This is a genomic window from Nocardia sp. bgisy134 (assembly GCF_057708325.1).
This window is the reverse complement of record NZ_JBYIRW010000013.1, coordinates 172389-230059: the sequence shown is the minus strand read 5'-3', so window position 1 is coordinate 230059 and position 57671 is coordinate 172389. Positions and strand designations below refer to the sequence as shown.

Annotated in this window: 52 protein-coding genes and 2 pseudogenes (1 of these 54 only partly in view); 28 read left to right on the top strand and 26 right to left on the bottom strand. The window is 67.5% G+C overall.

The window, feature by feature from the left end; all coding sequences use genetic code 11:
• Nucleotides 1-971: the 5' portion of a hypothetical protein gene (locus AC3ERS_RS23455; RefSeq protein WP_431970202.1), read on the bottom strand. Its footprint begins 223 nt before the window's first position; the window shows 971 of its 1194 coding nt (coding positions 1-971); its start codon is at nt 969-971; its stop codon lies beyond the left edge, outside the window.
• Between the two features lie 798 nt (nt 972-1769).
• Here AC3ERS_RS23455 and AC3ERS_RS23450 point away from each other — a divergent pair.
• From AC3ERS_RS23450 to AC3ERS_RS23410, 9 genes are all read left to right on the top strand, one after another.
• The gene (locus tag AC3ERS_RS23450; protein WP_431970201.1) at nt 1770-2252 is read left to right on the top strand and encodes a hypothetical protein; all 483 of its coding nucleotides are present in this window, start codon (nt 1770-1772) and stop codon (nt 2250-2252) included.
• A 449-nt stretch (nt 2253-2701) separates the two neighbouring features.
• Entirely contained in the window at nt 2702-3169 is a 468-nt protein-coding gene (locus AC3ERS_RS23445) for a hypothetical protein (protein ID WP_431970200.1), read from the top strand.
• A gap of 467 nt (nt 3170-3636) precedes the next feature.
• Nucleotides 3637-3861, top strand: coding sequence for a hypothetical protein (locus AC3ERS_RS23440; protein WP_431970199.1), 225 nt, complete (start codon nt 3637-3639; stop codon nt 3859-3861).
• Between the two features lie 73 nt (nt 3862-3934).
• The gene (locus tag AC3ERS_RS23435) at nt 3935-5062 is read left to right on the top strand and encodes a sensor histidine kinase (protein ID WP_431970198.1); all 1128 of its coding nucleotides are present in this window, start codon (nt 3935-3937) and stop codon (nt 5060-5062) included.
• The gene (locus AC3ERS_RS23430; protein WP_431970232.1) at nt 5059-5721 is read left to right on the top strand and encodes a response regulator; all 663 of its coding nucleotides are present in this window, start codon (nt 5059-5061) and stop codon (nt 5719-5721) included. Before AC3ERS_RS23435 ends, AC3ERS_RS23430 begins: the two co-directional genes overlap by 4 nt.
• 157 nt (nt 5722-5878) lie before the next feature.
• A complete protein-coding gene (locus AC3ERS_RS23425; RefSeq protein WP_431970197.1) occupies nt 5879-7336 on the top strand; it encodes a nitrilase-related carbon-nitrogen hydrolase in 1458 nt (485 codons plus the stop codon).
• A 10-nt stretch (nt 7337-7346) separates the two neighbouring features.
• Nucleotides 7347-7958, top strand: coding sequence for a phosphoribosylanthranilate isomerase (locus AC3ERS_RS23420; protein ID WP_431970196.1), 612 nt, complete (start codon nt 7347-7349; stop codon nt 7956-7958).
• A 160-nt stretch (nt 7959-8118) separates the two neighbouring features.
• The gene (locus AC3ERS_RS23415) at nt 8119-9396 is read left to right on the top strand and encodes a type III polyketide synthase (RefSeq protein WP_431970231.1); all 1278 of its coding nucleotides are present in this window, start codon (nt 8119-8121) and stop codon (nt 9394-9396) included.
• 118 nt (nt 9397-9514) lie between these two features.
• Nucleotides 9515-10306 carry a hypothetical protein gene (locus tag AC3ERS_RS23410; RefSeq protein ID WP_488186855.1) on the top strand — a complete coding sequence of 264 codons (792 nt, stop codon included), beginning with the start codon at nt 9515-9517 and terminating at the stop codon, nt 10304-10306.
• 129 nt (nt 10307-10435) lie between these two features.
• Here AC3ERS_RS23410 and AC3ERS_RS23405 read toward each other — a convergent pair whose 3' ends face one another.
• Nucleotides 10436-11626, bottom strand: coding sequence for a lipase family protein (locus AC3ERS_RS23405; protein ID WP_431970230.1), 1191 nt, complete (start codon nt 11624-11626; stop codon nt 10436-10438).
• 438 nt (nt 11627-12064) lie between these two features.
• Nucleotides 12065-13798: a GMC oxidoreductase gene (locus AC3ERS_RS23400; RefSeq protein ID WP_431970194.1), complete on the bottom strand. Its 1734-nt coding sequence runs from the start codon at nt 13796-13798 to the stop codon at nt 12065-12067.
• Between the two features lie 100 nt (nt 13799-13898).
• Here AC3ERS_RS23400 and AC3ERS_RS23395 point away from each other — a divergent pair, with 100 nt between their 5' ends.
• The 3 genes from AC3ERS_RS23395 to AC3ERS_RS23385 all read left to right on the top strand — a co-directional run bounded on the left by AC3ERS_RS23395 (nt 13899) and on the right by AC3ERS_RS23385 (nt 16428).
• Nucleotides 13899-14582: a MerR family transcriptional regulator gene (locus tag AC3ERS_RS23395; protein WP_431970193.1), complete on the top strand. Its 684-nt coding sequence runs from the start codon at nt 13899-13901 to the stop codon at nt 14580-14582.
• 37 nt (nt 14583-14619) lie between these two features.
• The gene (locus tag AC3ERS_RS23390) at nt 14620-15315 is read left to right on the top strand and encodes a TetR/AcrR family transcriptional regulator (RefSeq protein ID WP_431970192.1); all 696 of its coding nucleotides are present in this window, start codon (nt 14620-14622) and stop codon (nt 15313-15315) included.
• Between the two features lie 123 nt (nt 15316-15438).
• The gene (locus AC3ERS_RS23385) at nt 15439-16428 is read left to right on the top strand and encodes an AurF N-oxygenase family protein (RefSeq protein WP_431970191.1); all 990 of its coding nucleotides are present in this window, start codon (nt 15439-15441) and stop codon (nt 16426-16428) included.
• Nucleotides 16429-16465: 37 nt separating this feature from the next.
• Here AC3ERS_RS23385 and AC3ERS_RS23380 read toward each other — a convergent pair whose 3' ends face one another.
• The gene (locus AC3ERS_RS23380; RefSeq protein WP_431970190.1) at nt 16466-17200 is read right to left on the bottom strand and encodes a TetR/AcrR family transcriptional regulator; all 735 of its coding nucleotides are present in this window, start codon (nt 17198-17200) and stop codon (nt 16466-16468) included.
• 399 nt (nt 17201-17599) lie between these two features.
• On the opposite strand from AC3ERS_RS23380, the gene ctaD reads away from it, so the two are divergent.
• Nucleotides 17600-19354, top strand: a complete 1755-nt coding sequence (gene ctaD / locus AC3ERS_RS23375; protein WP_431970189.1) for an aa3-type cytochrome oxidase subunit I — start codon at nt 17600-17602, stop codon at nt 19352-19354.
• 77 nt (nt 19355-19431) lie between these two features.
• Here the strand turns inward: ctaD and AC3ERS_RS23370 are convergent, their stop codons facing one another.
• Together AC3ERS_RS23370 and AC3ERS_RS23365 are read right to left on the bottom strand one after the other, a co-directional pair.
• A complete protein-coding gene (locus AC3ERS_RS23370; RefSeq protein WP_431970188.1) occupies nt 19432-19995 on the bottom strand; it encodes a TetR/AcrR family transcriptional regulator in 564 nt (187 codons plus the stop codon).
• A complete protein-coding gene (locus tag AC3ERS_RS23365) occupies nt 19992-21212 on the bottom strand; it encodes a cytochrome P450 (RefSeq protein WP_431970187.1) in 1221 nt (406 codons plus the stop codon). Before AC3ERS_RS23365 ends, AC3ERS_RS23370 begins: the two co-directional genes overlap by 4 nt.
• Before the next feature lie 203 nt (nt 21213-21415).
• Between AC3ERS_RS23365 and AC3ERS_RS23360 the strand changes: the two genes are divergently transcribed.
• Together AC3ERS_RS23360 and AC3ERS_RS23355 are read left to right on the top strand one after the other, a co-directional pair.
• Nucleotides 21416-23035 carry an amidohydrolase gene (locus AC3ERS_RS23360; RefSeq protein WP_431970186.1) on the top strand — a complete coding sequence of 540 codons (1620 nt, stop codon included), beginning with the start codon at nt 21416-21418 and terminating at the stop codon, nt 23033-23035.
• A 137-nt stretch (nt 23036-23172) separates the two neighbouring features.
• The gene (locus AC3ERS_RS23355; protein ID WP_431970185.1) at nt 23173-24504 is read left to right on the top strand and encodes a PucR family transcriptional regulator; all 1332 of its coding nucleotides are present in this window, start codon (nt 23173-23175) and stop codon (nt 24502-24504) included.
• Nucleotides 24505-24552: 48 nt separating this feature from the next.
• Here the strand turns inward: AC3ERS_RS23355 and AC3ERS_RS23350 are convergent, their stop codons facing one another.
• A complete protein-coding gene (locus AC3ERS_RS23350; protein ID WP_431970184.1) occupies nt 24553-25878 on the bottom strand; it encodes a glycoside hydrolase family 1 protein in 1326 nt (441 codons plus the stop codon).
• A 311-nt stretch (nt 25879-26189) separates the two neighbouring features.
• Nucleotides 26190-26624, bottom strand: a complete 435-nt coding sequence (locus tag AC3ERS_RS23345; protein WP_431970183.1) for a MarR family winged helix-turn-helix transcriptional regulator — start codon at nt 26622-26624, stop codon at nt 26190-26192.
• A gap of 114 nt (nt 26625-26738) precedes the next feature.
• On the opposite strand from AC3ERS_RS23345, the gene AC3ERS_RS23340 reads away from it, so the two are divergent.
• Entirely contained in the window at nt 26739-27866 is a 1128-nt protein-coding gene (locus AC3ERS_RS23340) for an NADH:flavin oxidoreductase (RefSeq protein WP_431970182.1), read from the top strand.
• A 348-nt stretch (nt 27867-28214) separates the two neighbouring features.
• Here AC3ERS_RS23340 and AC3ERS_RS23335 read toward each other — a convergent pair whose 3' ends face one another.
• Both AC3ERS_RS23335 and AC3ERS_RS23330 read right to left on the bottom strand, forming a co-directional pair.
• Nucleotides 28215-29015, bottom strand: a complete 801-nt coding sequence (locus tag AC3ERS_RS23335; RefSeq protein WP_431970181.1) for a class I SAM-dependent methyltransferase — start codon at nt 29013-29015, stop codon at nt 28215-28217.
• Nucleotides 29016-29124: 109 nt separating this feature from the next.
• Nucleotides 29125-31347, bottom strand: a complete 2223-nt coding sequence (locus AC3ERS_RS23330; RefSeq protein ID WP_431970180.1) for an MMPL family transporter — start codon at nt 31345-31347, stop codon at nt 29125-29127.
• 301 nt (nt 31348-31648) lie between these two features.
• Between AC3ERS_RS23330 and AC3ERS_RS23325 the strand changes: the two genes are divergently transcribed.
• Complete coding sequence (locus tag AC3ERS_RS23325) at nt 31649-32125, top strand: nitroreductase family deazaflavin-dependent oxidoreductase (protein WP_431970179.1); 477 nt, start codon at nt 31649-31651, stop codon at nt 32123-32125.
• Nucleotides 32126-32131: 6 nt separating this feature from the next.
• On the opposite strand, the gene AC3ERS_RS23320 is transcribed toward AC3ERS_RS23325, so the two are convergent.
• Nucleotides 32132-33004, bottom strand: coding sequence for a LysR family transcriptional regulator (locus tag AC3ERS_RS23320; protein WP_431970178.1), 873 nt, complete (start codon nt 33002-33004; stop codon nt 32132-32134).
• Nucleotides 33005-33074: 70 nt separating this feature from the next.
• Between AC3ERS_RS23320 and AC3ERS_RS23315 the strand changes: the two genes are divergently transcribed.
• The 4 genes from AC3ERS_RS23315 (at nt 33075) to AC3ERS_RS23300 (ending at nt 35972) form a co-directional block, all read left to right on the top strand.
• Entirely contained in the window at nt 33075-33971 is an 897-nt protein-coding gene (locus AC3ERS_RS23315; RefSeq protein ID WP_431970177.1) for a dihydrodipicolinate synthase family protein, read from the top strand.
• Nucleotides 33972-34037: 66 nt separating this feature from the next.
• Nucleotides 34038-34751, top strand: coding sequence for a TylF/MycF/NovP-related O-methyltransferase (locus tag AC3ERS_RS23310; RefSeq protein ID WP_431970176.1), 714 nt, complete (start codon nt 34038-34040; stop codon nt 34749-34751).
• Between the two features lie 197 nt (nt 34752-34948).
• Entirely contained in the window at nt 34949-35518 is a 570-nt protein-coding gene (locus AC3ERS_RS23305) for a TetR/AcrR family transcriptional regulator (protein ID WP_431970175.1), read from the top strand.
• A 1-nt stretch (nt 35519) separates the two neighbouring features.
• Nucleotides 35520-35972 (top strand): DUF6640 family protein, encoded by a 453-nt coding sequence (locus tag AC3ERS_RS23300; protein WP_431970174.1) that lies wholly within the window; start codon nt 35520-35522, stop codon nt 35970-35972.
• A gap of 196 nt (nt 35973-36168) precedes the next feature.
• Here the strand turns inward: AC3ERS_RS23300 and AC3ERS_RS23295 are convergent, their stop codons facing one another.
• Nucleotides 36169-36564, bottom strand: coding sequence for an HIT family protein (locus AC3ERS_RS23295; protein ID WP_431970173.1), 396 nt, complete (start codon nt 36562-36564; stop codon nt 36169-36171).
• A gap of 29 nt (nt 36565-36593) precedes the next feature.
• Here AC3ERS_RS23295 and AC3ERS_RS23290 point away from each other — a divergent pair, with 29 nt between their 5' ends.
• Nucleotides 36594-37103 carry a hypothetical protein gene (locus AC3ERS_RS23290; RefSeq protein ID WP_431970172.1) on the top strand — a complete coding sequence of 170 codons (510 nt, stop codon included), beginning with the start codon at nt 36594-36596 and terminating at the stop codon, nt 37101-37103.
• A 46-nt stretch (nt 37104-37149) separates the two neighbouring features.
• Nucleotides 37150-38769 carry an FAD-dependent monooxygenase gene (locus AC3ERS_RS23285; protein WP_431970171.1) on the top strand — a complete coding sequence of 540 codons (1620 nt, stop codon included), beginning with the start codon at nt 37150-37152 and terminating at the stop codon, nt 38767-38769.
• Between the two features lie 284 nt (nt 38770-39053).
• Here the strand turns inward: AC3ERS_RS23285 and AC3ERS_RS23280 are convergent.
• The 4 genes and pseudogenes from AC3ERS_RS23280 to AC3ERS_RS23265 form a co-directional block, all read right to left on the bottom strand.
• Nucleotides 39054-39137 (bottom strand): annotated as a pseudogene (locus AC3ERS_RS23280) (hypothetical protein); the annotation flags it as partial.
• Between the two features lie 451 nt (nt 39138-39588).
• Entirely contained in the window at nt 39589-40596 is a 1008-nt protein-coding gene (locus AC3ERS_RS23275; RefSeq protein WP_431970170.1) for an EamA family transporter, read from the bottom strand.
• 97 nt (nt 40597-40693) lie between these two features.
• Nucleotides 40694-41143, bottom strand: coding sequence for a hypothetical protein (locus AC3ERS_RS23270; protein WP_431970169.1), 450 nt, complete (start codon nt 41141-41143; stop codon nt 40694-40696).
• A 19-nt stretch (nt 41144-41162) separates the two neighbouring features.
• A complete protein-coding gene (locus AC3ERS_RS23265; RefSeq protein ID WP_431970168.1) occupies nt 41163-41564 on the bottom strand; it encodes a winged helix-turn-helix transcriptional regulator in 402 nt (133 codons plus the stop codon).
• An 81-nt stretch (nt 41565-41645) separates the two neighbouring features.
• Here AC3ERS_RS23265 and AC3ERS_RS23260 point away from each other — a divergent pair, with 81 nt between their 5' ends.
• Complete coding sequence (locus AC3ERS_RS23260) at nt 41646-42113, top strand: luciferase domain-containing protein (RefSeq protein WP_431970167.1); 468 nt, start codon at nt 41646-41648, stop codon at nt 42111-42113.
• 51 nt (nt 42114-42164) lie between these two features.
• Here AC3ERS_RS23260 and AC3ERS_RS23255 read toward each other — a convergent pair whose 3' ends face one another.
• From AC3ERS_RS23255 to AC3ERS_RS23235, 5 genes are all read right to left on the bottom strand, one after another.
• Nucleotides 42165-43631 carry an APC family permease gene (locus AC3ERS_RS23255; protein ID WP_431970229.1) on the bottom strand — a complete coding sequence of 489 codons (1467 nt, stop codon included), beginning with the start codon at nt 43629-43631 and terminating at the stop codon, nt 42165-42167.
• A gap of 213 nt (nt 43632-43844) precedes the next feature.
• On the bottom strand, nt 43845-45449 hold the full coding sequence (locus AC3ERS_RS23250) for a DHA2 family efflux MFS transporter permease subunit (protein ID WP_431970166.1): 1605 nt from the start codon (nt 45447-45449) through the stop codon (nt 43845-43847).
• The gene (locus AC3ERS_RS23245) at nt 45446-46615 is read right to left on the bottom strand and encodes an NAD(P)/FAD-dependent oxidoreductase (protein ID WP_431970165.1); all 1170 of its coding nucleotides are present in this window, start codon (nt 46613-46615) and stop codon (nt 45446-45448) included. Before AC3ERS_RS23245 ends, AC3ERS_RS23250 begins: the two co-directional genes overlap by 4 nt.
• Nucleotides 46616-46674: 59 nt before the next feature.
• On the bottom strand, nt 46675-47712 hold the full coding sequence (locus AC3ERS_RS23240) for a type III polyketide synthase (protein ID WP_431970164.1): 1038 nt from the start codon (nt 47710-47712) through the stop codon (nt 46675-46677).
• 370 nt (nt 47713-48082) lie between these two features.
• Complete coding sequence (locus tag AC3ERS_RS23235) at nt 48083-49282, bottom strand: site-specific integrase (protein ID WP_431970163.1); 1200 nt, start codon at nt 49280-49282, stop codon at nt 48083-48085.
• Nucleotides 49283-49596: 314 nt separating this feature from the next.
• Between AC3ERS_RS23235 and AC3ERS_RS23230 the strand changes: the two genes are divergently transcribed.
• Complete coding sequence (locus AC3ERS_RS23230) at nt 49597-50457, top strand: TIGR03619 family F420-dependent LLM class oxidoreductase (protein ID WP_431970162.1); 861 nt, start codon at nt 49597-49599, stop codon at nt 50455-50457.
• Nucleotides 50458-50544: 87 nt separating this feature from the next.
• Here the strand turns inward: AC3ERS_RS23230 and AC3ERS_RS23225 are convergent, their stop codons facing one another.
• Nucleotides 50545-51756, bottom strand: coding sequence for a pyridoxal phosphate-dependent aminotransferase (locus tag AC3ERS_RS23225; protein ID WP_431970161.1), 1212 nt, complete (start codon nt 51754-51756; stop codon nt 50545-50547).
• Nucleotides 51757-51845: 89 nt separating this feature from the next.
• Here AC3ERS_RS23225 and AC3ERS_RS23220 point away from each other — a divergent pair, with 89 nt between their 5' ends.
• Nucleotides 51846-52421 carry a winged helix-turn-helix transcriptional regulator gene (locus tag AC3ERS_RS23220; RefSeq protein ID WP_431970160.1) on the top strand — a complete coding sequence of 192 codons (576 nt, stop codon included), beginning with the start codon at nt 51846-51848 and terminating at the stop codon, nt 52419-52421.
• Here the strand turns inward: AC3ERS_RS23220 and AC3ERS_RS23215 are convergent.
• From AC3ERS_RS23215 to cynR, 4 genes and pseudogenes are all read right to left on the bottom strand, one after another.
• Nucleotides 52418-52549, bottom strand: a pseudogene (locus AC3ERS_RS23215) (nucleoside deaminase); the annotation flags it as partial. The gene AC3ERS_RS23220 and the pseudogene AC3ERS_RS23215 overlap by 4 nt on opposite strands.
• An 80-nt stretch (nt 52550-52629) precedes the next feature.
• Nucleotides 52630-53100 carry a cyanase gene (gene cynS / locus AC3ERS_RS23210; RefSeq protein ID WP_431970159.1) on the bottom strand — a complete coding sequence of 157 codons (471 nt, stop codon included), beginning with the start codon at nt 53098-53100 and terminating at the stop codon, nt 52630-52632.
• Between the two features lie 67 nt (nt 53101-53167).
• Nucleotides 53168-53746 (bottom strand): carbonic anhydrase, encoded by a 579-nt coding sequence (locus AC3ERS_RS23205; protein WP_431970158.1) that lies wholly within the window; start codon nt 53744-53746, stop codon nt 53168-53170.
• A gap of 198 nt (nt 53747-53944) precedes the next feature.
• Entirely contained in the window at nt 53945-54829 is an 885-nt protein-coding gene (gene cynR / locus AC3ERS_RS23200; RefSeq protein WP_431970157.1) for a transcriptional regulator CynR, read from the bottom strand.
• 109 nt (nt 54830-54938) lie between these two features.
• Here cynR and AC3ERS_RS23195 point away from each other — a divergent pair, with 109 nt between their 5' ends.
• Entirely contained in the window at nt 54939-55691 is a 753-nt protein-coding gene (locus AC3ERS_RS23195) for an ankyrin repeat domain-containing protein (RefSeq protein WP_431970156.1), read from the top strand.
• A gap of 151 nt (nt 55692-55842) precedes the next feature.
• On the top strand, nt 55843-57393 hold the full coding sequence (locus AC3ERS_RS23190) for a hypothetical protein (RefSeq protein WP_431970155.1): 1551 nt from the start codon (nt 55843-55845) through the stop codon (nt 57391-57393).
• The last annotated feature ends 278 nt before the right edge of the window (nt 57394-57671 follow it).

The window sequence follows — 57671 nt, the reverse complement described above, 5'->3', positions numbered from 1 at the left end:
GCTCCCGCGCTCCAGCAGAGGTTGTCGTGGACGTGCCACTGCATCAGCGAGCCGCCGTAGTCGACGAGTTCGGGGTCGTCGAGCCTCTTGTCCGCGATGTACATCGCCGAAACCAGGGTGCGGTTCCGTCCGTCGACTCGGTAGACGAGCGACTCCGGGCGGGTCGCGTCGAGGAACCGGCCGTCGCGGATGTAGGCGGAGTTGATGTAGTGCTCGTAGCCGGTGGACGAGTCGCCGATGGAGCGGTAGCCGAGGGCTCCGACGGATTGCACGTCGGCGAAGGCGGGCAGGTTGTCGAGGGTGCTGCGGATCAGCGCGGTCGCGCGCTGTTCCTGCGCGGCGGTCACGCCGGGGACGCCGGATACGTCGATCGGGTTCGCGGGGTCGAACGGGCGCGGCCACTGTGCGCTCGCACCGTGGTCACCATGGTCGCCGTGCGCTCCTTGGTCGGCATGTGCGTGGTCGTCACCGTGCGCGGTCTGATCGCCGTGTGCGTGGTCGTCGCCGTGGCTGTGCACGTGCCCGACTCCGCCGAGCATCGCCGCCACCGCCAGCACAACCACCGCGGTCGCGGCGATACCGGTCCGCATCGCGGGCAGCTGCGCCTGCGGCAAGGCCAGCGCGACTCCGGCCGCCACCGCCGCCAGCACACCCAGCGCCGCGCACACACTGTCGATGAACTGCGGGGCTTCCGCGTCCAGCCCGTCGATCCACGGGACACTCGCGAACCGGGTGTAGACCCACATCGCCGCCGCGAACAGGTTGACCCCGACAACCGCCGCAGTCACCGCGCGGCGTGGGCTCAGCGTCGCCAGCAGCCCGGCCACGCATTGCAGCGCCGCCAGCGCGACCATGAGCCGGGCCAGTGTGGCGTGCTCGGTGTGCAGCCCCGCGGCGAACAGGTGCAGCGCACCCGCCCCGATCGATGCCAGGCCGCCGAGTAGCAGAAATCCGTTGCGCCCGTTCGCCATATTCGCCGTCCTACTCTCTCGCGTTCCGGACATTATCCTGTCGAGTTGAACCACCTTTGTCGCATTCGTGAGAGAACTCTGAGGCTTCCGCGTTCACCCCGGGTGGAGAACGGGTTCGGCGTCGACGGAGGATGGCACCTCGGTGTAGCTCGTCGGGCAACGCTCACCCGGGGGGGCCTACCCGCGCAACGGGGTGGCGACGACGCCGCTGCGAGCGATGGTGTCCGGCAGTCGTTCCCGATGAACTCGAGCGGACGCAGTGCAGTTCCGCGAACACGTCGCCGACAAGACTCCGTCGCGGTAGCCTGCCGGGTACCGTGTTTCACCACCCATGGATTCGACAAGCCGAACAAAAGCCCTGCCTTCCAACGTAATTGGGACGATGCCCACCTGATTGTCATTCACAGATGGTGGTGGAGGTCGACTCGCGACCATGCACAGCTACCGCCGCGATTGGTCGCGGGCTGCCCTCGCCACTTCGATCGAAACGACCGCACGCTGACCACTACGCTACCGCTGTCGACGGCGGCCGGGGACCACGATTTCACCGATGGCCGGGTGATCATCGCGCCGACGCCCGACGCCCGACGCCCGACGTCGGCGATGGGGCTGGCCACCGACTCGGCGACAACGCCATGGTCAACGGTGTCGGCAGCTCGGCTCAGATGGGTGCCGCGCCGCGCCGCAAGCGGTCGTCGAGGATGACTCCACCTGCCCGGATACTCCGCGCGCTCCGAGCCGGACACGCCCACGCGAAGCGGCGGCCACGGCCCGCCCGACCGCCTAGAGTCATCGGCTATGGGAGGTAAGCATCGCGAGGGTGACCGCATCGACTCCGTCGCGTTCGCAAGCGTCCTCGCTGCGGTGCAGCGTGATCGGGAAGTCTCGGCCACGCACAGCGGGTTCGCCGCCCGGGCGCTGGCCGTACAACCGGAGGTTCCGGCGTGGATCGCATGGTTGTTCGAGCATGCCGGTGAACAACTGGCGCGGATGGCGCACCAGATGCACTACCCCCTCGACCACACCGGACACCCCGACCGGCATACCGCCGACGAATGGCTGATCATCCAACGCGCCTACCATGCCGAATTCTCCGCTCGCGCGGTCGAACGCGCCCGCCGATTCCACAGCGACCGCCCCGGTGTCGTCACGGCCCATGCCCCCGAGTTGCCCGACGACAGCGAGTTCTACGCAGCGCTGGCATCCGGCCGGGAATGGACCGGACACTGGTATTCCCGCGACCCGATCGAAGCCTGGGAAATATCGAGCTCACCGGCCTGAAACCGGCTGACACGCGAGCGCGGGTGCGTGGGTCGTCCTCGCGGAAGACGAACCGGTCGAACTTCGGCGGGGTGTCCACCGGCGTCGCGCTGGATCACCCGAGCACATCGTTCCGATCACGCCCGAGCCTTGCGCTGGCATGCGCCGGAGATCATCATTCATCGATAGGAGAACACCGCGCACGTCGAGGGCGATCCCGCGAATCATCTCGGGCGGACGGTGTTATGGGCCGGTTCGAGCGCACTCCAGAGCTTGCCCGAACACTTCGAAAAGCACCTCGCTCAGATCGTCCTCACCTCCTGGCTTCGAACCAGGGCCGTCGATGCCGACGGGAGCAACTAGGGCCTGCCACCCGCCCAGGGTCTCAACTGCTGCGGATTCGGTGTCCGAACCGCGCCCCTGAAACCCGCCCACCCGGAAGCGGTCATCCCATAGCGAAGGAGCAAACAATGTCCACCATCCACTTCAAGGAGACGACGAGTTCGACACCGGAGCAGTTCGTGGCGGCGCTGACCGATTTCGGGCCGGGCCGCTCGCAGGTGTTCGGCAACAGCGCCGACCGATATCTCGAGGTCCACGACCAAGGCCGACGTGAAGCCGACGTCACGGAGGGCTCGCACGGCATCTGGGAACGCCTGCACTACGACTGGTCAGACCCCGACCGCGTCGTCATGACAACCACCGACTCGAACGTGTGGGGCGGCCACTCGGGTCACACATACACCTTCACGCGCCGGCCCGATGGGACGACCGATGTGGATGTCGTCGTGGTGCGCGAGGGCAAGAACCTCAAGGGACGGGTCCTGGGAGTCGTGGTCGGGACCGTCGGCGGACCCGTGTTGAAGCAGGCCTTCGGAAAGACCGTCAAGGCGATCGAAGCCCGCGACAGCGGCAGGGGAACGCCCGAACGCCCGTGACGGGTGGCCCTCCATCCACCTCGAGTAGAGACCGATGCCGCCGATGTCGAAACGCCAAAAGTCGGATCAGATGCTCTCGACTCCGGTGCGATCCTGCGCGGGAGGCAGTCCTCCGTTCGCGTGCCGCCACCGTTATCCGGTCTTGCGGCCGATGCCCAGTCGCTCGGCCGCTTCGACCGGACCGACACCGGCTAGCTCAGCTCCCGGTAACGCCAAATGCCTTTCGGCTCTATGCTTTCCAGCCACTCGCACACCCGTCTCTCGGCAGGAGATTGCGACAACTCTGTAACGTGTTGCGGAATAGCTTCGAATGCATCCCATGTAATCAACCACAACAACATTCGGAGCTCAGTATGCGAATCTCGGCTCGAGCACTGGCGATGTGCCTGGCAACTCCCGCTGTCGCAGTGGCCCTCACGGGGACGGCCACCGGAACGGCCGCCGCCGAGCCCGGCTGCTCAGGATCGATGAACGGCCCATGGGCCTACAACGGGATCTGCCAAGGCGGTGCGGGCAGCTACCGACTCGAGATCGATTGCATCGGATACAATTTCACCGCCTTTCCGCCGATTCTGGGCCAGTACACGGCGCGCGAAGACCTGTCCGACGGGCAGGCGGGCACGGTGGCTTGCTTCGGCCCCAACTGGTCCAGCGCCGGTTGGGGAGTGAGCGGGCGCATCTTCCGGCTCTGACCGGAGGCTCGAATGACCGCCCGCGGGACTGGCTTTGGCGGTGGTCGGCCACGCCGTGCAAGACTGGTTCGCTGTGAAGATCCGTGGTGATGCGCGGCCCGCCACGCTGTTTGCGCCCTTGCCGACCCTGGTGGTCGATACCGCCCTCACCGTGGCGGTGACGGCGGCTACGACGCTGCCTGTGGTGTTCGAGGGGCGGTCGTGGTGGGTGCTGCTGCTGGCGGCATCCGCTTCGGTGCCTGTGCTGTGGCGGCGCCGGGCGCCGCTGGTCGTGTTCAGCGTGGTCGGCCCGGCGCTCATCTGGCTTGCCTGCGTCGGCGCTATGCCCGCGCTGCCGTACGGAACCATCGTGTGCGCGTACACGATTGCCGCCTACAGCCCGCCTGCGCGCCGCGCGGTCGCCGCCGTGAGCGGGATCATCGGCATCCTGATCTCGCTGATCGTGCCCAACGAATCTCCGGATGCGTACGGCTACGCGGCGATGTCGTTTCTGACGGCGTGGACGCTCGGAACCGGGGTGCGGGCCAGACACGCTCACATCGTTCTGCTGCAGGAGCGCGCGCTGCGGCTCGAGGAGGAGCAGTCGGCCGCGGTCGCCAACGAGCGGGTCCGCATCGCGAGGGATATGCACGATATCGTCACCCACGCGGTGGGGCTGATGATCGTGCAGGCCGAGACCGGCCCCCTGCTCACCCACACCGATCCCGATCGCGCCGCCGCCGTCTTCGCCGGTATCGCGGACACCGGGCGTGATGCGGTGCGACAACTGCGCGGCAGTCTCGAGACATTGCGCGGCGACGCCGATCCTCGACACCAGCCAGGTATCGCGGCGATCGCCGACCTGGTCGAACTGACCAAGCGTGCCGGGCTGACCGCCACCTACCGTGCGTACGGCACGCCCCGGACGTTGCCCGGCGAGGTCGAGGTCGCTGCATACCGGGTCGTGCAGGAGGCGCTGACCAACACGGTCAAGCACGCACATGCCAGCGATGTGCAGGTGGTGCTGTGCTGGTCCGATCAGTGGCTGACGGTGCAGGTCCGTGACGACGGTACAGGCGACGCCTCGGGCGCGTATTCGGCCGGGTACGGCCTGCGCGGAATGCGGGAGCGGGTCAGTGCGTGCGGCGGCCTGCTGCACGACGTCCGATCCGATTGCGGGTTCACCGTTTTCGCCGAACTACCCATCGCGAGGGTGAGCTGAACATGCGTGTACTCATCGCCGACGACCAAGAGCTTTTCCGCGTCGGATTCGAGATGATCCTCGACGCGGAACCCGATATCTCCGTCGTCGGCACAGCGGCCGACGGACAGGACGCCGTCGACCAAGTGATCGCGGCAGCGCCGGACGTCGTCGTGATGGATGTGCGAATGCCGCGCCTCGACGGCGTCGCCGCCACTCGGCAGATTTGCGCCCGTACGGCGGCAAAGGTGTTGGTACTCACCATGTTCGACGCAGACGAATATGTGTACGCCGCGCTACGCGCCGGCGCGAGCGGCTTCCTGCTGAAGGACATGCGTCGTGCGGAGTTGGTCTCGGCGGTGCGGGTGATAGCGGCGGGGGAGTCGCTGCTCGCGCCGACGGTGACCCGCCGGCTGATCGAGGACCTGACTCGTCGCGGCGCTCCCCGGCCCGACCTGGCGCACCGACTGGCCGAGTTGACCGAACGCGAACGCGACTGTCTCCGCCAACTCGCCAGAGGCCAGTCGAATGCGGAGATCGCCGCGGCGCTGGTGGTCTCCGAGCACACGGTCAAAACGCATGTCAGCTCTGTGCTTTCGAAGCTGGGCTTGCGAGACCGTCTGCAGGCGGTGGTATTCGCGTACGAAGCAGGATTGGTCGTTCCGGGCACACCCGCCTGAGCGTCCGAGCGGTGGCGCTGCGACGGGCCGACAGCGCGAAACGCTGGATTCGAACCGCTCTCGAGAGGGAGTGCCGGTTCATTCTTGTCGGCGATGCGTCGTGTCCGCCGCATGACGAGCATTCCAGGTGACCTTCCCAGATCCGAGGAGTTCACCGTTGAAGCGTCTGGTAACCGCCTGCGTGGCAATCGTTCTGTCGGCCCTGCTGTGGTTTCTCGGCACCGGCCTGCACCCTTTGCCGTGCGTTGCTTTCCTCGCGCCCCTGCCGGTGCTGCTACTCGCCTCCAGGGCGTCGGGCGGTGTGGCATTCCTTGCCGGGCTGCTGTCCTGGCTCGGCGGTGCCTGCCAATTCTGGCCGTATTTCACAGGAACGCTCGAACAGCCGCCGGTCGCACCGGCGGCGCTGCTCGGCGGCACCTCGGTGGCTTTCGGCCTGCTGGTCCTGCTCACTCGCGCGCTGCTGGTGCGCAACCGCCCTGGGCTGGCTCTGCTCGCGCTACCCGTGGGCTGGGTGACAGTGGAGTACCTCATTTCGGTCTTCGGCTCGATCGGTGCGTGGTGGAGCCTGGCATACACCCAGACCGATGTATTGCCCGTCATTCAGTCCGCCGCACTCACCGGTCCGTGGGGCATCACTTTTCTGATCATGCTGCCTTCCTCCGCGATCGCGGTGTTGACCGCACCGAATGTGACCCGCGCGCAACGGCTTCGCCTCGGCAGCGGCACAGCAGCACTGCTCACGGCGACACTCGCCTTCGGCTACACGCGGATCGCCCTGCCCACGGACTCGGCGGCGGTTCGCGTCGGGCTCGTCGCCTTGGCTCAGCCCGATGACTACGTTCCGGTCGACAGCGCAGCAGGCCAGGATATGGTCGCGCGTGCCGTCACCGAGATAGAACGACTCGTCGATCAGGGCGCCGAGGTGGTTGTACTTCCCGAAAAATCCTGGCGTGCAACTGAATCCACACTCCCCATGCTGTCCGGTCCGCTGACCGAGGTCGCCGCGCGGCGCCATACGACCGTGGTCGCGGGGCTGGTTCTCGCCAGGCCGGAGGCCGCCGTCAATGCCGCCATCGCGTATCCGTCCGGCGTCGTCTACGCCAAGCACTACTTGATTCCCGGTCTGGAAGACGAGCTGCGCCCAGGCACCGCATGGCAGCAAGTCCCCGGTACTTCATGGTCACTCGCGATTTGCTACGACCTGGACCGCCCAAGCCTCGTGCGCGCCAACCGGAACCGCGGCGCCACCCTGATGCTGGTCCCGGCATTGGATTTCACCGTCGACAAGTGGCTCCACAGCCGCATGGCAGTCCTGCGCGGCGTCGAATCCGGCGTCGGCGTCGCCCGCGCAGCACAACTCGGCGAGCTGGTCGCCGGCGATGCCACCGGCCGTGTAGTGGCCTCGGCGGCGACCGACACTGCGCATGACCGAACCGTCATCGCCGACATCCCCCAGCACACTTCCGCCACCCTCTACGCACGCTTCGGTGACTGGTTCGGATGGCTCGCGGCGGTCTTGGCGGCAGCCTGTGCCGCCGCGGGATTCGCGCCGGCCCGCCGCACCGCGCCGGCCGGTGCGGGATCCGGCACCGTCCGTGCACGGGCGCGAAGGTAGGTTCGTTCCCGTGTACGTGAAGATCTGCGGACTGACCTCCGTTGCCGCTGCGGACGCGGCCATCGCGGCAGGCGCCGACGCGATCGGTGTCGTCATGAACCGGACCAGCCCCCGGCGACTGGAGTTCGGTGCGGCTGCCGAGATCATCGCGGCGGCCGGTGACCGGGTCGACACAGTCCTCGTCGTCAACGACATGTCCGCCGCCGATGCCGCGGAAAACGCCGCGAAGCTCGGCGTGGCGGTGCTGCAGTTGCACGGTCCGTACACGCGCGAGGACTTCACGAACGCGTTGACGATCGTGCCGAGAGTATGGCGGGCGACGTCACTGAAGAGCGACCCCGACCTCACCGTTGGCGCATTCGGCGAGGAGGCGCTGCTTCTGGACGCACCGAAGCCGGGGTCCGGTGAACGGTGGGACCTCTCCAAGCTCGGTGCCCGCAAACCCGAGGGCAAGTGGATGCTCGCGGGCGGACTGGGCCCCGACAACGTCATCGAGGCAATTCGCGCTGTACAGCCGTGGGGCGTCGATGTGTCCAGCGGTGTGGAGGCGAGCCCGGGCGTCAAGGACCTGCAGAAGGTTCGTGACTTCATCACCGCGGCGCGCAGCATCGGCGGGGCTTGACCGCGATCGCTTGCCGGCAGGCGTACGTATCGCACTCGAGCAACATCGGACACCGAGGTGTGGGGATCCACACCCCCGGGGTGACTATTTGCTGAGCGTTCGCTACTCGACGATGGGAGTACCCATTCCCCAATCACTCGAGCGAGGAAGAACGGGCTTTATGTCGATCACCCTTGGTCAGGCACTCCTCACCCGCACAGCTACGCAAGCGCATGAGCACGCAACTTCGTCGGCGCCGCCGACGACCGTACCCGTCATCGAAGCCATTGCGACCGGTGCACCCAGCCTGGTCCTCGACCAATCCGTCGCAGCGGACTGGGTTGCTGGGCAATTCACCGATCCGGAGCAGCAAAGCCGGATCAGGCGCATCTTCCGCAAGACCATGATCGACACCCGGCGGTTCGCGGTGGACCCGCTGGATCCTCGAGTTCATGCGCCCGGCGGCAAAACGGCGACGATCCAGGATCGCATGCAGTTGTTCTACCGCCACGCCGTTCCACTGGCGGTCGATGTGGCGCGACGCGCGCTCGACGGTGTCGACCCTGCCGACCTCGGACTTCTCGTGTTCGCCACGAGCACCGGCGTCATCGCGCCCGGCGTCGATGCCGCGGTCGTCGAAGAACTCGGACTGCCTCGGTCGATCGCTCGCCTGGTGGTCAACTTCATGGGCTGCGCGGCAGCGATGAACGGAATTCGCACCGCCTCGGACTTTGTCCAGGCCAATCCGGACAAGAAGGCGATGGTCTTGTGCATCGAGCTCAACTCGGTGCACGCCGTCCCCGTCGAAGACATCGACGACGCGGTGATCCGCAGCCTGTTCGGAGACGGCTGCGGCGCGGTCGTCATCGGGGCAAACCGAGGGGAGGAGCAGGTCGAAGCCGGGACGATCGTCATTCGGGACAAATTCACCCACCTGTTCGAGGGCACCGAAGACGGCATCGCGGTCGGCGTCAACCACGACGGCATCACGTGCGAGTTGTCCGAGAACGTACCCCAGTACATCTACGACGGCGTCGCTCCCGTCGTCGGAGACGTTCTGCGCCGCAATGGATTGCGGCACCAAGACATCGATGTGTGGGCAATCCACCCGGGCGGGCCGAAGATCCTGCTCGAATCCGCGCGATCGCTCGGCCTCCCGCCGGAAGCCTCGTCGACGAGCTGGCGGGTTCTCGGTGAATACGGAAACATGTCGAGCGTCTCACTGATCTTCGTGCTCGAACGGATCGCCGGTGAGGCTGCGGCGGACAAGCCGATCTCGACGGGCGTCGCGTTCTCGTTCGCGCCGGGCGTCACGATCGAGGGATTCGTCTTCGACGTTGTGCGGGCTTCCCACGCCGTCGTGCGGTCGTCCCGGTCGGCAAGCGGCCGGTGGGCGTCGCCTCCCAACCGAGTTCGTGGTGGCGTCGAGCGTCGCTTGATGGATCGGCAATTCGAGTAGTCGGGTACGCAGGAATCGCTCGCGCCGTGGGTGGATCGTGTCACCACGCGCTTCGGCGGGCAGATCCGAGGAACTTCGCTCCTGATCGCACCGGCGGCCCGGCCCAACGGGTGCAGCCGTGGCTCGCGAGGTGTCGCACGACAGGCAGTCGCGACGAGCGGAGGAAATGATGGCAAGCTTTGTATCAGGGCGTTTCGACGAGGACGCGCTGCTGGAAGAGATTCTCAACGATCCGGATACCGGCACCAAGAAGCTTCAGGCGGGTAGCCCGCCGGAGAGCGTCAAGAAGGTGCAGCAAGCGTTGTTCGATCTGACCTGGACGCAGCGGATCGACACACCCGTGTCCGACCGGTCCCAGTTCGTCATCGGTACTTACGGGCCGCTGACGACGAAGACGGTGAAGGCCTACAAGACGCATTACGACATCCGTTTTCCGCCCGGTGACCCGAACGGTTTCATCGATGGACTCACGGGACCCCGCACGCTCGCGAAACTCGATCGCCATTGCGTCCTCTTCGATCTGTGTGACGCGAAGCTGGCCGGAAAGGCAGTCGAAGTGCGTAATGCGACCGGCCGCGAACACGATTCGCCGACGTTACCCATCATCGGGACCAAGGGAGCAATGCGGTTGCGTTCCGGGGGCGGAATACCCGGAATTCTGAGCGGCCTTTGGTTCAAAAAGGGGTTGGGCACTTTCGAGGTGTCGGGACCCATTTTCATTGCCTACCAAGACAAAGGAAGCGAGAGCGGGGATCTGGGCTTCCCGTCCACCGACCAGCAGGCAGGCGATGCGCCGGGGCGCTTCTTTCAAAAGTTCGAAGGCGGCGAGATTCGGTTAGAGGATGGTCAGACATTCGTCCTGCTCGGCGATCCGCCGAACGACATGGATGTGTCGGCAGACTCGTTCTGACCATTCACGACGCGTGGACCGCGCGGTTGCTCAGGATGCGCGATGGCGGCATGTTCATCTCGCCCTCGTCGGGCCGATGGCCGGCGGCTGACCCTTCGTGGGCGCCGCCGGCCTCGAACCGTCGCTGCGTCAGCAGTTGCTGGGCGCGGGCTCACCACGAACCCGGGCGCCGAGCCAGTCCAGCACCTGGGGTGCGCCGATCATCGCGGCGGACAGGTGTTCGGGCGCGGACACTCGCAAAGTCTGCAACGGCACCCCGGCCCCGCACCAGCGGCTGTCGGTGTTGACGATGGCGTCGATCGGAATCAGCGGGTCGGTCGGCGAATGCCATTCGAACATCGGTATCTGCGGCACCCCGGGGTAGAGCTCCAGGCTGTTCTGCTCCACCACCGCCCGGGCTTCCGGGCTGTCGAACACCGAGGTGTTGGCGACGTAGTCGCGGACACCGGTGTTGGCGCCTATGGCGAGGAGTTCGTTGGTGCAGCTGTTGGCCAGGGCGTCGCGGACCGCGAGACCGCGTGGATTGAGGTACGAGGTGAGCGCCACCTGGTCCGGATACTCCCGTTCCAGACCCATCGCCACCGCCATCACCAGTCCGAAGGCCGGATGCGAACCGTCGCGCACCGCCTCCGCCATGGTCACGAGGTTCATCGGAACGCCGCCGATGGCCGCGCCCGCGAGTGCCAGCTCCGGCGCGTACGACGGTTGCAGCGCCGCCGCCCACGAGCTGGCGATGCCTCCGCCGGAGTAACCGGCCATCACCACGGGACTGTCGTGCAGGGCGAGCTCGGGTAGTCGTTTGGCCGCACGGATGCCGTCCAAGGTGATTTGACCACCCAGCCGGGCGGCTCCGAGGGCGAACTGCGGCCCGAGATGATCCGGCAGCGCGATACTCCAGCCCTGCTGCAGAAACACGTTCAGGAACGGCGCCGTGGTCGTCAGATTCAGATCGCCGGTGTACAGCTTGCGCGATACGGCACAGTCGGTGCCGAGCGAATTGATGAAGTGCTGATATGACAGCAGCGGCGCGTCGGGCCGGTGGCCCGCGGGCGTGACGATCGTGGTGGTCGCCGCGATCGGTGCGCCGTGCGAGTCGCTGGACCGGAATTCGACCAGCCGCACGGTGGCGCCGGGAAAGAGCAGCAGCGGCGACATCTCCCGGACTTCGAGCACGTCACCGGGTCTGTGCGCCGCCAGATCTGGCGGCGCGGCGTAGAACGGGTCGGGATCGGGCCGCGGATACAACGGTGCCGCGGTTGCTGTCGCGACGAGCAGCAGCCCGAGTGCTGAACCTCCGAGTGCGCCGAGTACGTCGGTCACACGGTTGCGCTTGGCGCCGAGAAAACGAAGAAACGGACGAGTCACGAGCGTTGACCTCCACGAATAGTGCGCGGATTTCGTCGACCAGCAATCTTCAATCCGAATGCTATATCAGCAAATACTCAGCGACACGTCAAAGGGTAAGCCGAAGTCTCGGCGTGCATGTCCCGAATCGACTCCGAAGGTGCTGATCTAGGTGGAGAAGTCGTAGAAAGCGACCGAGAGTCAGCTTTCTAGCTGCTGTTTCGCCTGAGGGAGGAGATCTCTGGACACAAGCGCGGCCAGCGGCCGCAGATTATGATCCGTCCTGCGCCTGCATCTCGATCGGCGGGTGTCGTCTCGATCAGTATCTGGGCGATCGCATAGCTATCTCACCCGACGGCACAGCGGCCCGTGGCCGAATGGCCACGGGCCGCTGGATCCGTCATCCGGTCGCGGTCACCCCGCCGCCGGCGCCTCCTGATCGGCGGGGCGCACCGGCGTGATCGGCAGTACGAGCGCGGCGGGTGCGCCGGCCGGGACCGTGGGCTTGGCCGGGGCGGTCGGCGAAATGCGCTGGTATCCGGCGCTTTGCGGGGGCCTGGAATCCACCTCGCCCTTGTTGGGCCAGAAGGCGGCCGCGCGCTCGGCCTGCGCCGTGATCGTCAGCGACGGGTTCACGCCGAGATTCGCGGAGACCGCAGCGCCGTCCACCACGCTCAGCGTCGGGTAGCCGAAGACGCGGTGGTAGCCGTCGATGACGCCGTGCGCCGGGTCCGCGCCGATGGTGGCGCCGCCGAGGAAATGCGCGGTGAGCGGGACGTTGAAGATCTCACCCCAACTACCTCCCGCGATGCCGCCGATCTCGTCGGCCACCTTGCGGGTCACCTCGTTGCCGACCGGGATCCATGTCGGATTCGGCTCGCCGTGGCCCTGTTTCGAGGTCAGCTTGCGCCCGAACAGGCCGCGCTTGGTGTAGGTGGTGATCGAGTTGTCCAGGTGCTGCATCACCAGCGAGATGATGGTGCGCTCACTCCAGTTCTTGGTGCTCAGGAACTGCAGCAGCTGCATCGGGTGGCGCAGTATCAGCAGCACGAACCGCAGCCAGCGCGGGATGCGGCCGCCGCCGTCCACCATCAGCGTCTGCAACAGGCCCATCGAGTTGGAACCCTTGCCGTAGCGGACGGGTTCGATGTGGGTGTCCGGCGTCGGGTGGATCGAGGACGTGATCGCCACGCCTTTGGTGAAGTCGACGCCGGGGGTGACCTTCCTGGTCGCCGCACCGACGATCGACTCGGAGTTGGTGCGGGTCAGCACACCCAGACGATCGGAAAGGCCGGGCAGCACGCCCTTGTCGCGCATGTCGAACAGCAGCTTCTGGGTGCCCCGGGTGCCCGCGGCGAGCACCACGTGCGCGGCGGTGTAGGCCTTGGGCTGCTTGCGAACCAGTGCGCCGGTGCGCTTGGTCGCGACGTCCCAGGTGCCGTCGGGTAGCGGCCGCAGCGCGGTGACCGTGGTCATCGGGACGACCTCGGCGCCCGCCTGCTCGGCCAGGTAGAGGTAGTTCTTCACGAGGGTGTTCTTGGCGCCGAACTTGCAGCCCACCATGCAGTCGCCGCATTCCACGCAGCCGGTGCGCTCGGGTCCGACGCCGCCGAAGTACGGGTCGGCCACCGTCTTGCCCGGTTCGCCGAAGAACACGCCGACGGGGGTCTGCACGAAGGTGTCGCCGACACCCATGTCCTCGGCGACCTTCTTGAAGATCTCGTCCGCGGGTGTCATGTGCGGGTTGCGGACCACGCCGAGCATCTTCTGGGCCTGCTCGTAGTAGGGCGTCAACTCCGCGCGCCAGTCCGTCATGTCGCGCCACTGCGGGTCCTGGAAAAACGGCTCCGGCGGGACGTAGAGGGTGTTGGCGTAGTTGAGCGAACCGCCGCCGACGCCCGCGCCGCCGAGAATCAGCACATCGCGCAGCAGGTGGATGCGCTGGATGCCGTAGCAGCCGAGCGCGGGCGCCCAGAGGAATTTGCGCAGGTCCCAGCTGGTCTTGGGCAGCTCGTCGTCGGCGAAGCGCTGACCCGCCTCGAGCACGCCGACCTTGTAGCCCTTCTCCACCAGGCGCAGCGCGGTGACGCTGCCCCCGAAACCGGAACCGACGATAAGTACATCGAAGTCGGTTGCTCGCTGGGACATGCGCGGAACTCCTCGGTTTGTCGGCAGTGACCTGCGTTACGCTAATGTGGACAGTAGGAGCTGTCAACGAAGGATCGGCGGGGTCTCTATGCTGATTCGCGTGTCCCGATACAGCCGAGTCCAGCTGGCCGACCTCAGCGGCGTACCGGCGCGCACCATCCGCTACTACCATTCGCTCGGTGTGCTGCCGAAACCCGGTCGCGCGGGCAAGGAGGCGGTGTACACCGACGAGCATCTGGATCGGTTGCGCGACATCTCCGGTATGCAGGCGCGCGGGTTGCGCCTGGAAGCGATCCGCGAGGTGTTCGACGCCGAAGCTCAGCGCGGCGCCAACGCCGACTGGCGTTCGGTGCTCGATCCGAGGTACGCGGGCGCGGCGGACCAGTCGGTCGTCATCGACGACGACGAACTGTCGTCGCTGCTCGGCGATCGCCGAGCCGACGTCCTCGACGAGCTCATCGCCGCGCAGTACGTCGAACGATGTGAGGACGGCTGGCGGATCCCCGACCAGCCGATGCTCAAGGGCGCGCTGATCCTCTACGACGTCGGCACCGACATCACACTCGCCGGCGCGCTGCGCAAACTCATCCGCGCCAGGATCGCGGAGCTGGCCGACGAGATGGTGCGCACCTTCCGCGACGCCGCCGCGACGAGCTACGGCGGCGAGGGCATCGGCACCGACCTGAGCCGGTTCCGTGAGCGCTTCCGGGCCGCCGCCTGGGAGGTCGGCGGCGCGACCCTGGCCGACGAGATCGAGCGCGCGGTCCGCGAACTGGACGGCTGACGAAACCGCGAGCAGTGTTCACTCTAAAGTGGCTGCCATGACCACGCCGCGCGCCAGGGCAAGGGCCCAGACGATGGAGGACATCAAGCGGATCGGCCGCGAACACCTCGCCACGCACGGCGCCGCGGCGCTGTCCCTGCGGGCGGTGGCTCGTGATCTCGGCGTCGTGTCCTCGGCGGTGTACCGGTACGTGCGCAGCCGCGACGAGCTGCTGACCCTGCTCGTGGTGGACGGCTACAACGCGCTCGGCGACGCGGTGGACACCGCCCTGATCGACGCGCCCGACGATCCGGCCGAGCGGCTGCGCGTGGCGGGCCGCGCCGTACGCGCCTGGGCACTGGCCGAACCCGCTTGGTACGGACTGCTTTTCGGCTCGCCGGTGCCGGGCTACGAAGCGCCCGCCGAGCAGACCGTCGACCCGGGCGTGCGGGTGATCGCCACCCTGCTGCACGTCTTCGCCGACGCCTACCGGGCTGGCCGCTTGGTGGAGCCCGCCCGGCCGGTGCGGGTGTCCACCGCGCTGGCGGGCAGTTTCGCGGCCGTCCGCGACGAATTCGGCTTGGACGTGCCGGACTGGTTGGTGGCGCGCGGCGTCTCGGTCTGGAGTGCGCTGTTCGGCGCGGTGAGCTTCGACGTGTTCGACATGTACGGGCGCGACACCTTCGCCGACCGCGCCGAACTGTTCGAACTGATGCTGGACAACCTGCTGGATCTGCTGGGTTTCCGCGACTGACCTCCGGACGAACCTCACCCGCCCCATTGTGTGGGACCGCCAGTCCCATATATTCTGGATCACACCACGCGAGGAGCGTGCGCAGTGCCGGCGCCGAGCGTCGGCAGGAGCGAGGAGGCATCGATGACGCTGTCCGAATCGGTTCGTACCGGACTGTTCGATCGGGAGTACTGGGAGACGCTGGACACCCTGTCGGAGGGTTCGGTGCACCGGAAATTCGACCCGTACCTGGACATCGACTGGGACGGACCGGAGTTCGCGATCGACAAGGACGATCCCCGGTGGATCCTGTCCCCGGAGTTCGATCCGCTCGGCGCGACCGACTGGTACCGGAACCTGCCGCGGGAGCGGCAGATCGAGATCGGCCGCTGGCGGACCGCGAACGTGATCAAGGTGGGCGCGGCCTTCGAGAGCGTGCTGATCCGCGGGATGATGCAGTACATCATGAAGCTGCCCAACGGCTCTCCTGAATTCCGTTACTGCCTGCACGAGATGACCGAAGAGTGCAACCACATCCAGATGTTCCAGGAGCTGGTCAACCGGATCGGTGACGACGTGCCCGGCATGCGGCCGATCTTCCGCGCGCTGTCCCCGTTGATCGGCGTGGCGGGCGGCTACGCGCACGTCATCCTGTTCATCGGCATTCTCGGCGGTGAGGAACCGATCGACCACTACCAGAAGGCGATCATCCGCGACGGCGGCAACATCCCGCCCGCCGTGCTGCGCACCATGGAGATTCACATCGCCGAGGAGGCGCGGCACATCTCCTTCGCCAACGAGTTCCTGAAGGCACACATCGAACGGATGAGCCCGGCGGGTAAGGCCGTGTGCGCCTTAGCGTTTCCGCTGGCCATGCGCTGGCTGGCCGGGGAGATCATGGTGCCGTCGCGCTCGTTCGCCAGGCAGTTCGACGTCCCGCGCGAGGTGTTCCGCGAGGCGTTCTGGCAGGGGCCGCAGTCGCGCCGGATCCTGTCCGGCTACTTCGGCGACATCCGCAAGCTGGCGGGCGAACTGGGGCTGATGAACCCGGTCACCAAGCGGGTGTGGTCGATGCTGCACATCGACGGCGACGCCGCGCGCTACCGCAGCGAACCCGAACGCCGCATCGCCTGAGCACTTTTCACGCGCCCCTTCCGCGAAGGGCAGCGGCTCAGGGCGCGGTGTCGACGCTCGACAGCCGCGCGAGCGCGGCGAGCAGCGGTTCGTCGGGATCCAGGGTGATCCGGTGTGCCCGCGCCACTCCGTCGAGCACGCTCCAGGCGTAACCGGCGAGTTCGGCGACGAGCTCGTCGCGGCCCATGGCACGGTCCGGATCGCGCGCCCAGCGCGACACGGTGGCTTCCGTCATGGACACGATGGCGAAAGTCATCGTGTCCGCGGCCGCCTCGTCCACCACGCCGACAACTCCGGCCAGACCGGACACGAGCTGGCGGGTGCGGCCCGCGATCCGGTCTTCGAGGCTGCTCACGGCGTCTACATCGTCGGGGTCGCCGAGGGCGGGGCCATGGCGCAGGAAGTCGTAGAGACGCGCGTGCCGGTCGATCCAGTCCACGACCGCCGCGATGGTGCGGCGCAGGATCGCACGGATGGAGCCGTCGGAGATGTCGAGCGCGGTGTCGATGTCGTCGGTGAACCGATCGCCGATCGCGGTCCTGGTACGCCGGTCGAGTTCGTCGCGCCCCGAGAACTGGCGGTAGACAACCGATTTCGACAATCCGGAGCGCTCGGTGATCTGCTGCATGGGCACCTCGACGCCCATCGGCGTCTCCTCGATCAGCTCGATCAAGGCCGTCACGATGCGCTCGCGCCGCCGATCGTTGTGCGGCTGCCAGCGCGCCTGCCTGCCACCGGTCGGCTGCGGGGCGGGTGACGAGGACGTCGGCACGGCTCGAGTCTAGAGCACGGGCGAGACCCGGGGCGGCGTTGTCGATTCCGAGGCCGCGGGGGACGAGTGGTGCATGACCGCCGGACCCGCAGGGTGGTGTCGCTAGGGCACCGAGCCCGGCGGTCATGACGTCCCGACACTAACCGAGCGACGTCGACTCGAGGGGCGGATCACGGTCGGCGCGGTGTGTCGCGGCGGAGAAGCGTGCGGCGGCCGCTCGACGAAAATGGGTTCGGTCCACACTTTCGCTGGTCGTGCGACGCACAACGACACGGCAACAAGTGGACGAAACTCCACTCTTGCGGAATCGCCCGGCGTATGCTCGCCGTCGTTCGACCGTGGGGATCCGCAGCGGCGACACGTGCTACGGACCGGAATCTGATGCGCGAGGAGGATGTGGTGACTGCCGTAGCTCCCAGGCCGGAGCCGGAACTCGAGGCCGTCCGGCCGTACCCGAGTCGGGTGGGACCGAAGGGCTCGTTCATCTTGAAGTTGGTCACCACGACCGACCCGAAGGTGCTCGGCCAGATGTACTTGGTCACGTCGATGTCGTTCTTCATGATCGGCGGACTGATGGCGCTGCTCATGCGCGGCGAACTGGCCCGGCCGGGCATGCAGTTCCTGTCCACCGAGCAGTTCAATCAGCTGTTCACCATGCACGGCACGATCATGCTGCTGTTCTACGCGACGGCCGTGGTTTTCGCGTTCGCCAATATCGTGCTGCCACTACAGATCGGCGCGCCGGACGTCGCCTTCCCGCGTCTGAACGCCCTCAGTTACTGGCTGTACCTGTTCGGCGCGACCATGGCGACCGCGGGTTTCGTGACGCCGGGCGGCGCGGCCGATTTCGGCTGGACCGCGTACCAGCCGCTCAGCGACATCATGCACTCGCCGGGCGTCGGCGGCGATTTGTGGATCCTCGGCCTGGCCGTCTCCGGTCTGGGCACTATCCTCGGCGGGGTCAACATGATCACCACCGTGGTCGTTCTCCGCGCACCGGGCATGACCATGTTCCGGCTGCCGATCTTCACCTGGAACATCGTCGTCACCAGCGTGCTGATCCTGCTCGCGTTCCCGGTCCTGACCGCCGCGCTGTTCGCTATCGCCTACGATCGCCACCTCGGCGGCCACATCTACGACCCGGCCACCGGCGGCGTCATCCTGTATCAGCACCTGTTCTGGTACTTCGGGCACCCCGAGGTCTACATCATCGCGCTGCCGTTCTTCGGCATCGTCTCGGAGATCTTCCCGGTCTTCTCGCGTAAACCGATCTTCGGCTACACCACGCTGGTCTACGCGACGCTGGCCATCGCCGCGCTCTCGGTCGCGGTGTGGGCGCACCACATGTTCGCCACCGGCGCGGTGCTGCTGCCGTTCTTCTCGTTCATGACCTTCCTCATCGCGGTGCCGACCGGCGTGAAGTTCTTCAACTGGATCGGCACGATGTGGCGCGGTCAACTGACCTTCGAAACGCCCATGCTGTTCTCGGTGGGCTTCATCGTCACGTTCCTGTTCGGCGGTCTGTCCGGCGTGATCCTGGCCAGCCCGCCGCTGGACTTCCACGTATCCGACTCGTACTTCGTGGTCGCGCACTTCCACTACGTGCTCTTCGGCACCATCGCGTTCGCCACGTACGCGGGCATCTACTTCTGGTTCCCGAAGATGACCGGCCGCATGCTCGACGAGCGGCTCGGCAAGTGGCACTTCTGGACCACGTTCATCGGCTTCCACACCACCTTCCTGGTGCAGCACTGGCTCGGTGCGGAGGGCTTCCCGCGTCGCTACGCCGACTACCTGCCCTCCGACGGTTTCACCGGGCTGAACACCATCTCCACCATCGGCTCGTTCATCCTGGGAGCCTCGCTGCTGCCCTTCATCTGGAACGTCTTCAGGAGCGCGCGGTACGGCGAGCCCGTCACGGTGGACGACCCGTGGGGCTACGGCAATTCGCTGGAGTGGGCCACCACCTGCCCGCCGCCGCGACACAACTTCTACGAACTGCCCCGGATCCGGTCGGAGCGACCGGCATTCGAACTGCACTACCCGCACATGGTCGACCGCATGCGCGCCGAAGCGCACGTGGGCTGGGGCGCGCCGCGGCACGGCCAAGCCGTCAGCGAACCGGCCGCGACGGCGGCCGACCGGGAGCCTTAGGCGCGTCGCTCGCGAAGGCCGCGGACACCGTTCTGTGACAACAGCTTCGGTGTCCGTGGCCTTCGGCTGTGTTGCGGTCAGGCGCGGGTGAACAGCGGTGCGACGAAGTGTTCCAGCATCGCGCGTTCGTCGGCGTCGTCGATACCGGGGACGGTGAGCAGCGAGACGATCAGCCGCGTCAGCCAGCGCGCCAGCTGCGCCCGATCTCGTTCCCCGGCAATCGAATCCGGCAGGAATGCGGCTGCGAGCGCCACGACGACCTGCGACGACTGCCCGATCTCCACGGCGAGTCCCGCGTCGGCGGGCCGGAACCAGGCGATCAGCAGCGGGTCGGCGCGCACCGCGCGCACCGCGGTCAGCACCGCCGTCACGATCCGCTCGCCCGGATCGGCGATCCCGTCGACCTCGGCGACCACCGCGGCGCCGATGCGGCGCGCCTCCCGGTGGACGAACGCCAGCCGCACCGCGTGCCGGTTCTCGAAGTAGCGGTAGACCGTCGCGCGGGAACACCCGGCCGCCTTGGCGATATCGCCCATCTGGGTCTCGGCGACGCCCCGGTCGGCGAACAGGCGCGCCGCGGCATCGAGGATTCGCTGCGCGGCCAGTTCGGTGCGCCCCTCGGCCAGCCAGTCGGCACTCATGCGCTCGCCACGAACGGAACGTGCACCGGCCACCGTACGTAGTTGCCCTCCGCGTATCGGACACCGTCGAGGTCGATGGTGAAGTCCGGGCAGCGGGCGAGCAGCTCCTGCAGCGCGATGGTGGCCTGCATGCGGGCGGCCGCCGCGCCGAGGCAGTGGTGGTTGCCGTGGCCGAAGGTGAGGATGGTCTTCGGTCTGCGGGTGACATCCAATTCCGCGGCGTCCGAGCCGAATTCGCGTTCGTCGCGGTTGGCGGAGGCATAGAGCAGCAGCGCCCGCCTGCCTGCGGGGATGGTGACGCCCTCGATCTCCACGTCCCTGGTCACGGTGCGCGCCATGTTCTGCACCGGAGAGGTGAGCCGCAGGAATTCGTCGACCGAACCGGGAATCAGGGTCGGGTCCTCGATGAGGCGCCTGCGCTGGTCGCGATGCGTGGTGAGCAATTGCACCGCGCCGCCGAGATTGCCGGTGGTGGTGTCGTTGCCGCCGGTGATCATGGTGAACGCGAAGCCGATGATCTGCAGGATGCCGGGAATGTCGTCGGGTTCGCCGAGACCGGAGGCCACCAGGTGGGTGACGGTGTCGTCGGCCGGTTCCAGGCGGCGGCGTTCGATCATCGCGGTGAAGTACTGGGTGAGCTCGCCGACGGCGGCCTGCGCCGAGTAGACGTTGCCGGTCGCCGAGGCGGCCACGATGCTGTCGGTCCATTCGTCGAACTTCGCCCGCTCGGCCTCGGGCACACCGAGATAGTGCGCCACCACCATGGTCGGCAGCGGCTTGAACAGTTCGACGGAGATGTCGCCGCCGCCCGCCTCGCGCAGCCGCTCGATGCGCTCGACCACGAATCGCCGTACCGCGGGCCGGATCTCCTCGACCTGACGTGGGGTGAATCCCTTGGCCACCCGGCGACGGAAGATCGTGTGGTCGGGGGCGTCGGTGAACACGAACGGCTTGTTCTCGCCCAGTCCGATCTTCTCCAGATCGTGGTAGTCGACCGTGATGCCCGAGGCGGAGGAGAAGGTCTGCGCGTCACGCACCGCGTCGTAGACGTCACCGAAGCGAGACAGCACGTAGTAGTCCTCGTCGGGATGGTCGGCCGGGATCACGCGGTGGACCGGATCGTGGTCGCGCAGCGCGGCGTACATCGGCCAGGGATCGCGCCAGGTGTCGCCGGACCGGAGGACGAACCCGCCTGTATGTGACAAAGCTGTCTGCATATCTCGATCGTAAGACGAATGTTTGCCTTTGTCTAGAACATGTTTCAGTAAATGGTTGCCGGATCGAGGCCCGGACGGGCATCGGCAAACCCCATTTGTGTACACGAAACAGCGACACCAGCTGTTATCGTCGTCTGCGCAAACTCTTCGCAATCGAGTGGCTGAGCTCGTCCGCCGGCCCGACCGCATCCACGGAGGTTCCGATGAGCACAGCCGATCTGATCTTCACCGGCGGCGCGATCCTCGCGATGGATCCCGAGCACGAGGGCGCCCGCGCGCTCGCCGTGTCCCGCGGACGGATCGCCGCGGTCGGCGGAGCGGAGGTCCTGGCGATGCTCGGGCCGGGCACCGAGGTGGTCGATCTGGGGGATCGTTGCCTGATGCCGGGATTCGTGGAGGCGCACACTCATCCGACCCAGGACCAGATGCTCTACTCCGACACCGTGATCGACATTCGCCCGGTCACCACCTGTCCCAGCGCGGAGGACGCGCACGCCCAGATCCTGCGCACCGTCGCCACGGCTCCCGCCGGGCGTCCGTTGATCTTCTACGGCCTGGATGTCTTGCTGCAGACGGGTTTTCCCGAGCCGACCAGGGCCTGGCTGGACGAGCTCGGGCCGGACCGGCCGATCGTGATCTGGCAGAACTCCGGACACCTGGCGTGGGCGAACGGCGCCGCCATGCGATTCGCCGGTCTCTCCGACGACCTGCCCGATCCGGCGGGCGGTCACTACGCGCGGGACGACTACGGTCACATGACCGGGAAGGTCTACGAAGCGCCCGCGGTGCTGTCGGTCATCGGGCCCATCCTCGCCGACCAGCTAGTGGGCCCGGACCTGCTCGCCCGCGAACACGCCGACCTCGCCGCGCGCGGCGTCACGCTGTGCAGCGACATGGCTTTCGCCCAGCAGATGCGGCCGTTGACCAGCGCGCTCTACCAACAGCAGCGGGCCAAGGTGCGCATGCGCGCCTACGAGATGGCCGATCCGGCGGGGGAGACGTACTGTCCGCTGGACAACGGCGATGACATGTTCCGGCAGATCGGGATCAAGATCTGGGTCGACGGGTCGCCGTGGGTCGGCAACATCGACACCTCGTTCCCGTACTTGAACACACCGGCCACCGCCGCGCTCGGACTCGGCCACGATCACCGCGGCCACGCCAACTACTCCGAAGAGCAGCTGGACAGCATCGTCGGCGCGTACTACCCGATGGGCTGGCAGATCGCCTGCCACGTGCACGGCGATCTCGGCGTGGACCTGATCCTCGACGTGTACGAAAGCGCGCTGGCCAGATATCCGCGCCCGGATCATCGGCTGCGCCTCGAGCATTGCGGGGCGATGACCCCGGAGCAGTTCCAGCGCGCCGCGCGACTCGGCATCACGTGCAGTTTGTTCGTCGACCACGTCTACTACTGGGGCGACGTGCTCGTCGACGACCTGTTCGGCCCCGACCGCGGTGCGAACTGGGTGCGCACCCGATCGGCACTCGATGCGGGTATGCGCGTGTCGTTCCACAACGACTGCCCGGTCACCGAGGAGGAGCCGTTGCGCAACATGGCCGCCGCGGTCACGAGGACTTCGCGCAGCGGACGCGTTCTTGCGCCGGAGGAAAGAATCACCGTCGATCAGGCGCTGCGCGCCCAGACCATCGACGCGGCCTACCAGTTGTTCGCCGACGACATCACCGGCTCCCTCACCCCCGGCAAGTACGCGGACCTGGTCGTCCTCGACCACGATCCGCGGCGGGTGCGGCCGGAGCAGCTGGCCGATATCGGGGTGCACGCCACGTACCTGGGCGGAGAGCCGACCTTCCAAGCCTGATCCGCGTCCTCTGTCACATGTCACAAATGCCCGTGCGGAGCGGACCCAAGTCTCACAATCCCTGGTCGAGGCGGCCCACCGTACCGTGATTCCCGTTACGTTGGATCGCTGTGCAATTCCGGCCGGAAGGACCCGCTATGACCGCCCCCAACATGGCCGATCCCGATCTGATCGTCTCGGGCCGCCCGGTCTCGACGCACCTCAAAGACACCAGGACGCTGTCCCAGCGCATGGTGGGGCACTTCGTGAAGAACGTGGTGCCGTGTGGCACGCTGCCCGGCGAGGCGCTGAGCGGGGACGTCACCGCCGTGACCCGGGTGTGCTTGGAGCTGGCCGTGCAGATGCTCGACGGCAACGAGGGCGGTGAGGACATCGAGCGGGTCGGCGCCGCGGCCGCGGGCTGGGCGCGCGAGGGCATTCCGATCGACACCATCCAGCACGCCATTCACGAGGGCTTCAAACTCGGCTTCGATCTGATCCTGGCGAACGCCACCACCCAGGACCACGAGAGCCTGGTGAACGTGGCCCGTCGCTTCATGGACATTCTCGACACCATCATCACCACGGTCTCGGTGGCGTACGTGCGCGAGCTACGCGCCGTGGTGAGCGAACACCACACGGCCGTGCACACGCTGACCTCGGCGCTGCTCGGCGGCAACAGCACGTCGACCATGGCACGCGAGTGCGGCATCCAGATCGCCGAGTCCTATCACGTGCTCGCGCTGGCGGTGCCGCCGCACCGGGACGAGAAGAATCCCGCGCTGGACGGCAAGGTGGTCGCCCGTCGCAAGTTGCGCAGGCTGCAGGCCGAGCTGGCCACGCGGTGCGGAGACAGCGCCCTCTCGCTGCTGAGCGTGGACGGCGGCACCATCCTCATTCCGACCACGACCCTCGCCGACGCGCAGCTGGACGAACTGATCACCCACCTGTCCAGAGCCGCCCAGGTTCCGGTGCGCGCCAGCGCCGTCGAGGCCGCGCCCGACCGCATCCCGCAGGCGGCGGACCAAGCGCACGAACTGCTCGACATGGTGCATCGGATGAACAGCGTGTCGGGTCTGTACCGCTTCAACGACCTGGCGCTGGAATATCAGCTCACCCGCCCCGGCCCGGCGCGCGACTTCCTCGGCTCGCTGCTCGATCCGCTGGACGACTACCCCGAATTGCTGGAAACCCTGCAGGTGCACATCGGCACCAACCTCAACCGGCAGCGGACCGCGCGCCTGCTGCACGTGCACACCAACACCGTCGACTACCGCCTCAAGCGGATCGGTCAACTGATCGCGTTCGATCCGACCCAGGCCTCGGGCCTGTGGTATCTGCGCTCTGCGTTGGTCGCCCGCGCGCACCGGAGCGGAGATCCCGGTGGCACCATGCCCCCTCTCGCCGGCTACGACGAGCCGGAACGCGGCGGCGAGCAGGACGCCGTGGTGCACGACATCGCGGAGTCGCCCCGCGTACGGCGTTCCTGACGGGACGCCCGCCGTGCGGCGGTCGAGCCGCACGGCGGGGTGGACAGGTCAGCGGGGAATGGTGACCGGATCGGCGCAGCTGGCGAGCGCGTCCACGAAGGAGCACTCCTTCGGCAGTCGTGTCGGCAGGTAGTCGGCCGGGACGCCGCCTTCGCCGGTGATGGCGCGATAGGCCGCGACGGCGTCGGTGGGGCGCCGGGTCAGCGTGGGGTCGGTCGGCACGTCGACGGTGTAGAGGCCGAAACGCGGTGTGTAGGAACCCCATTCGTAGTTGTCGGTGAGGCTCCAGTAGTTGTACCCGATCAGGTCGATGCCGTCGGCTTTCGCGCGTTGCAGCCAGTAGACGGTGTCGCGCAGATTGTCGGCGCGGCTGTAGGCATCCCAGCGTGGCAGGCCGTTCTCGGTGGGCATGCCGTTCTCGACGATGTAGAGCGGCTTGCCGGGGAAGGCGTGCGAATAGTGTTGCAGCGCATAGTAGATGCCCTCGGGCTGCAGCGGGTTCTTCCACAGCTCGGTGAAGTTGGTCATCCCGGTGAGGTTGTCGGGGGAGAGGCCGTAGTAGTAGTCGATGCCGACGTAGTCCAGCTTGGCGGCGATCTTGTCGATGAGCGGCTTGTTGACCGGGTCCTCTGCGGCGGGGATGTAGGCGACATTGCTCGTCACCATCGCGCCGGGCTGCACGGCATGGATGTGGTCGTAGACGGCGTTGTGCGCCCGGGCGATTCGGTCGTGCATGGCGGGTACGTCGGCAGCGCCGAGGCTGCCGTGGCGCACCTCGTTGAGCACGTACATCATCGGCTCGTTGAAGGTCACCCAGAGGGGGTCGGCGCCGGCGTAGCGGTCGACCACGCGCCGGGCATTGGCCAGCCAGTCCTCGACGATGGCCGGATTGCGCCAGCCGCCGCGGTCGACCTCCCAACCCGGATAGACCCAGTGGTCGATGGTCAGCATCGGCCGCATGCCCGCGGCCTGGATCGCGGCGATCACGTTGTCGTAGAAGCGGAATCCGGCCTCGTCCCACTCGCCGGGCCGGGGCTGTAGACGCGCCCATTCGATGCCGATGCGGTACACCCGCACGCCCAGCTGGGCGGCGAGTTCGATGTCCGACCGGTACCGGCTGTAGAAGTCGATGGCGTTCCCGTACGGATCCTCGGTCTTGCCCGCGGCGACGTACCGCGACCAGTTGCTGTCCGGCGCATGGCCTTCCGACTGATAACCGGACGCGGCGACGCCCCACAGGAAGTCGCTGCCGAAGGGCTGCACGTGTGTGGGCGGCGCGGGGCGGGCCTGCACCGGCGCGTTGCCGCCGACGAGCAGCGCGGCGGTGGTGGCGGCGAGGATGGCCAAGACTCGGCGGCGACTGGGGGATCGCATCGAACTCCTGTTCCGAACGGGTGACCGGCGCTCATAGACCTCCGGTATCCGAGGACACCGGGCCGGGTGGGGTCACGGCGAACACTGTAACTGGTCGCCCGACCGCATCGGGGGAGGATTGCGTTGTGCGGCAAGCTGGCTCGGCGCCGCGACCACAACCGGCGGCAGGCTTCGTGACCTCGACACCGTGGTCCCGAGCTCGGTGGACGTGCCAGCAGCCGCGCCGGTTGCTCGGGTGGGCCACCGATGGGTTGTCGGGCAAGACGGCGCTGCTGTGTCGTACCCTGCCAGGAGATTCCGGTAATTCCCGGTCAGGCGGCGGGCTGGGCGATGAAAACTCGTTCCAGCAGGGCGTACAGGCAGTCCCGGTCCTGGTCGCTGAGCCTGTCCAGGCCATCTTGTGTGGCGCGCATCTTCGCACGAATCGCGTCGGTGACGCACTCGCCCTCGGCGGTGAGGACGACGTTCTTGACGCGCCGGTCGGAGGCGCTGGCCTCGCGGCGCACCAGTCCGCGCTTCTCCAGCCGGTCGACGATCCCGGTCATGTTGGAGGCGTCGCAGGTCATGATGTCGGCCAAGGCGTGCATCGCGGCGGGTCCCCGGCGCAACACGGTCAGCGCCTTGCCCTGGCTCGCTGTGAGGTTCTCGCTCGCCGCCGCGACCGTGAAGTCGCCGTAATAGACGCCGAGCGATACCGAGAGCAGTTCCATGAGCTGGGCCGTGTCGACGCGGGGACGTCCTGTCATTGGAGTCATTCTACTTTGGAAACTTGACAATCTCAAATATCTAACTTTACCGTCTTGTATTGCTTGAAGTTCTCAAGCATCAAGATTGTCAAGTACCTACGAGGAGCATCCCCGTTGACCGTCACTGCGTCCCCCACCTCCCGTGCGGCCGAGATCCTGTCCCGGCCTCTCGCGCTGAACGGCCTGACCGTCCCGAACCGCATCGTGATGGCGCCGATGACGCGCATGTTCTCCCCGGGCGGTGTCCCCGGTGAGAACGTGCGGTCGTACTACGCCCGCCGCGCCGCCGCGGGTGTGGGACTGATCGTCACCGAGGGGACCTACGTCGGCCACGAGTCGGCCGGTCAGAGTGACCGCGTGCCGCGGTTCCACGGTGAGGAGCAGCTGGCGGGGTGGGCGAAGGTCGCCGAGGCGGTTCACGAGGCGGGCGGCACGATCGTGCCGCAGCTGTGGCACATCGGCATGGTGCGCAACCAAGGCGAGCCGCCCTACGCCGACGCCCCTGCCGTCGGCCCCTCCGGCATCCGCGTCGACGGCACCGAGGGCACCGGCAAGGCGATGACCCAACGCGACCTCGACGATGTGATCGGCGCCTTCGCCGAGGCCGCCGCGGCCGCCGAGCGCATCGGCTTCGACGGCGTGGAACTGCACGGAGCCCACGGCTACCTCCTCGACCAGTTCCTGTGGGCGGGAACGAACCGCCGTACCGATGCCTACGGCGGCGATCCCGTAGCCCGTACGAAGTTCGCGGCCGAGGTCGTTGCCGCGGTCCGCGAGACCGTCTCGCCCGACTTCCCGGTGATCTTCCGCTACTCGCAGTGGAAGCAGGAGGCCTATGGCGCGAGGCTCGCCGAGACGCCGGAGGAGCTGGAGGCGATCCTGACCCCGCTCGCCGCGGCCGGCGTCGATGTCTTCCACGCCTCCACTCGCCGCTACTGGCTGCCCGAGTTCGAAGGCTCGGACCTGAACCTGGCGGGCTGGACGAAGAAGCTCACCGGCAGGCCCACCATCACCGTCGGCTCGGTCGGCCTCGACGGCGACTTCCTCCACGCGTTCGCGGGCGAGGGCGCCCCGGTCCATGGCCTCGACAACCTCCTCGACCGCCTGGAGCGCGACGAGTTCGACCTGGTCGCCGTCGGCCGCGCTCTGCTCCAGGACCCGCAGTGGGCGGCAAAGGTTCTGGGGGACCGGATCGAGGAGCTGAAGCCGTACGACGGGACGGCGCTGAAGACACTGAGCTAGACCTGCGCCTCGGCCCCACTCGAACTGCCCAGGGCTACTTTCTCGCACGGGGTGCCCCTCGACCCCCTGAGTCGACTCGGGTGGGGGAGGGGCCTCGGAATGGTGGGGTTGTTGGCCGGGGGGAGTGGGCAGGTCGAGCCCGGCTCGCTCCTCGAGGGGCAGTGTCGGCGGTCTGCGCACCTCGGTGCCGGTGTGATTGTCGAACGACATGATGATACGTAGATATGCGCATCTAACTATGAAAGATTATCCTTACAGAACCACCACGAATCACCTACTCCTACAAACAACAGGGCACAACCGCCACTGCTTTGGACGAGGAGAGGATGCGGCGGGATCTGAACGGATTCAGTCGGTGACGATCGCCGTGGCGATGACGTAACCCTTGGGATCGCGCCAGGTACGACCGGGGTGGTGCGCGAACCAGTCCTCGACGTCGGCGCTGAGATCGGCGAGGACGGCGTCGCGATCGGGGTGGTCGGCCGGGATGCCGCGGGGGCCGAAGATGGCCTCGGCGAAGCGGATCAGCGGCGCCGGGGTGTCGAAGACGAGCGCGTTGTCACGGCGTTGGACTCGCACAGCCCGGAAGAGGTCGGACATGAGCCCGGGCAAGGTTTCCGAATCCACGGTGCGGGACGGCGTCTCGCCGAGGTCGATGCCGTAGCTCGCGGCGTGCGCGTCGACGAGTTCGCCGATGTGCGGACAGGTTTCGGCGTGGTTGACGACGATCGCGACGGTACCGCCGGGTTTGGTGGTGCGCCGGAATTCGCGCAGCGCCGCCACCGGGTCCGGAACGTGGTACAGCATGTGGCGGGCGGTGAGCACGTCGAAGGTGTTGTCGTCGAAAGGGATCCGGCGGGCGTCGGCGCGGACGCCACGCACGCCCGGGACGGCGTCGGCCGCGGCGACCATGGCCGCGGACGTGTCGATGCCGAGGAGCGGGCCGCGGTGCCCGAGCGCCACGAGCCTGGCGAGGAAGCGGGCGTCGCCGCAGCCGACGTCGGCGAGGTATTCCGCGCCGGAGAGGTCGAGCGCGGCGAGCACGTCGGCGCCCGGGTCGTGTGGCTTCTCGGAGTAGCGCTCATGGGTGTCGATCCGCACCCGCAGCGGGGCGGGATCGGCGTATTCGGCGTCGAGACGGCTGCTCATCGGTGCACGTCCTTCGATCCGGTCGGCGGTGGTGACGCTCCCTTCTGGCGGTGAGCGTACTCCGGGCGAGGGTTGCGACCGCGCTTTTCGCGGCCGACTCGGCCGACCGTCAGATCCGCGTGGCCACGGATGCCGCGACCGGAGCCGCGTCGGGCGCGCCCTGTGCCTGCGGCTCGTCGTCGAGGACGGGGTCGCCGAGGCCGATCTTCCGTTGGATCCGCTGCATCCACGCCGGGGCCCACCAGCACCTGTCGCCGAGCAGTTTCATCACCGCGGGAACGAGCAGCATGCGCAGGAGGGTGGCGTCGATGAACAGCGCGGCGATCATGCCGTAGGCGATGTACTGCATCATCACCAGATCCGAGAAGGCGAACGCCCCGGTGACCACCAGGAGGATGAGCGCGGCGGCGGTGATGATGCCGCCGGTGTGGGCGGTGCCGACGCGGATGGCCTCGGTGGTGTTCGCGCCCCTGGCTCTGGCTTCGACCATGCGGGACAGCAGGAACACCTCGTAGTCGGTGGAGAGCCCGTAGATGATGGCGATGATGAGCACGAGTACCGGGGACATGATCGGCTGGGGTGTGAATTCGCTGAGCTCGGCGCCGTGTCCGTCGATGAATATCCAGGTGAGGATGCCGAGGGTGGAGCCGAGTCCGAGGGCGCTCATGAGCGCGGCTTTGATCGGCAGGACCAGGGATCCGAAGGTCAGGAACATCAGCAGCGTGGTGACGAGCACGACCGCCGCGAGCATATACGGCATGCGGTCGAGGAGGGTGTCGATGCTGTCTTCCTGGATGGCGGGCTGGCCGCCGACGAGCAGGGTGAGTCCCTCGGGCACGTCGAGTGCGCGCAGGTAGTCGATGGTCGGGCCCGTGTCGTTGGAGTCGGCGAGGGTGGCGCGCATGCGGTAGAGGTCGGTGCGGCCGGGCGCGGAGGCGGGCACGCTGAATTCGCTGGCGAGTCCAGGGGCTTGGTTGACCTGACGGTAGAGCTGCCCGATGGCTGCCCGGTCGTCGGAGACGACGATGAGTTGCAGCGGGTCGGGCTGGCGTTTGGGGAAGAGCTCGTCGAAGTGCTGCTGAGCGAGTCTGGTGGTGTTGTCCGGGGGCAGGTAGGTCTCGCTCATGCCGCCGAAAGCGAGGTTCTTGACGGGGATGATGAGCAGGCAGAGCCCGAGGACGATGGGAACGGCGACGCGGAGGGGGCGGCGCATGACCCAGTCGGTGGTGCGCCCCCAGAATCCGTTCTCGATCTCGGCGGTGGTCTTGGTGCGGCGGAATCGGCTGAGGCCGAGGCTGTCCACGCGCAGTCCGAGAATGCCGAGGGCGGCGGGCAGGATGGTGATCGCCGCGAGGGCTGCGAGCAGAACGGTCGAGATCGCGCCGTAGGCGAGGGATTTGAGGAAGCCCTGCGGAAAGAGCAGCAGGCCGCCGAGGCTGGCGACGATCATGGTGGCGGAGAAGACGACGGTGCGGCCCGCGGTGCTGACGGTGCGGCGGACGGCGGTGCGGGTGTCGTGGCCGGCGGCGAGTTCTTCGCGGAAGCGGCTGACGATGAACAGGCCGTAGTCGATGGCGAGGCCGACGCCGATCATCGAGACCACGCCGGTGACAAAGGAATTGACCTCGGTGAAGTTGGTGAAGATCCGCATGATGCCGTTGGCGCCGGTGACGGTGAGCGCTCCGATGGCGAGGGGTAGCGCGGCGGCGACGAGTCCGCCGAAGACGAAGAAGAGCAGCACCGCGACGACAGGGAGGGCGACGACCTCCATGCGGTGCACGTCGTCGGTGAGGGTGTCGGTGAGTGTGCCCGCGATGGGTTGCAGGCCGGCGACTTGGACGTCGACGCCGGGAATGTGGAAGGCGTCTTTGACTTTTCGGTAGTTGCGCACCATTTCGGTGTCGTCGTCGCCGTGGATGGCGATGAGGACGAAGGCGTGGCGGCGGTCGTCCCTGGCGAAGAGGGGTCCGCTGGCCCTGCCGGTCTCGGTGGCCCAGTAGGTGCCGTTGATGCCAGCGATCTCGTCGGGGTGGTCGCGGGGGAGGCTGTCGAGGTGGGTGACGACGGTGTGGGTGAGTTCGGGATCGTCGACGGTCTTGCCCTCGGGTGCGGTGACGAGCAGGACGACGTCGGATTCGTGGTCGCGGCCCCATGCCTCGTCGGCGATGCGGCTCGCGCGGGCGGATTCGGAGGTGGGGTCCTCCAATCCGCTGGAGCTGAGGTGGTTTTCGATGCCGATGCCGTAGCCCGCGAGTGCGAGCAGTCCGGCGATGACGACGCCGAGGACGCCGAATCGGTATCGGTGGACCAGATCCCCCCATCGCGCGAACATCAGCGGTCTCCGTGAGGGCAGGGCGGGGCGTCGGGGGCCGGGTTCGGTCGGTGAGCCGATCCTGCTGCGCGGAAGACCAAGGGGCCGCGTCCTTTCCGTGGGGCGACAGGGCGTCTGCCATCTAAGGTACAGACGTGAGTGAAATGTAGGCGTTTAACTATCATTTCCGGGTCGTGTGACATCGATTCGCTTCGCACGCGTGTGCCGTCGGTGATCGGACGCGGGCGTGCGGGCGTGTGAATTGCCCCGCTTGGACGCGCGCGGACCGGACGGGCTCGCCGCGTCGTGGCACCATGCGGTTATGGTCTCGAATCCGTTGCCGACCCTGGCCCGGCGCTTCGCGCAGCAGCGATGGGTGATGCGCCTGGCGCCGGTGGTGCTGCCGCTGGAACGGTTCGTGCGGTGGCTGAGCCGCGGCCGGATGGGCGTGCTCGACCTGGTCGGGCTGCCGTCGATCGAGGTGACCGTCGCCGGGCGCAAGACCGGCATGCCGCGCACCGCGTCGCTGCTGTATGTGCCGCGGGGGACGGATTTCCTGGTGATCGGTTCGAACTGGGGAAGCGCGAAGCATCCCGCGTGGTCGGCGAATCTGCGTGCGGCGAGCACCGCGACGGTCGGGCATCGGGGTGAGCGTTTCGCGGTGCGGGTCACCGAGATCACCGGGGTGGAGCGCAAGCGGGCCTGGGATCTGGCCGTGGAGTTCTGGCCCGGTTACGAGATGGAGTACGAGCTGTCCGGTGGCCGCGAGTTCCGGATCTTCGAACTGCGCCGGGAGTGAACGGGGTCAGTCGATCTCGGCCCGTACGGCCGCGGCGAAGGCGGCGATCGCGGGATGCGCGTGCGCTCCGGCGCGGCACGCGATGGTTGTGGTGCGCGCGATCGGGAGCCGGATGAGTCGCACGCCGGGCGGGGGATCGGTGGCGCTGAGTTCGGGGACCAGGGCGACGCCGTGTCCTGCGGCGACGAAGGCCAGCACGGTACTGAAGTCGTCGACTTGATGCCGGATGCGCGGGCTGAATCCGGCGGCTTCGCAGGCGCGGAGGGTCATGGTGTGGCAGCGGGTGCCCGCGGTGGCCACGATCCAGGGCGCGTCTCGCCAGGTGTCGAGTGTGGCGCCGGGGACGGCGGAATCGGCGGCGAGGAACATGGCTTCGCGGTAGAGCGGTGCGGTGTGCACGCCGGGTTCGGGTGGAAACGGCACCAGGTCGTAGTCGTGCACGAGGGCGACGTCGAGTTCGCCCGCGCGCAGTGCGTCGGCGACCCTGGCCGGATCCAGTTCTGTCACACAGGGTTCCAGCCCGGGGTGGACGGCGGCAAGTCGGGTGAGGGTGGCGGGGATGAAGGCCTGGGTGGCGCTGGGGAATGCGCCGATACGCAACGGGCCGGTGACTCCGGCCCTGGCGTCGGCCAGATCCGCCTCTGCCTCCTCCAGCCGAGCCAGTACCGCATCGGCATGGGCGACGAGGGTGTGCCCGGCGGGGGTGAGCGTGACTCGGCGTCCGGTGCGTTCCAGGAGCGCGACGCCGGATTCTCGTTCCAGCGCGGTGAGTTGCTGGGAGACCGCGGACGGGGTGAACGCGAGTGCTTCGGCGACGGCGGCGATGGTGCCGCGGCGCGCGAGTTCCCGGAGCAGGCGCAGTCTGCGCACGTCGAGCATCAGCTGAGCTTACGCTCAGCGGAACATATGCGAACTGGTTCTTAACGTGGGGGTGCGGCACGCTGGCCTTATGTACCGATTTCGAGGGATTTTCGTACCGCTGATCACGCCGTTCACAGCCGAAGGCGCCGTCGCGTTGCACGCACTGGAGACGTTGGCGCGTGACGTGCTCGACGAGGGTGCGGCGGGTCTGGTGGCGCTCGGCACGACCGCCGAGGCGGCGACACTGGACGCCGAAGAGCGGCGCGCGGTGATCGACGTGTGCGCTCGGGCGTGCGCGGCGGCGGGGGCGCCGCTGATCGTCGGGGCGGGCGGCAACGACACTCGCGCCGGTGTCGGCGCGCTGACGGAGCTGACGGCTTGGCCGCAGGTCGCGGCGGCGTTGGTGCCGGTGCCGTACTACACGCGGCCCGCCGAGGCCGGGGTGGTGGCGCATTTCGCGCACCTCGCGGCGAGCTCGCCCGTGCCGCTGATCGTGTATCACATTCCCTACCGGACCGGGCGTGCGTTGAGCGCGAACACGCTGCGGGAACTGGCGGCCTTGGATGGTGTCGTCGGTGTGAAATACGCGGTCGGCGGTGTGGATGCCGACGCGGTGGATCTGCTCGCCGAACCGCCCGCGGATTTCGCGGTGCTGGCCGGTGACGACGCGTTCGTGTCGCCGCTGCTCGCGCTGGGCGCGGCAGGTGGTATCGCGGCGACCGCGCAGCTGGCGACCGCGCGCTATGTCGCCCTCGAAAGTGCCTGGCGGACAGGCGACCTGACGGCCGCGCGGGCGATCGGCGCGGAGCTGGCCGCAGTCTCGGCGGCGGCGTTCGCCGAGCCGAACCCCACGGTGATCAAGGGTGTGTTGCACGCGCAGGGGCGCATTCCGAGCGCGGCGGTGCGATTGCCGCTGTTGCCCGCCGCGCCGGAATCGGTGGATCGGGCTCTGACGGCGCTTCTCGATCACCTTCCATCCCGATAGCCGATTGCTATTCTGACGTAGTCCGGTGCCGCCGGGCGGCGAGAACCGCACAGACCGGAGGGCGTTGTGAACGATCGTCGCGGCGCGTTGCAGGAGTACCTGTTGCGGACTCAACCCAGGACCATCGACCGGGGGCGGATGGTGGTCGTGGAGCGGGAGCTCACCCGGGCGGTGCGCGGCGGCGTGACCGGCGCTGTGGTCGAATTCGGTTGTTACCGAGGCGGAATGACCGCGTGGATGCGCGCCGTGCTGGACGCCCTCGGCGCGGATCCGCCGGTGCACGCCTACGACTCGTTTCGCGGGCTGCCCGCGGTCGGCAGCTACGACAGCGACTACTTGGCCGAGGGCGAGTTCACCGCCTCGGTGGGTGATGTGCTGAGGCTGCACGAACAGTTCGGTCTGCGTCGGCCGCACGTGCACGCCGGTTTGTTCGCCCACACCCTGCCCGAGCAGCTCCCCGCCCGGATCGCTTTCGCCTACATGGACGGCGACCGATACGAGTCGACGGTGCAGTGCCTGCGTGCCACCCTGCCGCGACTCGCGCCCGGCGCGATCCTGGTGTTGGACGACTATGCCGATCCCACGGCGTCGCTGCCCGGTCGGGCGGTCGCGCAACCGAAGGCGCCGGGGGTGATGAAGGCGTGCGAGGACGTCTTCGGCACCCCGCTGGCGGTCACCGCGGTCTGTGAGGATCCGACCTGGGCGTTGGGCGTGTACCGTCACACAGTCCCGCCGACCGTCTCCGCTGCGACGTCCGCGCGGCCGGAGGCGGCGCGCTGAGGGGCCGCACGGGATCTCCGTAGATCCCGTGTTCGGGCGAATGCGTTGCGTACGAAAGGGATCGGTTCGGCCATCCAGACCGATCCGCTCCACGCTCCCTCTTTTCGTATCGGCTGAACTTCGATACAGTTTGTCTCGAAGATATGAGACAAACTGTTTCGTAAGGGGATGCCGTGCGACCACCGGATCCTCGGACGGTGCGCAGCCGCGATGCCGCGCTCGCATCGGCCCGAGAGCTGTTGATCGAGCAGGGATTGGCCGGTCTGACCCACGGTGCTGTCGCGGCGCGCAGCGGGATCAGCCGGGCCACGCTGTACCGGCTCTGGCCCGAGCCGCCCGATCTGGTTCGCGCCACGATCGCCTGGCACATCACCCTGGCGCAGTCACAGCCGACCGGTGATCTGCGCGCCGACCTGCTGACCGAACTGGCGGGAACCCGCGCGATGCTGCACGAACCGGCCAGCGAACAGGGCATGCGCGTGATGATCGAAAGGGCTGCTGTCGAACCGAAATTCGCGGAGGTCAAGGAGGCGCTGTACCGGTCGGGCACCCGGGTGGTGCGCGCGATCCTGGCCGATGCCGTCGCACGCGCCGAACTGCCCGCCGAACTCGATATCGACATCGCCGTCGATCGACTGCTCGGTCCGCTGTTCTTCCGCCGCCTGGTCGCCAACCGAACCTTCGACCTCGACTACGTGCACGATGTCGTCGACGACTTCTTGCGCTGCCACTCCACGAAACCCCCACACCGGCAAGGACCTTTGTGACATGACGTCTCCGGTAACCAGAAGTCTTTCCGCTCCACGGATTCTCGCCGTGCTCGTCGCACTCGTCACTGTGTTCGGTGCGTTGCTTGCCGATTTCGTCGTCCCGGAGAGCGCGGGCCAGCACTTGCACAACGACGCGTGGCCGCCGCACGCGAAATTCCACGACGCGCAGTACATCGTCATGTCGATCCTGCTCGGCGCGGTCGCGCTGACACTGCTGGTACAGCGTGGAGGCGGTACACGATCCCGGGTGTGGACGGCCTGCGCGATCCTGGCCGCGCCGTGGCTGGGCCTGCTGAGTGCGATGCTGTTCCCGGGCGCCGCCGTACAGGATCCCGAATTCGACAACCCGTCGATCGTCGGCCTGCACCCCCAAGTGCTGCTGGCCGCGATCCTGCTGACGCTACTGCTTGTGGCCGTCCTGCTCATCGCCCGAACCGAACGGCAACACTGAATGGCAGGTGCCGCACTCGGTATTCCCCGGCGCGGGCATCTTGTCCCCGTTACCCACCACCGCGACGGCGCGCCGCTCGAACTGGGTGCGCTGCAACGCCAGTGCGCTTGCGGCTGGCCCCGGCCGCAAGCGCGGATCGGACAGCACCAGATCGAGCAGCAGTCGCGTCCAGCATCCGGCCAACGGGGCCGTGGGGTCAGTCCAGTGTCGACAACGCGGCGCGGAGCCGCTCCGCGAGCTCTACGGCCTGCGGCAGCGACCACGGCAGCACGCCGTTATCGGCCATCAGCGCGTGGAACTGCTGTTCGCGGTAGGGGACGCCAGGCGGCAGCGGCGCGACGTGCCGGTGCAGGTGCGAATTGCCTTGCTGGCTACCGAGACTCAGCACATAGGTGCGCTCGCTCGGCACCACCGCCTCCACGGCGCGTGTCACCGGGTGCACCAGCGACATGATCCGCAGGAAAGCGTCCTCGGGGAGGTCTCGCACGACGTGTTCGCGGTGCAGTTTCGGTGCGACGAGGACGGAGCCGAACAGCGTCGGATAGCGCGACAGGAACGCGAAGTTCTGCTCGTCCTCCGCGATGATCAGCACGGAGCGACCCGTTCGAGCGGGAAGTAGAAGTGCGCGCAGGCAAGGATCGGCTCTACGCCGATTTCGCGAGCAAGGACGGGCTCTATCCAGCGGTCATCGAGCAGTGGCCGGGCCAGATCACCGACGGGACCGCACTCGACGTCGCGGACTTGCCGGATACACCCGGGGGGATGTTCGACCACTATCTGCCCGAGAACGCCCGGCTGCAGGCCTGGGCCGAGGTCCGGGCCACCGGCATCCCCGCGGCGGAGAACGCGGTGCGCCGCATCATCGCGACCGAGATCAGCGAGATCGAACACGGGCAGCGCGAGGGTCTCGTCACCACCGACTTCCAGCCCGTGGCGCTGGTCGCCATGCTCACCGATCTGGTGCCGCCGCCGTGCACGCCGGCCGGGCGGAGGAGACGCACGACATCGCCGAACGCCGGCCGCGGTTGCCGGCCGCACGCTGGCTCACCGCCCAGGAATGACCGCGCCGACCATGCGCGGATGCTGGGAGTTTGCCGGAAATCGATGAGAGCCGCGCAGGCCCGGGCGTAGACTCACCGGGATCGCTGCGTGAACATCCACTTCGAGGTGATGTGGCATGGTCGACACAGAGGTGCTCATTGCCGGCGCTGGTCCGGTCGGACTGACAGCGGCCATCGAGTTGGCCCGACGCGGAGTGACTTGCCGGATCATCGACGCGGCCGCCGAACCACCGCGGTATGCCAAGGCGGTCGGTATCCAACCCCGGACGCTCGAGGTGTTCGAGGGCATGGGGGTGTTGCGGCAGGTGCTCGACTCGTCGATCCAGCTGCGCGGGCAGATCGTGTACGTCAACGGAGCCGAAGTCGAGCGCGTCGCGCTGACGCTGCCCGCCGACATCCCCTACCAATTCGTCGGATTGCCGCAGTACGAGACCGAACGGATCCTGCGCAAACGCCTGGACGCCACCGGTACGCACGTCGAACGGGGCACGGCGCTGACCCATTTCGAACAGGACGACTCCGGCGTGCACGCCGTGCTCACCGACGAGAAGGGCGAGCGCCGGGTGCAGGCGGAGTATTTGATCGGTTGCGACGGCGCGCACAGCATCGTGCGAAAAGGGTTGGGGCTCAGTTTCGAAGGCGCGGCGTTCGCCGAACAGTACATGCTCGGGGATGTCGAACTGGGCTGGTCGATGCCGCGCGGTTATGGCATCCGTGCGATGCACCGCACCGACGGTGTCACCGACGATCTGCTGGTGTGTATCCCGTTGCCCGGCGATTACCGGTATCGGGTCTCGATGCTGGTGCCCGAGGAACTCGCGACAGCACCGGCGACGTGCGGCGACGCCGTCGAGCACGGTTTCGAGGGCAGTCATCCGCCCGAGCTGCACCACATCCAGGCGGTCCTCGACCGGCTCGCCCCCGAGCGGGTCACCGCGTCGAGCCTGCGCTGGTCGTCGGTGTTCCGCATCAGCCATCGCATCGTCGACTCCTATTCGCGCGCACGGGTGTTCGTCGCCGGAGACGCCGCGCACATCCATCCGCCGACCGGCGCGCAGGGCATGAATACCGGCATCCAGGACGCGCACAACCTCGCCTGGAAACTCGCGCTCACCCTCGCGGGCATCGGCGCGCCAGATCTGCTCGCCAGCTACGACGCCGAACGCAGGCCCGTCGGCGCGGAGGTGGTCGGACGGACCATGCGCAGCGCGCGGGAAGGCATCGGCGCGGGGGAGACCGACCCCGACTTCGTCATCCGCCGCGAAGCGCAACTGCTGATCGACTACTCCGCCAGCCCGCTGGTGAGCAACGCCCCCGCCGACACGGGCGGTCCGCTGCCCGGACGACGCGCCCCCGACGCGGCCGGTCTGACCCGCGACGCCGTCGCCTTCCCGATCCGGCTGTTCTCCCTGTTCGGGCGAACCGATCACACCGTCCTGATCTACGTCGACGACACCGCGGGCCCCGAGTCGCCCGCCGCGGTGGCCGCGCTCACCGATGCCGCGCGCCGCGCCGCACACGGCCGGGTCGACGTCTACCTCATCGCCGCCGCCGACGCCGAACCCGAATCCTCACCGCTGCCGGTGATTCGCGACCGCGACGGTGACTTCGCCCGCGCCTACGGCGCGAAAGGGTTGTGCGCCTATGTCATCCGGCCCGACGGCTATCTCGGATTCACCGAACACGCGCCGACGCCCGAAGATCTGACCAAGCACTTCGCGGCGATCTTCCGCTGAACCGGGTTCAGCGGGATTCCGGCGACAGGATCTGGATCAGCTGGCGAGCGAATTCCCTGGGGTCGGTGCGTATCCCGTTGTGCGCGCCGGGAAATTCGACGACTGTCGAGTTCACCATGCACACGCTGTGGTTTTACGGCTTCGCGACGGGCCACGATATGGGCGACTCGCTCGCGAAACGGCGTGATCGAGACAGTTGGGTCACCGAAGGCATTGCGCCACACAGCGAAATGGCCGCCGGGACGCAGCACGCGATGCAACTTCGGCAAGACCACCTCGAGATCGAACCAATGCACAGCGGTGGCCGCGACAGCGAGATCAAAGACTGCCGCGGGCAGCTCAACCTGCTCGGCCGTGTCGACGTGCACAACTGCGGCCGGCCAGCGACGGCGCAGCCATCGGCCAGGGCCGGGCCCGGTTCGACCGCGTCGACCGACGCGCCCGCTTCGAGGAGCGGTCCGGTGGCCAGTCCACTACCGGCCCCGAGATCGATCGCCCGGATCCCTGGCTGCAGCAATCCGAGATCTTGCAGCTCGGCCCACAGAACAGCCGGATACGGCGGCCTGGCCCGGTCGTAGACATCGGCATGGGTATCGAAATGCAGCGGGTTGGGCACCCGGAAAACTCTAATCCGGTTGTGGCCGAACCGGACACCGCGATCAGCGGCATCACCGGAGGTAGATGACAGGCGCGGCCATGCCTGTCGCCACTGAGGTCGGAAGAGGGTGTCGCGGACGCGCAGCGGCCGGTACCGGTCGGCCCGGGCTGGTCGAGTCCGGCGGCGATGTCGACCTGGTGCCGTGCTTCGGGCCACCCAGCTCAGCGCCACCCGAACCTGGCGCCGCTCGACTCTTGATCAGATCGGCGGCCCTTGCATCCGGATCGGATGTCGGGACGCGGTCTCGGGCCGGGCAGTTGCACCAGCACCGCGCCGGTGAGCAGTATCGCCGCCCCGGCCAGTTGCGTCGGCCCGAGTGACTGGCCGAGCAGCAGCCACGCCAGCACCGCGGCGACCAGCGGTTCCACCAGGGACAGCACGCCGGCCAGGGCCGCGGGCAGATCGCGCAGCGCCCGCAACCCGGCCAGGTAGGGCAGCACGGTGCCGGCCACGGCCAGCGCCAGCAGCACCAGCCACACCGGGGCCCGCAGACCGCCCAGTACCGCAGCGGTAGTGAGCAGGCCCGAAGGCAGCGTCCACGGCGGAGCGACCGCCGCCACCATCACCGCGCCGATCGCCAGCCCAGCCGCGGTCAGCCCGAGCGAGTCGTGCCTGCTCGCGCCGTGCTCGCCGAGCAGGAAGTACCCCGCTGAGCAGATCGCCGCGCCGAGCCCGGCGGCGACGCCGAGCAGGTCCAGCCGGGTGCCCTGCCAGATCTGCGCGACCAAAGCCAATCCGGTCGAAGCCAACCCGATACCCAGCCACACCAGTCCGGGCAGCCGGGTGCCCCGCACCACCCGAACCCAGAGCGCGACCAGCGCGGGCGCCACGTTGACCAGCACCATCGCCACCCCGACCGGAACCCTGGCCACGGCAACGAAGAACAGCAGTTGCACCCCGGCGACGCCGAGCAGACCGTAGCCGAGCAGCAACCAGAGGTCGGCGCGGCCGAATCGCAGTGCCCGCGGCCGCAGCACCGCAACCATCGGCACCAGCAGTATCGCGGCCAACACGATCCGCGCCGAAGTCACCGCAGCCGGAGACCAGCCCGCCGCCATCACCGCCGCGGCCAGCGAGCCCGAACTTGCGAACAGCACCCACGAGATCAGACTCAGCCCGGTCGCCCGTGCCTGGCTCGGCGCCCGCACGGCCTTCTCCGATACGACCACGCCTGGCAGTGTGCCTGAGCGATCACCGCCCTGACCAAAGGTTTTCCGGCCGAGCCGTTCGGCGGCCCGCCACACGAGAGCGGGATCACCGACCGGCTCAGCGGCGGCGATCAGCAGGAGCAGCCTGCTCTGCTCGGGTAACCCTTCGATCCGCGTCAGGAAGCTCTGTTCGATCCGGGCTCTCCGAAGCATCCGAGAGCAGACTCAGCACCGCCAGTCCGACCGGGAAGCGTTCCGGCGGGGTGCCCGCCCGCATCCCGAACACTGTCTCGAGCGCGTCGCGCTGCGGCGCGGGAAGTTCTTTCAGCCGATCCAGCAGCGGAACACACAACTGGTGCAAGGTGGCGAACGCGAGCTCCATCTCGGACTCGACACCGACCGCACGCAGCATCCGCATGCCCGTCGCCGAACGCTTCAGGTACTCGAGCAGCGCGGACTTTCCGACTCCCGGCGCGCCGTGCATGACGAGCACGCGTCCGGCGCAGCCATGATCGATGCGATAGGCGCCCGAGCGTGCGAGGCCGGCGGTGCGACGTCCCGCGAACACCGTTGTGGCGTCTGCCCGGTCAGCGTTCGTCGTAGGTGCGGCGAGCGGTGGCGATGTATTCGCGGTGCCGTTCGGCCCAGTCGATGAGGGCGCCGACCTCGCGCGACAGTGTCCGCCCCGCCGCCGTCAGGTCGTAGTCCACGCGCGGCGGCGTGGTCGGGGTGACGGTTCTGGTGACCAGCCCGTCGCGTTCGAGGCTGCGCAGGGTGAGAGTCAACATCCGCTGGGAGATGCCGTCGATCGCGCGACGCAGCTCGGCGTAGCGGCGCGGTCCCGTGCCGAGCACCGCCATGATCAGCACACTCCACTTGTCGCCCACCCGGTCCAGCACATCGCGCAGCTCACAGGTGGCCGAATCCGCGCTGACCTGCATGGAAACATCGGTGTGCGTAGCGAATTCCGAAGTGCCTACTTCTGTCACCCCGGGAGGATCGCCCAGAATCCTGTCGAACACAAGTAGTGACCAACGCACAAAAAGTGCGTTACCGCGCAGGAGGACACCGTGACCGCCGATCTCACCGCCTTGCCCGCCCGAACCGGGGACAGGCCCGCGACGACCGGGCTGGAAATCCCGCACGATCAACTGGAGGCGTTCTCGCCGCCGCAGATCCGTTCCGTGCTCATCGAATTCGCGCGCTCGCTACCCGGGGTGCGGACCGGGCCGAGTGCGGTGTCCGAACCCGGATCGCTGGCCTTCCGGCTGCCCCGAGCCGATCGCGACTTCGACGCGTTCCTGCATCCCTCCGTCGACGAATTCGGCCACGTGCACCGCACCGGATTCATGCACCTGACCATCCCGGTGAGTTCCGTTGCGGTGCTGACGGACCTGGGCTGGGTGGAACCGCATCCGATCAGCAAGCGACCCGAGTTCCCCAGCGGCATCGTCATGTTCTACGCACCGCGCGACACCGACGAACTGACCGTCGCGACCACCGTGCTGCAAGCCTCCTACGACCAGGCCGCCGCCTGAGCGCGTTCGTCGCGTGATCGCTTCGGCGACAAGTGCGTTCGACGCGCTCGGTCAGTGCTCGAAGATGCTCGTGTCTCCCGGCTCGGTCTCGAGCGCCTCGCGGTCGAAGATCAGCAGGGTGAGGAAGAACAGCCCGCCGGCGACGAGCAAGCCGACCACGATCAGCACCGGGACCACCGCATGCTCGGGCGTCACCAGCACGAACAACGCGACGGCCGACCAGACCAGCGCCGCGATCGCGACTGGCAACTCGAAGCGCCCGAGGTCGAACGCGCCTTTCCTGCGGTCCAATCGTCTGCGCACCGTCAGGTAGAGCGCGATCGTCGAGCCGTAGATGAGCGCCGGGAGGATCGTCGAGGCTGTGATCAGCTCCAGCAGCGCGTCACCAGGCAGTGCGACCATCAGGACGACGCCGAGGAAGAAGATGAGGATCGTTGCCGGGACCGGTGTATGCGTGCGCGGGTCGACCCGTCGCATCAGCCGGTGGGCGGGGAAGCGCGCGTCGCGCGACATCGCGAAAACGAGCCGCGAGCACGCGGCCATCACCACCATCCCGGCACCGAAGAACGCGAACGTGATGGCGACCAGCAGGATCCTCTCCATCACCGGACCGAGCTGGTCGCGCATGATCGCCGCGACCGGCGACTCGCTGGCGCTGATCCGGGGGATGTCGTCGATCGCCACGGTGAGTGCGATCACGAACAGCAGACCCAGCACCCCGGCCGCCACGACCGACCCCACGATCGCGCGCGGGACGCTGCGATAGGGATCCTTGGCCTCCTCGGCCAGATTGGCCGCGGCGTCGAAGCCGACGAGCGTGCCGAGTCCCATGATCATCGCGAGCATCAAACCGCCGCCGACGGCGAAATAGCCGGGGGCGTTCTCGGTGACACCGCGCGACGTGAGGTTGTGGGCCGTGCCGTTGCCGGTGATCACCACCGCGACGACGAGCGCGATCGCCACCACCACGACGAGCGCCAGTTCGAGCCCCACCGCGCTGGTGTTGATCATGCTGACCAGGCGCGTCGAGGCGACGGCGAGTACGGCCTGGATGAGCAGCACCGCGAGGGTGATCAGGCGAGCGGTGCCCTCGTCGGGTGCGAGGCCGGCCAGCGGCATGAACGCCTGGCTCGCCAGCGCATTGTCGACAGCCATCACCGCGACCGCCAGGTAGCAGAACGTCAGCCAACCGAACCCCCAGCCGATCTTGGGGTTGGCCAGCCGTGAGGCCCACTGGTAGGACGAGCCGCTGAGCGGGATGCGGGCCGCGAACTGCGCGACCACCAAGGCCACCAGGACCTGACCCACCGCGGCGATGATCCACAGCCAGATCCCGACCGGGCCCGCGTTCCGCAGCACGTCGTCGTAGGTCGCGAAGATGCCGACCGCCACCGAGATGAACGCGAACGAGATCGCGAACACCTGGAAGGGGCCGAGCGTGCGCTTCAGCTCCTGCCGATAGCCGCCGAGCTCGACGGAATTCTCGTTGGTCTGCGCCTGCGACGAAGCGTCCGCCACCTCGCTCACCTCACCTTCTCGGAGGGTGCGCCACCAGCCGTGAACACGATCGACTTCGTGCGATTTTACCGAAGTGGCCTCGAGCGGAGCGTCTGCGAGACGGGTGGCGAGCAACACCGTGAACAGCGCGGCGAGCCCGGGACAAAACAAGCAACCCATGGGTGGGAATCGCCCACCCATGGGTTGCCCTTCGAATCGCGACGGCAGAGGTTGTCAGCGATCGAGGTCGACCTCGCGTGCGCCCGGCAACCGGCACAGAACGAAGATCGCCACTGCGAGGACGCCCGCGGTGATCGCTCCCGCCCACATGATCGCGTCCATGCCCGAGGCGGACGCCTGGATAGCGATCCGGTCCACGGCTGGGGCGAATCCCGACATCTGGTCGGGCAGATAGTCGACCACCTTTCGACCGACCCCGGAGCCGAGGGCATCGGTGAGCCGGTTCACCTCATGCGGCGGTATCCCGCGGACGAAAGGTCCCAGGCCCGTGAGCGAACGCTCCGTGGATGCGGTCGCCCGGTCGGCGAACAGCGCGCCGAGGCCTGCGATGCCCAACGCGGTACCGACCTGACGAGCGGTGAGGACAGTACCGGTCGCCATTCCGCTGCGCTCCACACTGACGAAGGCGAGCGCACCCTGCGAGACGATCACGCTCGCGGCTCCCAGTCCGACACCACCGATGATCGAACCCAGTACGAAATGTGTCCACTGCGTGCCCACCGACACTCCCGTGCACAGGAACAGCCCGGCCGCGATCAGCACGACTGCACCGGGCAAAGACCAGCGAATCGGCATGCGCCGCTGCAGGATCGCGACAACGGGTGAGACGAAGAACGCAGCCAGAGTCAGCGGCAGCGCACACAGACCCGCTTGCAGCGGACTGAACTGCAGGGTGTTCATGTAGTAGAGAGCGAGGTAGTTGACACCGGCGAAAATGGTGCCGCCGATGGCCAATCCGCCCAGGGTCAGCGCCGCGAATGTCGGCTGCGCGATCAGGCGGAGGTCGAGCATCGGCTCCGGCGTGCGCAACTCCCAGCCGACGAACACCACGAGAGCGACCAGCGAAGTGATCACTGCGGCGATGATCGTTGCGGAGGTCCACCCTGCGTTGTTGCCTTCGATCAATGCGAAGACACCGGCGAACAGCGCGATGCTGATCGTTGCGGTACCGACCCAATCTGCTCGACGCGGCCGCAGATCGCGCGATTCCGCCATGTAACGCCACGCAGCGACGAAGGCCAGGATTCCGATTGGCACATTGATGAGGAAGATCGCCTTCCAGCCCATCGTGTCCACGACGATTCCGCCGATCAGTGGCCCTGCGGCGGCCGCACTCGCGAGCACGGCCCCGTACACGGCGATCGCACGTGCCCGGCTTCGGGGCTCGACGAACGTGGCGGCGATAATCGGCAACGATATGCCGAACAGCATGGCCGCACCGACACCTTGAACACCGCGGGCCAGGTTCAGCGCCAAGATCGACGGGGCCATCGCACAGGCCACCGAGGCGGTGGTGAAGACGACGACGCCGCCCAGATACAGCCGCTTGCGTCCGATCCGGTCACCCACCGTCGCGGCGATCAGCACCATCCCGGCGATGGGCAGGGTGTATGCATCGACCACCCATTGCAGCGACCCGAGCGTCGCGGTGAAGGTGGACTGGAGTTCCGCCAGCGCCGTCGCCACGATCGTGAGATCGAGCAGCAGCATGAACGTGCTCAAACACACCGCTGCGAGGGTGATTCGAGCGCGACGAGAGACCGGCAGGGCCGGCCGATCGACCACCGGCTCACGCAGTTCTTCTTTGAGATGGGTCACCAATGGGCTCCTCTACCCTCGTTCGGGGCCACCGCGCGTTTCATGGCGGGGTTCGGCAGTCGGGTCAACCGGGCGATCCCGCTGACCACCCAGGGCGCGCTCGCGGCGATCGCGAGAAGCTTCGATTGGTAGCGCGGCGACACCAATGCCTGAGAGAGCCAGGTTGCTTGCCGGATCCGGTATCGGACGTCGCGCGCCAGTCGTGCCTGGTACCTGTCCGCGTCGTATCCCCGGTGCCATGCCGCGACTGCCAGGCTCGCGCTGTGCAGCGCGATCGACATCCCGTCACCCGCGAACGAGGGAATCACCGCACCCTGATCGCCGAGCCGCCAGACGCCATCGGAAGTTCGCGCGATATAGCCGTACGGAATGGACGACACGGCGTGCATCTTCGGATGAACCGGATCAGCACCAGCCAACCGCTCCGCGATTGCCGGGTCGATACTTCCGAAGTCCCGATCCCATCCCGGTCCCGCCTGCGCCTTGTCGAGCAGCAGACAGACGTTCGTCTCCCCGCCCTCGACCGGGTTGATCCCGCAGTAGCCCCCTGGTACGAAGACCAGCTCGACATGGTTGCCGAGTGCGCCGGACTGTGCGGGCGTGAGCTTCCAGTGTTGTTTGAATCCCGCCAACCCGGATTGCACGCCCTTGCCGCATTCACGGGTCCATCCGCGTAGGTCGTGCTTTCCGGTAGCGAGGAAGATCTCGCGGCCATCGAAACTCTGCTTGTCGGTCTCGACGCTCCATCGGCCGACTTCGCCTGTCAGCTTGCGCGCGCGGATGCCGCGGTGCACATCGACGCCCTCCTGCGCGGCGCGGCCGATCAACTCCTCGTCGAGGATGTGACGTGACAGGCCCAGCGCACGGAACGGAAGCCGTACGTCGACGTTGTGCTGGCGGCTACGCAACCGCACGCCGTCCATCGGCACCCCACCGAGCCCGTCGGGATCGACGCCGAGCCGATCGAGGTACGTCAGCGCCTCACGGCTGAGGAACTCGCCGCACACCTTGCCGAAGGTTCGGGCCTCCTTTTCCAGTAGCGCAACCCGCGCGCCGCTGCGCGCCAGTCCGATCGCGACCGCCGACCCGGCAAGGCCGCCGCCCACGACGACAGCGTCGTATCGACCGGTGGCGGCCGACCGGGAAGGCCGTGGCTGACGGACCATCTTCGGCTCGAGTGTGTCGCCAGGTGCCTGAGACAAGTAGCTATTCACAGCGTGTCCTCTCAGGCGATATGGAACAGCATGGTCTCGGCCGTGAGGCCGGGGCCGAAGGCCATCCCGCACCCGCGCTTGCCGCTATTGGCTCCGTCGCCGGCACTCATCATCTGCTGGAGGACGAAGAAAATGGTTGCGGATGACATATTCCCGTACCGATCGAGAATGTCTCGTGAGTGCCGGAGGTCGGTGGACCCGAGCTCCAGGGCCTCTTCGACCGAATCCAGGATGAGCCGTCCACCGGGATGGACTGCCCACAGATCGATCGAATCCGTCTGTGCGCCATTGAGAATGATCTGGGTGTTCTCGGCGTTCAGCGCATCCTTCAGAGCTCCCGGCACACGACGGGACAGGACCATGTCGAACCCGGTGTCGCCGATATGCCAAGACATCTGATCGTGCGTATCCGGCACTACCAACGCGGTAAAGGAATCGAGGCCGATACCCTGTTCCTCGCTGGTGATCAGCGCTGCGGCGCAACCGTCGGCAAACAGCAGCGACGAGATGGACATCTCGAGGTTCTTGGGCATCTGCAGGTGAAGTGAGCAGAGTTCGAGGGAAAGCACCAGCACCTTTGCGTTGGGCTCGGAGCGAACGATGTGGTTCGCGAATTTCAAGCCGTTCACGCCGGCGAAGCACCCCATGAAACCGACGGTCGTGCGCTCCGCGTTGGGATTGATGCCGAACCGTTTGATCAACTCGAGGTCCAGACCCGGGGAGAAGAATCCCGTGCAGGTGATGACGACGATGTGCGTGATGTCGGCGGCGATGTCGTCGATCTCCAGTCCGGCCACGGCCCTGGCGGCGAGGTCGGGGGCAGCCTCCTTGTACGCGGCCATTCTGGCCGCGGTGCTGACCCCGTCCGGATCGGAGCCGTAGAACTCGGACGGCTGATCCAGCACCGAGTAGCGGCTCGAGATCTGACACTGCGGAATGACCTTTTCCAATAACAGCCTGTGACGCTTCAGCTGGGTCACCTCGAGGAGGTTGTCACACAGCAGTTGATGGACTTCGTTCGTTGGAACAGCGGTGGAAATCTTGTTCACGTACGCAGTCGTCATAATTTCCTTCAATCGAGACCGAACCCGCCGGAAGCTTTGCCGCCGGACTGGTGGCGTTCCCGTCGAACACCTGGCATGAATAATTCCTCAGATACCTGCCAGCAAACACCACCCGTAGGGGTGGAAACATGCTCACCCCGGGTGGGCGGCTTCCACGCTCGGGTGGGCGGGCCAACTAGTTGTCGGGCGCAACCAATCGGCGCGTTCTAGATGATTAGTTATCCAGTCTATCGATATTTCAACTATGCCCGCGTCGGAACGAATTCGACAATCTTTTCAAGTTCTGTGCGCTGGTTGCCGGACTGGCCGACAGGCGAACCGCACACCGCTTCGCCCGCGCCGAGTCGGTTACCTGTCACAGACCGAGTTTGGTGACGGCGTTGTCTTCCAGCGGGTTCGCCGTGCGGATGTATCCGTGCACGGTGCGGGGATTTGACCAGCGCCCCTGGCGCATGATTTCGCGGTCGCTGGCGCCGCCGAGGGCGGCTTGGGTGGCGAAGCCCGCGCGTAAAGAGTGTCCGGAGAAGAGGTTCGGGTCGAGGCCCGCGCGGGCGGCGTAGCGTTTCACGAGTTCGGCGACGGCGCGCCCCGACATCGGGCGGTCGCCGATGCCGCCGTGGCGGGTGATCGTGGGAAACAGCGGCAGGTCCGGGTGTTCGGCGAGGGGAGTGCCGGTGAAGCCGTGGCAGCGGTGGATTCCGTCATTCGCCATGGGTGTCGTGCAGTGGTCGCGGAGAGCGAGTGGTCCTGCGGCCGTGTGGATTTCGAGGAGCTCGAGCCAGGCCGCGCAGGCGCAGACGGGGCAGGTGCGCGGGCGTTGTCCGCGCGGTAGTGCCACACGCTGTTCGGCGGCGCCGGTGGGGTCGGTCTTGGTGGTCGGCAAGTGCACGAGCAGGATCGGTTCGCCGGTGGCGTGATCCGTGCTCACCCGGACGTCGGCGACCCGCAGGCTCGCGAGTTCGCTGCGGCGCAACGCGCCCGCGAAGCCGATCAGCAGGGCGAGGGCGTCGCGGCGGCGGGCAGGTTCGGTGGGCCAGCCGGGCTCGGGCAGACCGGCGAGCAACTGGTCGAGGGTGTGCAGCAGGATGGGGCGCTTCCTGGTGGGCGGTGTGCGGCGGGTGCGCCGGATACCGCGCAGGGTCAGGCGGACCACGTCGGAGCGGGTGGGGGAGGGCAGTCCGTTGGCGGCGTGCACGGCGGCGATCGCGGCCGATTTGCGTTCCAATGTGGCGGGGCCGAACGCCCATTCGCCGTTCGGGCGTCGCGCGTCGGCCGCGGCCGCCAGATACACCGCGACATCGAGCGCGTCGGCCGGAAGCGCCTGCCGCCCTTCGGCCGCGCACCACCCCGCCCAGGCGATCCAGTCGGTGCGGTAGGCGCGCAGCGTGTTCGCCGACTGCGACGCCTCCAGGTACCGGCGCAGCGAACCGGCCTGGACGTCGTCGAATCGCTCACGCACCACATGCAAGGCGGCCGGGTCGACCAGCACGCTGCGCACGCCACGACGCAGCTCGGTGCGCACCGCTTCCGGCACGGCCACGACGCTGTCGCCCACTTCCGCTCCTCACTGCCCCGGGTCGGCAGCGCACAGAACGTAATGGCGCCGACCGCATTCGAGCCCAGACTATGCGCTGGCGGAGAGCTGGTCGCGCACCCGGACGCCATATTGCGGTCGTGGACAGCGGTGGCGCGGTTCCTACCGCGCGACTCGGTCGGAGTAGCGGTCGCGACAACCCGATGTCGGGTCGGGAATTTTTCTCGAGCACGGCAAGGTTCTCCCCGCGGACGACCGCCGGACCCGGCGATATACACCGGAGCCGGTATCAGCACTGAACGGCGACACGGACATCGCGCCGGAAGGGATCGAATATGAAGTTCGCGGTCAGTTACAGCAGCGCCCATTTCGGGGCCGATCCGGACCGGATCATCGACTACGCGCGCCACGCCGAGGCCTGCGGATTCGAGGGCCTGTACCTGCCCGAACATCTGGTGCTGTTTCCCGGCGCGAAGATGCACACCTTCGAGGTCCCGCCCACGCTGCCGTTCCTCGACCCGCTCGACACCCTCGCCTACGTCGCCGCGGCGACCGAGCGGCTGCTGCTCGGCACCGGCGTGCTGCTGCTGCCGTACCGGCACCCGGTGGTGCTCGCGAAGCAGTTGGCGACCATCGACGTGCTGTCCAAGGGCCGGATGCGTTTGCTGACAGTGGGATTGGGCACCCTGCCCGAAGAAGCGGCGGCCACCGGTGTGGAATTCCGCGCCCGCGGACGACGCGCCGACGAAGCGATCGATGTGCTGCGGCTGCTGTGGGCGGGTGGCGAAGAAGGCGTCAGCTACCAAGGCGAGTTCTTCGCCTTCGATGATCTCGTCCAGTACCCGAAGCCCTACCAGGCCACGACATTGCCGATTCACGTCGGCGGATCGAGCCTGCCTGCCGCGCGCCGAGCGGGTCTGCGCGGCGACGGATACTTCGCGGGCGGCATGCTGGTCCCGCAAGAGCGCAAGGTCCAGTGGGATCTGGCGCGCTCGACGGCCCAGGAAGCCGGGCGGGACCCGGACGCGCTCGAATACACCCGCTGGAGCGGCATCGATATGACCGACGAACGGCTCGCCGCCTTCGCCGCGCAGGGCGTCACCCGTGTCGTCGTCAGCGCCACCGCGTCGGACCCGAACGAACAACTCGACGAACTGTCGTGCTTCGCCGAACAATTCGGTGTCGCCCGCGTGTGATCTCTGCGCTCGGCCGACGTCTCGTCGGGCAGGTTCGGCCGAGCATCAGGCGAATCCCGCTGCGAAACAGCGGCATTCGCCCGACGATCACTGGCGGTAGGTGGCCAGGAAGCGGCCGATGCGTTCGATGATCGCTTCGAGCTCGTCGGCGTGCGGTAGGGTGACGATGCGGAAGTGGTCGGGTCGTTTCCAGTTGAAGCCCGTGCCCTGCACGATGTGCAGCTTCTCCTGGAGTAGCAGATCCAGCACGAATTGTTCGTCGTTGTGAATCGGATACATGTCGAGGTCGATGCGCGGGAAGGCGTAGATCGCGCCCTTGGGTTTGACGCAGGAGACACCGGGAATCGCGTTCAGCGCTTCCCAGGCGCGGTCGCGTTGCTCGCGCAGCCTGCCGCCGGGCAAGGTGAGGTCGGTGATGCTCTGATGCCCACCGAGCGCGGCCTGAATCGCTTGCTGCGCGGGCACATTCGCGCACAGACGCAGCCCGGCGAGCATCGTCAGACCTTCCAGGTAGTTCTCGGCGTGCTCGGTGGGACCCGACACCACCAGCCAGCCGGACCGGAATCCGGCCGCCCGGTACGACTTGGAGAGCCCGGAGAAGGTCAGACACAGCAGATCGGGGGCGAGCGCGGCGGTGGCCGTGTGGGTGAGATCGTCGTAATGGATCTTGTCGTAGATCTCGTCGGAGAACACGACGAGATTGTGGCGGCGCGCGATCTCGAGGACCTGGCGCAGCACCTCCGGCGAATAGACCGCGCCGGTCGGGTTGTTCGGGTTGATGAGCACGATCGCCCGGGTGCGGTCGGTGACTTTGGCGGCGATATCGGCCACGTCGGGAAACCAGTCCGAGGACTCGTCGCAGACGTAGTGCACCGGCCTGCCACCGTTGAGCGTGGTCGCCGCGGTCCACAGCGGAAAGTCGGGCGAGGGGACGAGCACCTCGTCGCCGTTCTCCAGCAGGGCGGTCATCGCCATCATGATCAGCTCGGAAACCCCGTTGCCGAGGAACACTTCCTCCACGTCGACATCGTCGACACCGAGGGTTTGGTAGTACTGCACGACCGCCCGCCGCGCCGACAACAGGCCTTTCGACGACGAGTAACCGCTCGAGGCGGGCAGCGTGCGGATGATGTCCTGCAAGAGCTCCGCGGGCGCTTCGAAGCCGAACGGCAGGGGATTGCCGGTGTTCAGCTTCACGACGTGGTGGCCCTCGGCCTCCAGCCGCGCGGCGTGCTCGGCCACCGGGCCACGGATCTCGTACGACACGCCCGCGAGCTTGCTCGACTGCTTGACCTGCATGAACATCCCTTCTGAGTGCGGTTGCCGCACACTCTACTTGGTTTTTCCAAGTATGCACTTGGATTTTCCAAGCGATTCGATACAGTGGCATGGTGCCACGTCGAAGCTATGCCCACTTCTGCGCCGTCAGCCGCGCACTCGATGTCGTCGGCGACCGGTGGACGCTGCTTGTGGTCCGCGAACTGTCGTCGGGTCCGCGCCGCTACAGCGATCTGTTCGCGGACCTGCCGGGCATCAGCACCGACGTGCTGGCCGCCCGGCTCAAGGACCTCGAGCGCGACGGCATCCTCACCCGTCGCCGCGTCGGTCCCCGCGCGGCGACCGCCGTCTACGAACTCACCGAGGTCGGCCTCGGCCTGCGGCCCGTGCTCGCCGCGCTGTCGGCTTGGGGCGCACCGCTGCTCGGCGAGCGTGGCGCCACCGATGCCGTCCGCGCGCACTGGTTCGCCCTGCCGCTGGGCCGCGCGGTCGCCGACCTGCTCCCCGAGGGGGTCGTCACTGTTCACATCGGCGAGACCACGTTCCACTACGTGGTGACCGGCGCGGGCATCAGCCACCACGACGGCCCCGCCGAGGCCCCTGACCTCGAACTCCACCTCGACTTGGCCGCCGCGACCGAGGTGGTCATGGGCACGCGCTCACTGGCCGAGCCTGCGAAGCGTTAGCTGCCGGTCGGGGCGCCCGCGACGCGCCGCTCGCCGCCGTTGCGTTCCTGCCAGAGGCGATAGACGTCGACCGCTTCGTCGTGCGGCGCGTAGCGCATGGGCAGGCGGCGCTGGTCCCACGGTCGCGAAGGGCCGCCCGCCCTCGGTGACGTTGCGGCGCGCGAGACCGATGGTGCGCTGTGTGAAATCCATTGCTACTCCTCGCTTCTCAGAACGGTTTGGTGGGCAGATACTTGCCGTCGAGGGTGATCACGGCGCGTTCGCCGCCCTCCGGGTCGGCGACCTTGCGCACGTCGAGCTTGAAATTGATCGCGCTGATGATGCCGTCGCCGAACTGCTCGTGCACCAGTGCTTTGAGGGTTGTGCCGTAGACCTGCAACATCTCGTAGAAGCGGTAGATCGTCGGATCGGTCGGGATACCGCCGGGAATGGACCCGCGAGTCGGGATCGTCTGCAGCAACTTCGCCGCGTCGTCGTCCATGCCCAGCAGCTCGGCGACCGCCGTGGCGGCCTCGCGCGGAAGGGCGTGCTGGCCCAGCACCGCGGCGGTGACGAAGGCGACCGACAGCCCGGCCGCGTCGGCGAGCTGCTGCCAGGTGAGATCTTTGGTGATCTTCGCGTCCACCGCCGCGGCGGCCAAAGCTTGGCGGGCGGTGGGATCGAATTGTGCGTGCACCATAGTGGGTTGTTCCTTTCTGGTCGACCGGCCCGGCAAGTCCGGACCGCTTCGGTTTTCGCGTGGGAGGTCAGGCAGCCGGCACGTTGCCGGAATCCGAGCCGTCGAGGACGGTGATCGCGCCGGTGCCGATGTCGAATACCCATCCCTCGACGGTTAGGCCGCCCGCCGCGACCGCCCGGGCAACCTGCGGGTGACCCGCCAGGTTGGCCAGCTGTGCGAGGACATTCGCTCGCACGAGCGCTGGAACGGAGACGCCGAGGGCGGTGGAGCCCGCGTGCCGCAACCACTCGGCGAGCATCGGAGTCCTGCTCAGATCGCGACCTTCGGCCAGGGCGGTCATCGCGCCGCAGCCGGAATGGCCGCACACCACGATGCGCGAGACACCCAGCACGGCGACGGCGTACTCGATGCTCGCCGTCACCCCGTCGGTGTCCGAGTAGGCGGGAACCAGATTCCCCGCGGTGCGGATCACGAAAAGCTCGCCGGGCTCACTGTTCGTCACCAGCTCAGGAACCACACGCGCGTCGGAACAGCCGATGAACAGCGTCTCGGGACGGTGCCTCGTCGCCAAACGGGCGAACAGATCCGCCTTGGACGGGAAGACATCGCGTTGGAAACTCGCGACGCCGGCGGCGAGGTCGTGCATGGATCGCTCCCTTCGGTAGGGCCTGACGAATCCACCATGCACAACCTGCGGCTATAGCGTCCAAGACGCAGTTCCCATGCTTGCGATTGTTCACGCCAATAGTTGAAGGCTGCGCGAAGATCGACCGGCGTTCGCACCGTCCTCATTGCGCGCCGAATGGACTGCGTGGCAGATCGATTCGGAGGGAGGTCGCCGCGTTCAGTTCGACCGGGCGGCGTCCTTCATGAGCGCGGCGAACGCTCGCGCGGCGGCCGACTGATAGGCGGTCCCGCGCCGCAACAACTCCACGGTCCGGGTGGGCAACCCGGGCGCCAAGTCGATCGGAACCAGTTCGGCGTGCGCGCGAGTGATCGCATCGGGCAGCACGGTGGCCAGCGAACCGCGGCGCACGAACTCGACCAGCGCTCCGATGGAATTGGCTTCCACCGCGATGCTCGGCGTGCTGCGGCTTTCCTCGAAGTAGGCATCGATGTGCGTCCTGGTCGCGAAATCGCGCGTGAGCAGCGCCAGCGGAAACCGCGCCAGCCGCGCGACCGGCAGCGGCTTCGCGCGGCCGGCCAGGGCGTGGGTCGATCCGACCACCAAGCTGAGGCGTTCGGCGAACAACGCGACGCCCTCGACCCCGGCGGCATGGGCGCCCGCGAAGGCGATACCGAGATCGACACGGTCGGCGAGCAAGTCGGCCTCGATCCGGTCCTGGGTCGTCTCGACGACGGTGAGCGTCACACCCGGGTACGCGGCATGGAACTCGTGCACGAGCGGACCGATGAAGTAGGCGGTGAACGTCGGCGTCATCGCCACCCGGAGCTGGCCGCGGGACAGATCCTGCACATCGTGGATCGCGCGCTCACCGGCATCCAGATCGCGCAGGGCGAGCCGGGCGTGATGCGCGTACGCCTCCCCGGCCTCGGTCAGCCGCACGGCGCGACCGGAGCGATCGAGCAGCTGCACGCCGAGCGCGCGCTCGAGCTGCCTGACCTGCTGCGACAACGTCGGCTGTGACACGTGGAGGAACTCCGCCGCACGGGTGAAGTTGCCGTGATCGGCGACCGCGAGCAGATACCGGATGAGGCGCAGCTCCATGAACGAACTATAGACGCGCTCTATCGCAACCATGGGACCTCTGTATTGGGCACTATCGCGATTCCTGGGCATGGTGGGGATATCGGCAACCCGAGTCAGGAGTTCTCCATTGATCCAGCGTTCCCACCGAATCGTGCTGGCCGCGGCCGCACTGGCTTTCTCGATCGCGGCCTGCACGGCCGATCCTCCCGGCGACCGGACCGTGCAGCCGCCGGTCGACCCGAGGAGTACCTCCGCTGCGGAGCCGTCCCCCGTGCGCGCTCTCCGCGACCCCGCACTCGGACCGCAGCTGGTGCGGGCGGCCGCGGCCGACGACGCCGAGAAGGTAGGCGAGCTCATCGCCGGTGGGGCCGACATCGAGTTCCGCGGCGACCACGATCGCACTCCGCTCATCGCGGCCACGAAGAACCGGGCTTCCGCCGCGGCGCGGGCACTGATCGAGGCGGGTGCCGACGTCAACGCCAAGGACGACATGGAAGATTCGGCCTACCTCTACGCGGGCGCCGAAGGCATCGACGACATCCTCGAGCTCACCCTGCGCCACGGCGCCGACGTGCACAGCGTGAACCGCTACGGCGGCACCGCCTTGATCCCGGCCAGCGAACACGGATACCTCAGCACGGTGCGGCTGTTGATCGACGCGGGCGTCGAAGTCGACCACGTCAACGAGCCGGGCTGGACCGCGATGCACGAGGCGATCGTTTACGGAGACGGATCCGAGCGCTACCAGCGGGTCGTGACCGCCCTGCTCGACGCGGGCGCCGACCCCTCGATCCGCGACGCATCCGGACGCACCGCTCTCGACAATGCCCAGCGGCGTGGGCAAACCGGGATCGTCTCGATCCTCGAGGCCCGTCGTTGACCGATTTCGTCGACCTCGAGAACTTCTTCGCGGGCTTGCGCCATGGCAATTCACGCCGCGGGGGAGATGTGGGCGTGCACAAACCCTCCCCATTGTCGTATGGTGTCGCGGTGACTTTCTCTAACGGAAAGGGCGCCGCGCGCCCCTGCCGGTGACCCCCGGCGAGTGGCTGGTCTCCGACGACATCGATGACCAGACCACTTTTCTCGCCCACGCAATCAGTCTCGCTGCCCTGCACGGGCCAGGCCCATGGCCTGCGGAAGGCCGTCCGCTGCCGGACGATTCACCTGACGAGCGGAAGCTCCTGAACTCGACCGTCCTCGATGGTGTGCAGACCCATCACGCCACGGCCCCGGCCGAGCCGGACGTCGCCGCTGCCGCCGTCGCTACGATCACCGATATCGTTGCCGCGCCGAGTGATTCGGCACTGGCCGCATTGCACGATCAGTTGGCCGAGCGCTCAGCGCTCGCGCTGGCCGACGCATTGGTTCGTGAGCTGCGCGCTGCCACGTTGCCGCGCGACGAGGTGCGGTCGGTGGCGCGGTGGCTGACCGAACACGGCACCCGCCGCAATGCCGTGGCGCTCGGCATCGTCATCCTCGGAGTGACCGGCGACGAGCGAGACCGCGAATTGCTGCTGACATTGGGGACTCTGGGCGATCTGACGCTGTATGCGGTGGTAGCGCTGGGCAATTCGCAACCGGATCGGCATCGCGCGGTGTACCAGCTCGCTCGCCGCGTCGACGGATGGGGACGAATCCACGCCGTGGAGCGGTTGGCGAGAACCACCGATCCCGAGATCAAGGCATGGCTGCTGCGAACCGGCTTCCGCAACGGCGTGATGAACGAATACCTCGCCCATCTCGCCGCCACCACCGGCGATCTCCGCGGCGCGCTGCTCGCCTCCGAGGTCGGCGACGAACTCCTCGACGGCGCCGCCGACATTCTCGCCGCGCTGGCCCTCCACGGCGGACCAGCCGCGGACATCCGGCACTACCCCGACGCACTGCCGGTGCTGATCCGGTTCGCCGAGTTGCTCGCCACCGCTGCTCCGACCCTCACCCGCATCCGCAGTACGCGGACGATCACAGGTCTACTGAACGACCCACCCCCGGAACTGGATTGGCCCTCCGACGAGGTCACCGGTCTGGCCACCGAATACGCGGCGCTGCTCGCGCGGACCGACTGGGCCGACGAGGTCCGGGCGCGCCTGGCCCAGCCGGAAGGCGAATTCGGCTTCAACCAAGCACTGTCCTGCGCAGAAGCCGTCGGGGTCCAGGCATATCCGCAGGCCCTGGCCCATCTTCGACGCAATCCACGCAACGGTTACGCGTGGCAATGGGTGTCCAAAAGGACGCCCGACCACGCGGTTGCCGCGCTGGCCGACCTGGCGCACGATCTGCTACCGCTGGACGAGATCACCCGCGGGCCGAAGCCTGGCGGCAGGCGTCGCGCCGATGACCACATCCTGGAGATCATGGTGTCGACTGTGCGGCGCGCGGCGCCGGGAACCGGCCTGCCGCTGGTGCGCTCCGCGCTCGGCGCCAATCCAGTACGGTTGCGCCGCGCAGCTCTGCGAACCCTCGTCGAATGGTACGGCCACGACCTCCCTGACGACATTCGCAGCTGGGTAACCGCCACTGCCGCAACAGAACCCGACGACGAGCTCCGCCGCGAGCTCACCGCACTCATCGATCACTGACCCGGAAACCGGGCGTTCACCCGAACGTTCGCACCGTCTTCGCTCGGCGGCGGCCCGCCGTCGTCGGCAGTGGGGAGGTCGAAGGTTCCGTCCGGTGCTGTCGCCGCGCTGTCGTTCCGGTTTCGTGTCAGGAGGTGTCGTGGGAAGTAGCATCGGGGCATGGACGGTTTCTTGCTGTTCGTGATATCCGTCGGTCCCGTCGTGCTGATCACGGGTGGATTCGCGTGGGCTACGACTCGCGCGCGTCGGCGGGGGATCGGTGGTGTTTCGGTCATCGG

What these genes read in the sequence shown, in the direction of transcription:
- AC3ERS_RS23450 (WP_431970201.1), top strand. Translation starts at nt 1,770, where the DNA reads ATGGGAGGTAAGCATCGCGAGGGTGACCGCATCGACTCCGTCGCGTTC.
- AC3ERS_RS23445 (WP_431970200.1), top strand. Translation starts at nt 2,702, where the DNA reads ATGTCCACCATCCACTTCAAGGAGACGACGAGTTCGACACCGGAGCAG.
- AC3ERS_RS23440 (WP_431970199.1), top strand. Translation starts at nt 3,637, where the DNA reads ATGAACGGCCCATGGGCCTACAACGGGATCTGCCAAGGCGGTGCGGGC.
- AC3ERS_RS23415 (WP_431970231.1), top strand. Translation starts at nt 8,119, where the DNA reads ATGTCGATCACCCTTGGTCAGGCACTCCTCACCCGCACAGCTACGCAA.
- AC3ERS_RS23400 (WP_431970194.1), bottom strand. Translation starts at nt 13,798, where the DNA reads ATGTCCCAGCGAGCAACCGACTTCGATGTACTTATCGTCGGTTCCGGT.
- AC3ERS_RS23390 (WP_431970192.1), top strand. Translation starts at nt 14,620, where the DNA reads ATGACCACGCCGCGCGCCAGGGCAAGGGCCCAGACGATGGAGGACATC.
- AC3ERS_RS23385 (WP_431970191.1), top strand. Translation starts at nt 15,439, where the DNA reads ATGACGCTGTCCGAATCGGTTCGTACCGGACTGTTCGATCGGGAGTAC.
- AC3ERS_RS23370 (WP_431970188.1), bottom strand. Translation starts at nt 19,995, where the DNA reads ATGAGTGCCGACTGGCTGGCCGAGGGGCGCACCGAACTGGCCGCGCAG.
- AC3ERS_RS23365 (WP_431970187.1), bottom strand. Translation starts at nt 21,212, where the DNA reads ATGCAGACAGCTTTGTCACATACAGGCGGGTTCGTCCTCCGGTCCGGC.
- AC3ERS_RS23360 (WP_431970186.1), top strand. Translation starts at nt 21,416, where the DNA reads ATGAGCACAGCCGATCTGATCTTCACCGGCGGCGCGATCCTCGCGATG.
- AC3ERS_RS23355 (WP_431970185.1), top strand. Translation starts at nt 23,173, where the DNA reads ATGACCGCCCCCAACATGGCCGATCCCGATCTGATCGTCTCGGGCCGC.
- AC3ERS_RS23350 (WP_431970184.1), bottom strand. Translation starts at nt 25,878, where the DNA reads ATGCGATCCCCCAGTCGCCGCCGAGTCTTGGCCATCCTCGCCGCCACC.
- AC3ERS_RS23345 (WP_431970183.1), bottom strand. Translation starts at nt 26,624, where the DNA reads ATGACAGGACGTCCCCGCGTCGACACGGCCCAGCTCATGGAACTGCTC.
- AC3ERS_RS23335 (WP_431970181.1), bottom strand. Translation starts at nt 29,015, where the DNA reads ATGAGCAGCCGTCTCGACGCCGAATACGCCGATCCCGCCCCGCTGCGG.
- AC3ERS_RS23330 (WP_431970180.1), bottom strand. Translation starts at nt 31,347, where the DNA reads ATGTTCGCGCGATGGGGGGATCTGGTCCACCGATACCGATTCGGCGTC.
- AC3ERS_RS23325 (WP_431970179.1), top strand. Translation starts at nt 31,649, where the DNA reads ATGGTCTCGAATCCGTTGCCGACCCTGGCCCGGCGCTTCGCGCAGCAG.
- AC3ERS_RS23320 (WP_431970178.1), bottom strand. Translation starts at nt 33,004, where the DNA reads ATGCTCGACGTGCGCAGACTGCGCCTGCTCCGGGAACTCGCGCGCCGC.
- AC3ERS_RS23315 (WP_431970177.1), top strand. Translation starts at nt 33,075, where the DNA reads ATGTACCGATTTCGAGGGATTTTCGTACCGCTGATCACGCCGTTCACA.
- AC3ERS_RS23300 (WP_431970174.1), top strand. Translation starts at nt 35,520, where the DNA reads ATGACGTCTCCGGTAACCAGAAGTCTTTCCGCTCCACGGATTCTCGCC.
- AC3ERS_RS23285 (WP_431970171.1), top strand. Translation starts at nt 37,150, where the DNA reads ATGGTCGACACAGAGGTGCTCATTGCCGGCGCTGGTCCGGTCGGACTG.
- AC3ERS_RS23245 (WP_431970165.1), bottom strand. Translation starts at nt 46,615, where the DNA reads ATGGTCCGTCAGCCACGGCCTTCCCGGTCGGCCGCCACCGGTCGATAC.
- AC3ERS_RS23230 (WP_431970162.1), top strand. Translation starts at nt 49,597, where the DNA reads ATGAAGTTCGCGGTCAGTTACAGCAGCGCCCATTTCGGGGCCGATCCG.
- AC3ERS_RS23225 (WP_431970161.1), bottom strand. Translation starts at nt 51,756, where the DNA reads ATGCAGGTCAAGCAGTCGAGCAAGCTCGCGGGCGTGTCGTACGAGATC.
- AC3ERS_RS23220 (WP_431970160.1), top strand. Translation starts at nt 51,846, where the DNA reads ATGGTGCCACGTCGAAGCTATGCCCACTTCTGCGCCGTCAGCCGCGCA.
- cynS (WP_431970159.1), bottom strand. Translation starts at nt 53,100, where the DNA reads ATGGTGCACGCACAATTCGATCCCACCGCCCGCCAAGCTTTGGCCGCC.
- AC3ERS_RS23205 (WP_431970158.1), bottom strand. Translation starts at nt 53,746, where the DNA reads ATGCACGACCTCGCCGCCGGCGTCGCGAGTTTCCAACGCGATGTCTTC.
- cynR (WP_431970157.1), bottom strand. Translation starts at nt 54,829, where the DNA reads ATGGAGCTGCGCCTCATCCGGTATCTGCTCGCGGTCGCCGATCACGGC.